The sequence below is a fragment of the Streptomyces sp. NPDC048191 genome (genome assembly GCF_040652655.1).
Lineage (GTDB): Bacteria > Actinomycetota > Actinomycetes > Streptomycetales > Streptomycetaceae > Streptomyces.
The window spans coordinates 1-56,985 of sequence record NZ_JBEZMO010000033.1; the positions used below are offsets into that span (position 1 = coordinate 1).

At 71.9% G+C, this 56,985-nt stretch carries 48 protein-coding genes and 1 pseudogene (1 of these 49 only partly in view); 34 read left to right on the forward strand and 15 right to left on the reverse strand.

Going from position 1 to position 56,985, the window contains the following annotated elements; translation table 11 throughout:
- The first annotated feature begins 97 nt into the window (after positions 1 to 97).
- A complete protein-coding gene (locus AB0D93_RS34765) occupies positions 98 to 3,163 on the forward strand; it encodes a condensation domain-containing protein (RefSeq protein WP_362128612.1) in 3,066 nt (1,021 codons plus the stop codon).
- Between the two features lie 244 nt (positions 3,164 to 3,407).
- Here the strand turns inward: AB0D93_RS34765 and AB0D93_RS34770 are convergent, their stop codons facing one another.
- Positions 3,408 to 3,899 carry a DUF4142 domain-containing protein gene (locus AB0D93_RS34770; protein ID WP_362128427.1) on the reverse strand — a complete coding sequence of 164 codons (492 nt, stop codon included), beginning with the start codon at positions 3,897 to 3,899 and terminating at the stop codon, positions 3,408 to 3,410.
- Between the two features lie 277 nt (positions 3,900 to 4,176).
- Here AB0D93_RS34770 and AB0D93_RS34775 point away from each other — a divergent pair, with 277 nt between their 5' ends.
- The 3 genes from AB0D93_RS34775 (at position 4,177) to AB0D93_RS34785 (ending at position 6,944) form a co-directional block, all read left to right on the forward strand.
- A complete protein-coding gene (locus AB0D93_RS34775; RefSeq protein WP_362128430.1) occupies positions 4,177 to 5,328 on the forward strand; it encodes a lactate 2-monooxygenase in 1,152 nt (383 codons plus the stop codon).
- Positions 5,329 to 5,403: 75 nt separating this feature from the next.
- Positions 5,404 to 6,084: a TetR/AcrR family transcriptional regulator C-terminal domain-containing protein gene (locus AB0D93_RS34780; protein WP_362128432.1), complete on the forward strand. Its 681-nt coding sequence runs from the start codon at positions 5,404 to 5,406 to the stop codon at positions 6,082 to 6,084.
- On the forward strand, positions 6,081 to 6,944 hold the full coding sequence (locus AB0D93_RS34785) for an alpha/beta hydrolase (protein ID WP_362128435.1): 864 nt from the start codon (positions 6,081 to 6,083) through the stop codon (positions 6,942 to 6,944). The genes AB0D93_RS34780 and AB0D93_RS34785 overlap by 4 nt, the downstream gene beginning before the upstream one ends.
- A 225-nt stretch (positions 6,945 to 7,169) precedes the next feature.
- Here the strand turns inward: AB0D93_RS34785 and meaB are convergent, their stop codons facing one another.
- From meaB to AB0D93_RS34805, 4 genes are all read right to left on the reverse strand, one after another.
- On the reverse strand, positions 7,170 to 8,174 hold the full coding sequence (gene meaB, locus AB0D93_RS34790; protein WP_362128438.1) for a methylmalonyl Co-A mutase-associated GTPase MeaB: 1,005 nt from the start codon (positions 8,172 to 8,174) through the stop codon (positions 7,170 to 7,172).
- A 7-nt stretch (positions 8,175 to 8,181) separates the two neighbouring features.
- Positions 8,182 to 10,356 (reverse strand): methylmalonyl-CoA mutase, encoded by a 2,175-nt coding sequence (gene scpA, locus AB0D93_RS34795; protein ID WP_362128441.1) that lies wholly within the window; start codon positions 10,354 to 10,356, stop codon positions 8,182 to 8,184.
- Positions 10,356 to 12,155, reverse strand: a complete 1,800-nt coding sequence (locus tag AB0D93_RS34800; protein WP_362128444.1) for a methylmalonyl-CoA mutase family protein — start codon at positions 12,153 to 12,155, stop codon at positions 10,356 to 10,358. Before AB0D93_RS34800 ends, scpA begins: the two co-directional genes overlap by 1 nt.
- A gap of 85 nt (positions 12,156 to 12,240) precedes the next feature.
- Positions 12,241 to 12,750: a MarR family transcriptional regulator gene (locus AB0D93_RS34805; RefSeq protein WP_362128448.1), complete on the reverse strand. Its 510-nt coding sequence runs from the start codon at positions 12,748 to 12,750 to the stop codon at positions 12,241 to 12,243.
- 136 nt (positions 12,751 to 12,886) lie between these two features.
- On the opposite strand from AB0D93_RS34805, the gene AB0D93_RS34810 reads away from it, so the two are divergent.
- Positions 12,887 to 13,402, forward strand: coding sequence for a YceI family protein (locus AB0D93_RS34810; protein WP_362128451.1), 516 nt, complete (start codon positions 12,887 to 12,889; stop codon positions 13,400 to 13,402).
- Between the two features lie 38 nt (positions 13,403 to 13,440).
- On the opposite strand, the gene AB0D93_RS34815 is transcribed toward AB0D93_RS34810, so the two are convergent.
- Complete coding sequence (locus AB0D93_RS34815; protein ID WP_362128453.1) at positions 13,441 to 15,150, reverse strand: hypothetical protein; 1,710 nt, start codon at positions 15,148 to 15,150, stop codon at positions 13,441 to 13,443.
- Between the two features lie 279 nt (positions 15,151 to 15,429).
- Between AB0D93_RS34815 and AB0D93_RS34820 the strand changes: the two genes are divergently transcribed.
- The 4 genes from AB0D93_RS34820 (at position 15,430) to AB0D93_RS34835 (ending at position 18,521) form a co-directional block, all read left to right on the forward strand.
- Positions 15,430 to 15,819 (forward strand): cell division protein SepF, encoded by a 390-nt coding sequence (locus AB0D93_RS34820; protein WP_362128456.1) that lies wholly within the window; start codon positions 15,430 to 15,432, stop codon positions 15,817 to 15,819.
- Between the two features lie 442 nt (positions 15,820 to 16,261).
- Positions 16,262 to 17,431, forward strand: coding sequence for an ATP-binding protein (locus tag AB0D93_RS34825; RefSeq protein ID WP_362128459.1), 1,170 nt, complete (start codon positions 16,262 to 16,264; stop codon positions 17,429 to 17,431).
- Entirely contained in the window at positions 17,428 to 17,808 is a 381-nt protein-coding gene (locus AB0D93_RS34830) for a nucleotide pyrophosphohydrolase (protein WP_362128462.1), read from the forward strand. Before AB0D93_RS34825 ends, AB0D93_RS34830 begins: the two co-directional genes overlap by 4 nt.
- A 167-nt stretch (positions 17,809 to 17,975) precedes the next feature.
- Entirely contained in the window at positions 17,976 to 18,521 is a 546-nt protein-coding gene (locus tag AB0D93_RS34835) for a DUF6099 family protein (RefSeq protein ID WP_362128465.1), read from the forward strand.
- A gap of 171 nt (positions 18,522 to 18,692) precedes the next feature.
- On the opposite strand, the gene AB0D93_RS34840 is transcribed toward AB0D93_RS34835, so the two are convergent.
- Positions 18,693 to 18,863 carry a hypothetical protein gene (locus AB0D93_RS34840; protein WP_362128466.1) on the reverse strand — a complete coding sequence of 57 codons (171 nt, stop codon included), beginning with the start codon at positions 18,861 to 18,863 and terminating at the stop codon, positions 18,693 to 18,695.
- A gap of 184 nt (positions 18,864 to 19,047) precedes the next feature.
- Between AB0D93_RS34840 and AB0D93_RS34845 the strand changes: the two genes are divergently transcribed.
- A complete protein-coding gene (locus AB0D93_RS34845) occupies positions 19,048 to 19,971 on the forward strand; it encodes an LLM class F420-dependent oxidoreductase (RefSeq protein ID WP_362128469.1) in 924 nt (307 codons plus the stop codon).
- Positions 19,972 to 20,230: 259 nt separating this feature from the next.
- Here the strand turns inward: AB0D93_RS34845 and AB0D93_RS34850 are convergent.
- Positions 20,231 to 20,464 (reverse strand): annotated as a pseudogene (locus AB0D93_RS34850) (D-alanyl-D-alanine carboxypeptidase); the annotation flags it as partial.
- Positions 20,465 to 20,651: 187 nt separating this feature from the next.
- Here AB0D93_RS34850 and AB0D93_RS34855 point away from each other — a divergent pair.
- The 8 genes from AB0D93_RS34855 (at position 20,652) to AB0D93_RS34890 (ending at position 32,465) form a co-directional block, all read left to right on the forward strand.
- On the forward strand, positions 20,652 to 21,659 hold the full coding sequence (locus tag AB0D93_RS34855; RefSeq protein WP_362128470.1) for a DUF6215 domain-containing protein: 1,008 nt from the start codon (positions 20,652 to 20,654) through the stop codon (positions 21,657 to 21,659).
- Between the two features lie 90 nt (positions 21,660 to 21,749).
- Entirely contained in the window at positions 21,750 to 23,228 is a 1,479-nt protein-coding gene (locus AB0D93_RS34860) for a 3' terminal RNA ribose 2'-O-methyltransferase Hen1 (protein ID WP_362128473.1), read from the forward strand.
- Complete coding sequence (locus AB0D93_RS34865) at positions 23,225 to 25,771, forward strand: polynucleotide kinase-phosphatase (RefSeq protein WP_362128476.1); 2,547 nt, start codon at positions 23,225 to 23,227, stop codon at positions 25,769 to 25,771. Before AB0D93_RS34860 ends, AB0D93_RS34865 begins: the two co-directional genes overlap by 4 nt.
- Positions 25,772 to 25,987: 216 nt before the next feature.
- Positions 25,988 to 27,835, forward strand: coding sequence for a RiPP maturation radical SAM C-methyltransferase (locus AB0D93_RS34870; RefSeq protein ID WP_362128479.1), 1,848 nt, complete (start codon positions 25,988 to 25,990; stop codon positions 27,833 to 27,835).
- Positions 27,832 to 28,362 carry a DUF5825 family protein gene (locus tag AB0D93_RS34875; protein ID WP_362128482.1) on the forward strand — a complete coding sequence of 177 codons (531 nt, stop codon included), beginning with the start codon at positions 27,832 to 27,834 and terminating at the stop codon, positions 28,360 to 28,362. The genes AB0D93_RS34870 and AB0D93_RS34875 overlap by 4 nt, the downstream gene beginning before the upstream one ends.
- A 206-nt stretch (positions 28,363 to 28,568) precedes the next feature.
- On the forward strand, positions 28,569 to 29,792 hold the full coding sequence (locus tag AB0D93_RS34880) for an arginine deiminase (RefSeq protein WP_362128485.1): 1,224 nt from the start codon (positions 28,569 to 28,571) through the stop codon (positions 29,790 to 29,792).
- Positions 29,793 to 29,878: 86 nt separating this feature from the next.
- A complete protein-coding gene (gene argF, locus AB0D93_RS34885; RefSeq protein WP_362128488.1) occupies positions 29,879 to 30,907 on the forward strand; it encodes an ornithine carbamoyltransferase in 1,029 nt (342 codons plus the stop codon).
- A 109-nt stretch (positions 30,908 to 31,016) separates the two neighbouring features.
- Positions 31,017 to 32,465 (forward strand): amino acid permease, encoded by a 1,449-nt coding sequence (locus AB0D93_RS34890; protein WP_362128491.1) that lies wholly within the window; start codon positions 31,017 to 31,019, stop codon positions 32,463 to 32,465.
- Here AB0D93_RS34890 and AB0D93_RS34895 read toward each other — a convergent pair.
- Positions 32,422 to 32,877: an ATP-binding protein gene (locus tag AB0D93_RS34895; protein WP_362128494.1), complete on the reverse strand. Its 456-nt coding sequence runs from the start codon at positions 32,875 to 32,877 to the stop codon at positions 32,422 to 32,424. The two genes, AB0D93_RS34890 and AB0D93_RS34895, sit on opposite strands and share 44 nt — an antisense overlap.
- Before the next feature lie 294 nt (positions 32,878 to 33,171).
- Between AB0D93_RS34895 and AB0D93_RS34900 the strand changes: the two genes are divergently transcribed.
- The 3 genes from AB0D93_RS34900 to AB0D93_RS34910 all read left to right on the forward strand — a co-directional run bounded on the left by AB0D93_RS34900 (position 33,172) and on the right by AB0D93_RS34910 (position 36,859).
- Positions 33,172 to 33,999 (forward strand): enoyl-CoA hydratase family protein, encoded by an 828-nt coding sequence (locus AB0D93_RS34900; RefSeq protein WP_362128496.1) that lies wholly within the window; start codon positions 33,172 to 33,174, stop codon positions 33,997 to 33,999.
- A gap of 1 nt (position 34,000) precedes the next feature.
- The gene (locus tag AB0D93_RS34905; RefSeq protein ID WP_362128499.1) at positions 34,001 to 36,322 is read left to right on the forward strand and encodes a bifunctional salicylyl-CoA 5-hydroxylase/oxidoreductase; all 2,322 of its coding nucleotides are present in this window, start codon (positions 34,001 to 34,003) and stop codon (positions 36,320 to 36,322) included.
- 126 nt (positions 36,323 to 36,448) lie between these two features.
- Positions 36,449 to 36,859, forward strand: a complete 411-nt coding sequence (locus AB0D93_RS34910; protein ID WP_362128502.1) for a hypothetical protein — start codon at positions 36,449 to 36,451, stop codon at positions 36,857 to 36,859.
- A gap of 31 nt (positions 36,860 to 36,890) precedes the next feature.
- Here AB0D93_RS34910 and AB0D93_RS34915 read toward each other — a convergent pair whose 3' ends face one another.
- Positions 36,891 to 37,703, reverse strand: coding sequence for a PaaX family transcriptional regulator C-terminal domain-containing protein (locus AB0D93_RS34915; protein ID WP_362128504.1), 813 nt, complete (start codon positions 37,701 to 37,703; stop codon positions 36,891 to 36,893).
- A gap of 15 nt (positions 37,704 to 37,718) precedes the next feature.
- A complete protein-coding gene (locus AB0D93_RS34920) occupies positions 37,719 to 39,386 on the reverse strand; it encodes an AMP-binding protein (RefSeq protein WP_362128615.1) in 1,668 nt (555 codons plus the stop codon).
- 387 nt (positions 39,387 to 39,773) lie between these two features.
- Between AB0D93_RS34920 and AB0D93_RS34925 the strand changes: the two genes are divergently transcribed.
- Positions 39,774 to 40,907 (forward strand): acyl-CoA dehydrogenase family protein, encoded by a 1,134-nt coding sequence (locus AB0D93_RS34925; protein ID WP_362128507.1) that lies wholly within the window; start codon positions 39,774 to 39,776, stop codon positions 40,905 to 40,907.
- Positions 40,904 to 41,302, forward strand: coding sequence for a RidA family protein (locus AB0D93_RS34930; protein WP_362128510.1), 399 nt, complete (start codon positions 40,904 to 40,906; stop codon positions 41,300 to 41,302). Before AB0D93_RS34925 ends, AB0D93_RS34930 begins: the two co-directional genes overlap by 4 nt.
- A 16-nt stretch (positions 41,303 to 41,318) precedes the next feature.
- On the opposite strand, the gene AB0D93_RS34935 is transcribed toward AB0D93_RS34930, so the two are convergent.
- A complete protein-coding gene (locus AB0D93_RS34935; protein WP_362128513.1) occupies positions 41,319 to 41,513 on the reverse strand; it encodes a DUF5999 family protein in 195 nt (64 codons plus the stop codon).
- Between the two features lie 234 nt (positions 41,514 to 41,747).
- On the opposite strand from AB0D93_RS34935, the gene AB0D93_RS34940 reads away from it, so the two are divergent.
- Complete coding sequence (locus tag AB0D93_RS34940) at positions 41,748 to 42,203, forward strand: DUF6299 family protein (RefSeq protein WP_362128516.1); 456 nt, start codon at positions 41,748 to 41,750, stop codon at positions 42,201 to 42,203.
- A gap of 45 nt (positions 42,204 to 42,248) precedes the next feature.
- Here the strand turns inward: AB0D93_RS34940 and AB0D93_RS34945 are convergent, their stop codons facing one another.
- A complete protein-coding gene (locus AB0D93_RS34945; RefSeq protein WP_362128519.1) occupies positions 42,249 to 43,067 on the reverse strand; it encodes a GntR family transcriptional regulator in 819 nt (272 codons plus the stop codon).
- A 323-nt stretch (positions 43,068 to 43,390) separates the two neighbouring features.
- On the opposite strand from AB0D93_RS34945, the gene AB0D93_RS34950 reads away from it, so the two are divergent.
- The 9 genes from AB0D93_RS34950 (at position 43,391) to AB0D93_RS34990 (ending at position 53,483) form a co-directional block, all read left to right on the forward strand.
- Positions 43,391 to 44,671: an extracellular solute-binding protein gene (locus AB0D93_RS34950; protein WP_362128522.1), complete on the forward strand. Its 1,281-nt coding sequence runs from the start codon at positions 43,391 to 43,393 to the stop codon at positions 44,669 to 44,671.
- Between the two features lie 84 nt (positions 44,672 to 44,755).
- On the forward strand, positions 44,756 to 45,754 hold the full coding sequence (locus tag AB0D93_RS34955) for a sugar ABC transporter permease (protein WP_362128525.1): 999 nt from the start codon (positions 44,756 to 44,758) through the stop codon (positions 45,752 to 45,754).
- Entirely contained in the window at positions 45,751 to 46,581 is an 831-nt protein-coding gene (locus tag AB0D93_RS34960; protein WP_362128528.1) for a carbohydrate ABC transporter permease, read from the forward strand. Before AB0D93_RS34955 ends, AB0D93_RS34960 begins: the two co-directional genes overlap by 4 nt.
- Positions 46,582 to 46,589: 8 nt before the next feature.
- On the forward strand, positions 46,590 to 48,101 hold the full coding sequence (locus tag AB0D93_RS34965; RefSeq protein WP_362128532.1) for a glycoside hydrolase family 3 protein: 1,512 nt from the start codon (positions 46,590 to 46,592) through the stop codon (positions 48,099 to 48,101).
- Between the two features lie 161 nt (positions 48,102 to 48,262).
- Positions 48,263 to 49,297, forward strand: a complete 1,035-nt coding sequence (locus AB0D93_RS34970; protein WP_362128534.1) for a phytanoyl-CoA dioxygenase family protein — start codon at positions 48,263 to 48,265, stop codon at positions 49,295 to 49,297.
- Positions 49,294 to 50,583 carry a DUF6271 family protein gene (locus AB0D93_RS34975; protein WP_362128536.1) on the forward strand — a complete coding sequence of 430 codons (1,290 nt, stop codon included), beginning with the start codon at positions 49,294 to 49,296 and terminating at the stop codon, positions 50,581 to 50,583. Before AB0D93_RS34970 ends, AB0D93_RS34975 begins: the two co-directional genes overlap by 4 nt.
- On the forward strand, positions 50,580 to 51,782 hold the full coding sequence (locus AB0D93_RS34980) for a type III PLP-dependent enzyme (protein WP_362128539.1): 1,203 nt from the start codon (positions 50,580 to 50,582) through the stop codon (positions 51,780 to 51,782). The genes AB0D93_RS34975 and AB0D93_RS34980 overlap by 4 nt, the downstream gene beginning before the upstream one ends.
- Before the next feature lies 1 nt (position 51,783).
- Complete coding sequence (locus AB0D93_RS34985; protein ID WP_362128541.1) at positions 51,784 to 52,296, forward strand: GNAT family N-acetyltransferase; 513 nt, start codon at positions 51,784 to 51,786, stop codon at positions 52,294 to 52,296.
- A complete protein-coding gene (locus tag AB0D93_RS34990) occupies positions 52,296 to 53,483 on the forward strand; it encodes an MFS transporter (protein WP_362128544.1) in 1,188 nt (395 codons plus the stop codon). The genes AB0D93_RS34985 and AB0D93_RS34990 overlap by 1 nt, the downstream gene beginning before the upstream one ends.
- 130 nt (positions 53,484 to 53,613) lie before the next feature.
- Here AB0D93_RS34990 and AB0D93_RS34995 read toward each other — a convergent pair whose 3' ends face one another.
- Both AB0D93_RS34995 and AB0D93_RS35000 read right to left on the reverse strand, forming a co-directional pair.
- The gene (locus AB0D93_RS34995) at positions 53,614 to 55,143 is read right to left on the reverse strand and encodes a UDP-N-acetylglucosamine 1-carboxyvinyltransferase (protein ID WP_362128548.1); all 1,530 of its coding nucleotides are present in this window, start codon (positions 55,141 to 55,143) and stop codon (positions 53,614 to 53,616) included.
- A 150-nt stretch (positions 55,144 to 55,293) separates the two neighbouring features.
- Positions 55,294 to 55,626: a hypothetical protein gene (locus AB0D93_RS35000; RefSeq protein WP_362128551.1), complete on the reverse strand. Its 333-nt coding sequence runs from the start codon at positions 55,624 to 55,626 to the stop codon at positions 55,294 to 55,296.
- Between the two features lie 244 nt (positions 55,627 to 55,870).
- Between AB0D93_RS35000 and acnA the strand changes: the two genes are divergently transcribed.
- Positions 55,871 to 56,985 carry the 5' portion of an aconitate hydratase AcnA gene (gene acnA, locus AB0D93_RS35005; protein WP_362128554.1) on the forward strand. The gene runs 1,600 nt beyond the window's last position, so 1,115 of the gene's 2,715 nt are visible here — the first part of the coding sequence; its start codon is at positions 55,871 to 55,873; its stop codon lies off the right edge, out of view.

The following is a 56,985-nucleotide window of genomic DNA, read 5'->3' on the forward strand; positions in this document are numbered from 1 at the left end:
GTTGACGGCGAATGGGAAGGTCGACAAGCGTGCGTTGCCGGCGCCGGACTATGCGGGCGGTGGGTCGGGGCGTGAGCCGGGCTCGGTCCGTGAGGTGGTGTTGTGCGGCTTGTTCGCGGAGGTGCTGGGTCTGGACCGGGTCGGGGTGGAGGATTCGTTCTTCGATCGTGGTGGTGACAGCATCATGGCGATTCAGTTGGTGGCGCGGGCGCGTCGGGCGGGTCTGGTGTTCACTCCGCGTGAGGTGTTCTCCCATCAGACACCCGAGTCCCTTGCCACCCTCGCCCGTGACGCGGGCGGGGAGAGCGGGCCCGTCGAGGGGGCCGGTGCCGGAGTGGGCCAGGTGCCCCTCAGCCCTGTCATCGCGGCACTGGCCGAACTCGGCGGTCCTGTCGACGGTTTCCACCAGTCGGTGGTGGTGCAGGTCCCGGCGGATGTGTCGGTGGAGTCGTTGACGGGTGCGGTGCGGGCCGTGGTGGATCACCACGACGCGCTGCGTCTGCGGCTGGCCGTCGGTGATGCGGGTGAGTGGGGTCTGGAGGTGGGGCCTGCGGGGTCGGTGGCGGTGGATGCGTGTGTGACGCGGGTCGACGCGGCGGGCCTGGACGATGCGGCTGTGGAGGAACTGACGGCCGGGCAGGCGGTGGTGGCCCGTGAGGGGCTTGCTCCGGCTGAGGGCCGGATGCTGCGGGTGGTGTGGCTGGACCGGGGCCGTGGGGTGCCGGGCCGGTTGCTGCTGGTCGTGCATCACCTGGCGGTGGATGGTGTGTCGTGGCGGATCGTGCTGCCCGATCTCGCCGCCGCGTGGTCGGCGGTGCAGGCCGGTCGGCCGGTGGAGCTGGAGCCGGTGGGGACCAGCTTCCGTACCTGGTCCAGGATGCTCACGCAGGAGGCCACCCGGCCCGAACGCACAGCCGAACTGGCCCTGTGGCAGGAGACGGTACGCACGGACGACGAGCCGGTGCTCGGCAGCCGTCCGCTGGACGCGACCGTCGACACCGTGGCCACGGCTCGCCAGGCCGGAGTCACTCTGCCGGCGGAGGTGACGGAGGCGTTGCTGACGCGTGTGCCGGCGGCGTTCCACGGCAGGGTCAATGATGTGCTGCTGACGGCTCTGGCCCTGGCGGTGTCGCGCTGGCGTGAGGTGCGTGGCGTGGATGTGCCGGGTGTTCTGGTGGATCTGGAGGGTCATGGCCGTGAGGAGCTGGCGGGTGCGGAACTATCCCGTACGGTCGGCTGGTTCACGAGTGTGCATCCTGTCCGTCTGGAGCCGGGTGCGGTGGCCTGGGATGCCGTGGTGTCGGGTGACCCCGTGGTCGGTGGCTTGGTGAAGCGGGTCAAGGAGCAGGTGCGCCGCGTCCCTGACAACGGTCTGGGCTACGGCCTGCTGCGGTATCTCAACCCGAAGACCGCCCCGGAACTCGCCTCGTACGGCAGTCCGCAGATCGCCTTCAACTACCTCGGCCGCATGGGCACCGGCGACCGTCAGGACTGGGAGGTCCTGCCCGGAACGGGTGGCATGGGCGGTGGTGCCGACGCGGGCATGCCACTCAAGCACGCGCTGGAGATCAACGCGATCACGCACGACCTGGCCGGCGGGCCGGTGCTGGAGGCCACCTGGTCCTGGGCCGGCGGTGTGCTGGCGGAGGACGACGTGCGCGAGCTGGCCGAGCTGTGGAGCGCGGCCCTGCACGGCCTGGCCACCGGCGTCGAAACCGGTGGGGCCGGCGGCCACACCCCCTCCGACCTGGCGCTCGTCGACCTCACCCAGGACCAGATCGAGGCGTGCGAGGCCGCCGTGACCGGTCTCGACGACGTCCTGCCGCTGGCGCCGTTGCAGGAGGGCTTTCTCTTCCACGCGATCCTGGAGGAGGCGGACACCGACGTCTACACGGCACAGATCACCTTCGACTTCGAGGGGCCGCTGGACGCCGCCGCGCTGAAGGCCGCGGGCGAGCGGCTGCTGGCCCGGCACGCCAACCTGCGCGTCGGCTTCCATCACGACGGCCTCGAGCGCCCCGTGCAGATCGTCCGGCGCACCGTCCCACTGGACTGGACCGAGACGGACCTCTCCGACCTCGGCGATGCCGAGCGGGAGGCGGAGGCCTGCCGCATCGCGGACGAGGTCCGGCGGCGGAAGTTCGACCTCGCCCGTCCGCCACTGCTGCGGCTGACGCTGATCCGGCTCGGTGCCGACCGCCACCGCCTGCTGCTGACGAACCATCACATCGTGTGGGACGGCTGGTCGGCATCCGTGCTCATCGGTGAGCTGCTCTCCCTCTACGGCACCGGTGGCGACGACTCCCGGCTGCCGAAGGTCACCCCGTACCGCGACTACCTGGCCTGGCTCACCGCCCAGGACCGCGACGCGGCCCGCACCGCATGGGCCTCCGCCCTTGCCGGGCTCGACGGCCCGACCCTCGTCGCCCCCCAGGTCGCCGACCGGGCCCCCGTACTGCCGGGGCAGCTCGCCGGCGAGCTGCCGGAGGAGCAGACGGCGAGGATCGCCGAGTTCGCCCGGCGGCAGGGCGTCACCATGAACACGCTGGTGCAAGCGGCGTGGGGTCTGCTGCTGAGCCGTATGACCGGTCGACAGGACGTCGTCTTCGGTATGACGGTCTCCGGCCGCCCGCCGGAGCTGCCCGGCGTCGAGCGCATGGTCGGCCTCTTCATCAACACCCTCCCCGTCCGCGTACGACTGCGTGACGACGAGCCGGTGGCCGGGCTGCTGAAGCGGCTCCAGGAGGAGCAGGCGGCCTTGATGGAGCACCACCACCTGGGCCTGTCCGAGGTGCAGCGGCAAGTCGGCAGCCGGGATCTCTTCGACACCACGATGGTCTTCGAGAGCTACCCGCTGGACGCCTCGACCTGGGAATCCCCTGCCAAGGGGCTGAAACTGGTCGGCGTCGCGGGCACGGACGCGACGCACTACCCGCTCGCCCTGTCCGTGATCCCGGGCGCCCGGCTGACCCTGCGTCTGGGCTACCGCACCGACGCGTTCGCCCCGGCGGAGGCCGAACTGTATCTCGCGCGGCTGGACCGCCTCCTGCAGAACATGGTTGCCCAGCCGGACCTGCCCACCGCCAGGGTCGACTTCCTGTCACCGGAGGAGCGCTACCGCCTCCTCGCCGAATTCGGCGGCTACGGCGCCATGCCCGCCTGACGGGTCGTCGCGCTCGATGTCCAGGCAGAGCCGGCGCACCCCCTCCGGGTCCGCGTGTTCGGTACGGGCCCGGGAGGGGGCGCTGTCGGCGAAGTCGATGGCGTCCACCTCGTACCCGAGGGACGCCAGGCAGGCGGTCGGCCCTCCCCCTGCGTGTCAGGTGTGCGCTGGCGGGCTTGTCGCCCTCGCGAAGGGGCGCATCGGCGGGGTGAGGTCACGGTCACGCCCGCGGGCCGGTGGTCGTCTACGCGTGGCAGACGCCGTTGTTGACCATCCGGGTGTGGTGTGCGACCACCGGGCGTGCGCTCTTGGCCAGGGACTTCACGAGCGGGTTGGTGCCCGAGGTGATCTCCTTGTCGATGAGCGCGAGGGTCTGCGTGTGCGCGGGGTACTGCGCCTTGAGCCACGCGGTGTCGTACGCGGGCGTTCCCGCGAGGGACTTGAGGGTGGCGGTCTGCTTCAGCTGCGCGGCCGTCTGCCCGGACGGCAGGGCCACGCCCAGCTGTTTCGCGGTCTTGACGACACCGGCGTCCAGCGTGCGGTGGTCGCGGACGAAGGTGGCACCGACCCGCTTCACACAGGCGGTGGTCGCGGCGCTCTGGGCTTGCCGGCCGGTCGCGATCTCCCACAGGTTGCCCTGGTGGGCCGCGGCCAGGAGCTGCCTGTCCAGGCTGGAGACCGGCGGCGAGGGCGACGGCGACGACGCAGCGAGAGCCGGCAGCGACGTGCTACCCATGACGCAGAGGGTGGCGGCGCAGACGGCGGCGGAACGGGCACGGGATCGGGTCGTGTACATGAGTCCTCCAGAGCTCGCACGCGCAAGCCTCGACAAACCCCCCATCCTCATTGCTCTCAGGGTGAGAAACGCACCTATGTCATGGTTCACCCGGTTGAGTTGATCGGCAACCCGGCTCTGACGGGGCCGCAGCAGCAGTCTTGTGCTATGCGTCCAGTGGACGCATAGTGGCGGTGTCCTGCTCGTCGGTCGTGCCCAGGGAGCCCAAGGAGCCCTCTTGTCCCTTGCAGATTTCCAGAACGAGATCTACCTGGGCGGCCTCGGTGGGGTCGTCCCGGAGCTTCCGACCGATCTCCACCGCCTGGAGGAGGTGGCGCGGGAGCGGCTGACTCCGCAGGCCCACGGGTATGTGGCGGGGGCTGCCGGGGCCGAGCGGACGGCCAGGGCCAACCTCGCCGCGTTCGACCGGTGGAAGATCGTGCCGCGCATGCTCCGGGACGTCGCCGACCGCGATCTCTCGACCACCGTCCTCGGGACGGAGATGCCCGCCCCGGTCATCGTGGGCCCGGTCGGGGTGCTGCGGATCCTCCACCCGGACGGTGAGCTCGCCGTGGCCCGCGCGGCCAAGGCCCTCGGTGTCACGATGACGCTCTCGACGGCCGCCTCGACCGCCCTGGAGGAGGTCGCCGCCGAGGCCGGGCCGCGCTGGTTCCAGCTCTACTGGCCGAAGGACCGCGAACTGGCCGCCAGTTTCGTGCAGCGGGCCAAGGAGTCGGGCTACAGCGCCCTGGTCGTCACCCTCGACACCTTCTCCATGGCCTGGCGGCCACGCGACCTCGACCAGGCCTATCTGCCGTTCCTCCAGGGGATCGGCGTGCAGAACTACTGGAGCGATCCGGTCTTCCACAAGGCGATCGGCGGGCCGGTCACCGACGTCAACCGGGACCGGGCGCTGCTGCACTGGGTCGCCAACTTCGGCAATCCCAGCCTGACCTGGGATGACCTGGCGTGGCTGCGGCAGGAGTGGGACGGCCCGATCGTACTCAAGGGCATCCAGCACCTCGACGACGCCCGCCGCGCCGTGGACGCGGGCATGGACGGGATCGTGGTCTCCAACCACGGCGGCCGCCAGGTGGACGGGGCGATCGCCTCCCTCGAGGCGCTGCCCGCGATCGCCTCCGCGGTCGGCTCACGGATCACCGTCCTGTTCGACTCGGGGATCCGCTCGGGCGCCGACGTGGCCAAGGCCCTGGCGCTCGGCGCGCGAGCCGTCATGATCGGCCGCCCCTACGCCTACGGGCTGGGCCTGGCCGGCGAGGACGGTGTACGGCACGTGCTGCGCTGCCTGATGGCCGAGCTCGAGCTCACCCTCGCCCTGGCCGGCCGGTCCACGCTCGCCGACGTCGGACGGGATCTGCTCGATGGCTGATCAGGGCGTTCCGCCGGCCGTGGCTGGCGGAGCGAGCCCTCCTCGTGTCCTCTCCCGGGCCCTCGCGTGGACGGTATGAGGGCGGGATCCGCGGCGTGGTGGCGGGCGCGCTACGCGGCGCGGGAGCGGCAGCGGCCGCGGGCCGGCGGGCTGGAGCTGAACCGGATCACCCAGGTGGCACTGGAGATCGTGGACGCCGAAGGGCTCGCGGCGCTCACCATGCGCAGGGTGGCCGAGGAGATGGGGGTCCGGCACACCTCGCTGTACCGGCATGTGGCCAGCCGGGACGAACTGCTGGTGGAACTGGTCGACCATGTGCTGGGCGAGGGCGTACCGCGGGAGACGGGCCGGGGGTGGCGGGCCGATCTGGAAGAGGGCGCCCGGGAGTTCAGGCGGATCCTGCTCGCGCATCCCGCGGTCGTACCGCTGCTGACCATGGGGCAGCTGCTGGGGCCCAACGCGCTGCGGGCCCGGGAGACCGGGCTCGGACTGTTGATCCGGGCCGGGTGGGAGCCGGCGCAGGCGGTCCAGATCTATCTGACCGTCGCCCACTTCGTCATCGGCACGGCGTTGCTGGGCACCGGCGGTGCGGCGCGCAGCGCCGGGGAACGCACCGCGATGACGGAACTGTTCGCCGGGCTGCCGCAGTACCCGGTGGTGCGGGAGCTGGCCGAACCGCTCAACCTCCCCGACGGCGACCAGGAGTTCGCCTTCGGTCTGAACGCCCTGCTCCACGGGATCGGAGACCCCCGATGACTCTCGCCGACTGGATCGCCGGCGGCACCACCATCGAGCTGAACGGGCACCGCCTGTTCGTACGCCAGGACGGTGCGGGCACACCCGTGACGCTGGTGCACGGCTTCCCCACCTCCTCCCACGACTGGGCGATGACCGTCCCGCACCTGGTGGCGGCCGGCTGCCGGGTGACCACCCTCGATCTGCTCGGGTTCGGGCAGAGCGACAAGCCGCGCCACCACCGCTACTCCATCCATGAGCAGGCCGACCTGGTCGAGGCGGTCTGGAAGCACCTGGAGACCGGCGAGACCGCGCTGGTCGCCCACGACTACGGTGTCTCCGTCGCCCAGGAGCTGCTGGCCCGCGATCCCGGCCGTATCACCCGCACCGCCCTGCTGAACGGCGGCCTCTACGCCGACCTGCACCGCCCGATCCCGGCGCAGCGCCTCCTGCACAGCCGGGTCGGCCCGCTGCTGGCCCGGCTCACCGACGAGAAGAGGTTCACGGCGAACCTGCGCAGCGTCCTGGCCAGGCCCGTCACGGACGCGCTTCTGCACGACATGTGGACGTCCGTCGTCCGTGCGCGGGGCCATCACCTGGCCCCGCGTCTGCTCCGTTACATCGACGACCGCCGTGTCCACTTCCACCGCTGGACCGGGTCCCTGGAACAGTACGAGGGCCCGCTGCTGTTCGTCTGGGGCCCCGAAGACCCCGTCAGCGGGGCCCACGTCCTGGAGCGCCTGCGCCGGCGACGCCCGCACGCCACGTTCACCGTGCTGGACGGCGTCGGCCACTACCCGCAGATCGAGGCACCGGAGGAAACGGCCGCGGCACTGGTCACCTTCCTCGCCGGCCGGGGTGCGGGAGACGGACGGCCGTAGGAGCCACGGTGCGGGGCGTCGGGGCATCGCCGCGCGGTGGAACGAGCATCACCTGCACGTGCTCGGCCGTCCGCCGTCGTCGCGCGGCCGTGCACGCGCCGGAGGGCACCGGCCGGGGGCGTGGTCATCGAGGGTGCCGGGTCTTTGCGCGGGTGATGGGCCGCGCCGCTGCTCGGGTTGGGGTGGCCCGTCGCGTTCGTGAGCGCGGCGGGCCCGACGGCCGGCTCAGGCCCCGGACGGGGGAGTCGTACGTCCCTCGAACGCCGCCAGGATCCGTTCCGCCGCCAGCGTCGCCGTCAACGCGCCGTCCCTGACCTGCTGTTCGAGCAGCGGAGCCGTCTCCCGCACCGCGGGGTCGGCGTACAGCCGGCCCAGCAGTTCGTCCCGGACCATCGCCCACGTCCAGCCGACCTGCTGATCGCGCCGCTTGGCCGAAAGCCGGCCAGTCGAGTCGAGCAGCGCCCGGTGCTGTTCGAGGCGCTCCCAGACCGGTTCGAGGCCGGTTGACTCCCGGGCGCTGCAACTGAGCACGGGCGGAGTCCAGAACGCCTCCTTGCCGTGCATCAGCCGGAGCGCGCCCGCCAGCTCCCGTGCCGCCGCCCGCGCGTCGCGTTCGTGCGGGCCGTCCGCCTTGTTGACGGCGATCACGTCGGCCAGCTCCAGGACGCCCTTCTTGATGCCCTGCAGCTGGTCACCGGTGCGGGCCAGGGTCAGCAGGAGGAAGGAGTCGACCATGTCGGCGACCGCGGTCTCCGACTGGCCCACGCCGACGGTCTCCACGAGGATCACGTCGTAGCCCGCCGCCTCCATCACGACCATCGACTCCCGCGTGGCCTTCGCGACCCCGCCCAGCGTGCCCGCGCTGGGGGAGGGTCGTACGAAGGCGTCCGGGTCGACCGCCAGGCGTTCCATGCGCGTCTTGTCGCCGAGGATCGAGCCGCCGGTGCGGGTCGAGGACGGGTCGACCGCGAGGACCGCCACCCGGTGCCCCAGCGAGGTCAGCAGGGTGCCGAACGCGTCGATGAACGTCGACTTGCCGACACCCGGCACCCCGCTGATGCCGATCCGCCGCGCCCGGCCGCTGTGCGGGAGCAGCTCGGTGAGCAACTCCTGTGCCAGCGACCGGTGTTGCGGCCGGGTGGACTCGACGAGCGTGATGGCGCGGGCCACCAGGGCCCGCTTCCCGTCGAGCACACCCTTCACATACGTGTCGAGATCGATCGCAGCCATCGCGGCTCTACAGGTCGTGGCCGAGGTCGGCCGACAGCCGCCGCACCAGGTCGTGCGCCGCGTCCGGGATCACCGTCCCGGGCCCGAACACGGCCACGGCGCCCATCTCCAGCAGCGTCGGCACGTCCTGCGGCGGGATCACCCCGCCGACCACGATCATGATGTCCTCGCGGCCCTCCTCGGCGAGCTTCTCGCGCAGCGCCGGGACGAGGGTCAGATGGCCCGCCGCCAGCGAGGACACGCCGACCACGTGCACGTCCGCCTCGACCGCCTGCCGGGCGACCTCCTCCGGCGTCTGGAACAGCGGACCGACGTCGACGTCGAAGCCGAGGTCGGCGAAGCCGGTCGCGATCACCTTCTGGCCGCGGTCGTGACCGTCCTGGCCCATCTTGGCGACCAGGATGCGCGGCCTGCGCCCCTCGGCCTCCTCGAAGGCGTCCACCAGGGCACGGGTGCGGTCCACCGACGGGGACTGGCCTGCTTCGTTGCGGTACACGCCGGAAATGGTACGGATCTGGCTCGCGTGCCGGCCGTACACCTTCTCCAGGGCGTCCGAGATCTCGCCGACCGTCGCCTTGGCGCGGGCCGCGTGCACGGCCAGCTCCAGCAGGTTCTCCGTGCCGTCGGCGGCCCGGGTGAGCGCGTCCAGGGCGTCCCGGCACGCCTGCTCGTCCCGCTCCTCCCGCAGCCGCCGCAGCTTGTCGATCTGCTGGGCGCGCACCGAGGAGTTGTCGACCTTGAGGACCTCGATCTGCTCGTCGCTGTCGACGCGGTACTTGTTGACGCCGATCACCGGCTGCCGGCCGGAGTCGATGCGGGCCTGCGTGCGCGCGGCCGCCTCCTCCACGCGCAGCTTCGGGATGCCGGCGTCGATGGCCTGCGCCATGCCGCCCGCCTGCTCGACCTCCTGGATGTGCGCCCAGGCCTTGCGGGCGAGGTCGTACGTCAGCCTCTCCACGTACGCGCTGCCGCCCCACGGGTCGATGACCCGGGTGGTGCCGGACTCCTGCTGGATGAGCAGCTGGGTGTTGCGGGCGATGCGCGCCGAGAAGTCGGTCGGCAGCGCGAGCGCCTCGTCCAGGGCGTTGGTGTGCAGCGACTGGGTGTGTCCCTGGGTCGCCGCCATCGCCTCCACGGCCGTACGCGTGACGTTGTTGAAGACGTCCTGCGCGGTCAGTGACCAGCCCGAGGTCTGTGAATGGGTGCGCAGCGACAGGGACTTGGTGTTCTTCGGCTCGAACTGCGAGACCAGCTTGGCCCACAGCAGCCGGGCCGCGCGCAGCTTGGCGATCTCCATGAAGAAGTTCATGCCGATCGCCCAGAAGAAGGACAGCCGCGGTGCGAACGCGTCGACGTCCAGGCCGGCTTCACGTCCCGCGCGGATGTACTCGACACCGTCCGCGAGCGTGTACGCCAGCTCCAGGTCGGCCGTCGCGCCCGCCTCCTGGATGTGGTAGCCGGAGATGGAGATGGAGTTGTAGCGCGGCATCCTCTGCGAGGTGTACGCGAAGATGTCCGAGATGATCCGCATCGACGGCTTCGGCGGATAGATGTAGGTGTTGCGGACCATGAACTCCTTCAGAATGTCGTTCTGAATGGTCCCGGCCAGCTTCTCGGGCGGTACGCCCTGTTCCTCCGCCGCCACGATGTACAGCGCCAGCACCGGCAGCACGGCGCCGTTCATCGTCATCGACACGGTCATCCTGTCCAGCGGGATGCCGTCGAACAGCTGGCGCATGTCGTAGATCGAGTCGATGGCCACGCCCGCCATACCGACGTCACCGGTCACACGCGGGTGGTCGCTGTCGTACCCCCGGTGCGTGGGCAGGTCGAAGGCGACCGACAGACCCTTCTGGCCGGCGGCCAGGTTGCGCCGGTAGAACGCGTTGGACTCCTCGGCGGTGGAGAAGCCCGCGTACTGGCGGATCGTCCAGGGCTGGTTGACGTACATGGTCGGGTACGGGCCGCGCAGATACGGCGCGATGCCCGGGTAGGTACCCAGGAAGTCCAGGCCCTCCAGGTCACGGCCGGTGTAGAGCGGCTTGACCCCGATGCCCTCCGGGGTCTCCCACAGCGGCTCTTCGCTGCCGGTCGCCGCCGCGACGGCCGCACGCCACTGATCGGCACCGCCGTCGGCGACCGGTGTCCCCAGCTCGATGCCGGAGAAGTCGGGGATTCCCATCAGGACACTCCCATGCGGTCGAGGGTCGCGGACAATACGTCCACTGCGTCGCAGCCCGCGAAGACGTACGAGTCGATGCCGGCGTGGTCGCCCCGGCCCGCGAGGAACACGTGCCGGGCGCCCGCGGCGCGCAGCGACTCGGCGGCCTGCTCGGCCTGTTCGGCGTAGAGCGCGTCGCTGGAGCACAGCACGGCCTCGGTGGCGCCGCTGTCCTCGAAGCCGCCCTCGGTGACCGGCTCGATGCCGCCCGCCTGGAAGAGGTTGGCGGCGAAGGTGGCGCGCGCGGTGTACGCGGCGGCCGGGCCGAGCGTGGCGAGGAAGATCCGGGGGCGGGCGCCGGTCGCCGCGAGGTGGGCGTCGGAGCGGGCGCGCAGCTCCTCGTACGCCTCGTCGCGGCGCACCCGGGGCAGACCGCCGGACGGCGGCTCGGGCGCGGGTTCGCGCTCCACCGGCTTCTCGGTCAGCAGCGGGAACTCGCTGACGCCGGTGATGGGTTCGCGCCGCTTGGCGAGCTTCTTGGAGCGCTCCGCCCAGGTCGTCGCGAGGTCCGTGCGCAGCCGGCCGGAGCGCAGCACGGCCGCCTGGCCGCCGTCGCGCTCGATGGTCCGGAAGAACTCCCAGGCGGCACCGGCGAGTTCGTCGGTGAGCCGCTCCACGTACCAGGAGCCGCCCGCCGGGTCGATGACCCGGGCCAGGTGCGACTCCTCGATGAGGATCGTGGAGGTGTTGCGGGCGATCCGGCGGGCGAACGCGTCGGGCAGGCCGAGCGCGTGGTCGAACGGCAGGACGGTCACCGAGTCGGCGCCGCCGACCCCGGCGGCGAGCGTCGCGACCGTCGTGCGGAGCATGTTCACCCACGGGTCGCGGCGGGCCATCATCACCGGTGAGGTCACCGCGTGCTGCACCTGGGCGCCCGGGGCCCCGCAGACCTCGGCGACCCGGGACCACAGCCGGCGCGCGGCGCGCAGCTTGGCGACGGTGAGGAACTGGTCGGCGGTGGCGGCGTAGCGGAACTCCAGCTGCGCGGCGGCCTGTTCGATGCTCAGCCCCGCCTCGGTGAGGTCGCGGAGATAAGCCACACCGGTGGCGAGCGAGGCGCCCAGCTCCTGCGCGGCCGAGCCGCCCGCCTCGTGGTACGGCAGCGCGTCCACGGTGAGGGCGCGCAGGCCCGGGTACCGCTCGGCGCAGCGCGCGGCCAGGGCGGCGTACGGCGCGAAGTCCAGGGCGGTGCCGGTGCGGGCCTCGTGGCCCAGCGGGTCGCCGCCCAGGTTGCCGCGTGCGGCCGCGGCGTCCACGCCCTTGTCGGCGTACAGCCGCAGCAGCGCCTCGGCGGCCTCCTCGGTGTCCCGGCCCGCGTCCAGCACGACCGCGGCCAGGTCGAGGTACACGCCCTCCAGCGCCGGGCCCAGCTCGGCGACCGGGATGCCGCCCTCGCCCAGCACCAGCCACAGAGAGGTGCCGCCGTTCTCCAGGTCGGCCAGGACGGCGTGCTCCGTGCGGGCGGTGTGCCGCTGCCGTACGTCCCAGCCGCCCGCGGTGTTGCCCTCGGGGCGGCTGCCGCGTACGTACGGGGCGAAGCCCGGCAGACCGGGGTCGGGCGCGTCGTCGCGCGCGGTGTAGAGGGGCCGGGTGCGCAGCCCGTCCTCCAGCGTCGTGGACAGGGCGTCCTCAGCTGCCGCGCCCGAGACTTCCTTGCCCGACTTGCGCAGCACGCCCTCGACCAGGCGTTGCCACTGCTCGTGCGTCGCGTCAGGGAACTCGGCGGCCAGTGAGAGCCCGTCGTCAGGCAGGACCGTCATGGCTCGGACTCTAGGGCAGCGCGCTGAAGCGGGAGTAAACAAAGGGCTGTGAGGTTTCTCCACTTGCGCGTGTGACCTGCGCCGCTCAGCCGCCGGAAGAGGTGCCGTCCGGGTCCGGCGGCTCCGGTACGAGCGCGCCCATGGCGGCCCGCTGATCGGGTCCCATGGAGTCGGCGAGGGCCTGCCGGACGGTTCCGGCCAGCAGGGTGGAGGTCTCGCCGAGCAGGTCGCGTGCCTTGTCGGTGAGGGCCACCTGTACACCGCGCTTGTCGCCGCAGACGGACGTGCGCGCCACTAGACCGGCCCGCTGGAGGCAGGCGATCTGGTAGGTGAGCCGGGTCTTGGGGCGGCCGAGGAGCTCGGCGATCTGGGTCATGCGCAGGCCGGTGCGGGGCTGTTCGGCCAGCAGGCACAGGATCAGGAACTCGTCGTGGGAGACGTCGAGGGTCTCCTTCACCACCGACCGCAGGCGCTGTTCCACGGCGCCCGTGGCGGCCAGCAGGACCATCCACGCACGCAGCTCGTCGGGCAGCAGCCCGCTGCCCGCCGCGGGGCATTCGAACTGGTCGGCGGGGCGGGCGTCGGAGGCGGACATGCGTCGAGTCTAACCGTTGTCCAATTTTGGATGAGAAAGATGTTCCGGTTTGGGAAAGCGGGTTGTCCAAATTTGGATGACGCGCTAGCGTGCTGAAGTCATCCAAATTTGAACCACTCTTCTCGGGAGTACGACCATGACCGTCGCCGTGCAGACAGGCACCTGGCAGCTCGACCCGGCCGCGTCCACCGTGGGGCTGAGCCACCGGACCATGTGGGGCCTGGTGAACGTGAAGGGCACGTTCACCGCCGTCGGCGGGCAGGGCGAGGTGCGGCCCGACGGCTCGGCCGCCGGGACGGTGACCCTGGGCGCGGCCTCCCTGGACACGAAGAACGCCAAGCGGGACACCCACCTGCGCTCGGCCGACTTCTTCGACGCCGACAACCACCCGGAGATCACCTTCGCCGTCCGCGGCGCCGAGCTCCTCGACGGCGACGGCGTGCGGGTCACCGGTCAGCTGACCGTGCGGGGCATCAGCAGGCCCGTCACCTTCACCGCGCGCCTGACCGGAGTGAGCGCCGAGGCGCTGACCCTGGACGCGGAGTTCACCGTGGACCGCGACGAGTTCGGCATGGGCTGGAACCAGCTGGGCATGATCCGCGGCCTGACCACGGTGACCGCCGGGCTGCGCTTCACCCGTACGGCGGACTGAGCCGAGCGCTCGGCCCCTGCGGCCGGGCTCCTCGCGCCTCAGTCCTTGATGCCCAGCTCGGCCCGGCTCACGTCGATCGTGGAGAGCGTCTGCGGGGTCGCCGTGAAGGCGCGCAGCCGCAGGTGCGCGGTCTTCTTCACGGACAGCGGGAAACCGCCCTTGGGTGCCCGCAGCACGAGGGTCGCCGTGCCGTGCGCGGGGATCGTGGCCGGGCCGTGCGCCAGCGACCAGTACCGGTTCATGCCCTGGCCCGTCGTCAGCATGTAGTGCGGGGTCAGCGCGTCGCTCCCGGTGTTGGTGACCCGTACGGTCAGGGTCGACAGGGAGTGCTTGGAGCCGTGCCGGGCCGCGGTGATGTCCATCCGCAGCGGCGGCTTCCCCGTCACCGCCAGGGTCGCGCTCACCAGCGCGGGCAGTACCAGCAGCACCACGGCCGCCGCCAGCGCGGGCCGGCGGCGCCGGGCCGTCAGCCACCGCGGCCGCGGCTGCCACGCGTTCCTGAACTCCGACAGGGGCACGGTGACCGCCGCGGTCAGCCACAGCGGCGTGTACATCAGGTAGTAGCCGTCCTGGGAGCGGGTCGCCAGGTAGAAGGCGCACCAGGGCAGCACGGTCGCGGCCGGACCCAGCCGCCGTACGAACAGCACGAACAGCGCCAGCAGGGCCGCGGCGAGCAGCATGCTCGCGTGGCCGTACCAGTCGAGCCGGTCGCTGCCGTGGGTGAAGTACAGCGAGATGTCGACCAGGCCCTGCCCGTGCAGCACCGCGCCCTGGGTGAGCGGCAGGGCGATGCCCCGCAACCACGGGCCGGGCTCGCTCACCATGAAGTACGCGTTGAGCAGCAGCCAGGTGAGGACCGCGATCCCGGCGATCCGCAGCACCACGCGCGCGGCCTCCCGGCCGCCGATCTCACCGCGGCGCACCGCGTAGATCCCCGCCAGCAGGAACGGGGTGACGAACCAGGGAAGTTGCTGGGCCGCGCACGCGGCCCCGATGCACGCGGCCCGCGCGATCCCAGCCGGACCCAGCCGCCCGCCGGCACCGAGCCGCGGCCAGGAGACCACCACCGGCATCAGCAGGACCAGGCCGATGATCGCCGGATAGCCCTGTCGGGCGTACATCGGCAGGAAACTGAAACCGAGGCAGACCATCGTGGCCGCGGACCGCCACGGAGTCGGCAGCCGACGCCACAGCAGGACCGTGCCCGCGATCAGGACGACCGTCACCGCCGCCGTCGCCGGGGCGCCGTTGTGGCCGAGCCACAGGAAGGGCACGGTGAGCAGGGGTGCGAGCGGGGGATAGCCGTACGTGAAGTCGTAACCGCCGGTCGTCGTCGCCGTCAGGGCGACGCCCTTGATGTGGAAGAGCCACGGCCACGGCTGGTCGTACACCTGGTGCCCGTGCACGATCTGCTTCGCGGCCTGCGTGGTCAGTACCGCCTCGTCGCCGCCCGCGTGGTTCAGCGCCCAGGTGCACAGGGTGAGCGCGATCGCGGTCACGAGCACGATCACGTCCAGACGCGCCAGCGAGCGCGCCCGGCGGACCGTCAGCGTGAGCACGCCGGTCACCAGGATCGAGGCGTAACACAGGGAGATGACCCCCGCGAGGACCAGCTTGTGGGTGGCGGCCTGCGTCCACACCGCGCGCGTGCCGATGAACAGGCTGACGTCGGCGAGCAGCGTCAGCACGCGGTGCCACTGCGCGGGCGGTTCGTGGAGCTGCGCGCGGGCAACCGGAACGGCGGACACCGCCGACTGTGTCCGCCGGCCGGCTGTCACCTGCTGTGTTTCTGCCAAGTGCACGGGACCGGACGCTATCGGGGGCGGATGAGCGACACGTGGCCCGGCGTGAAGAGAACGGTATGAGGGCGGTAAGAAGCGGGCGTATTCGTACATGTGCCCCAGGTCACTCCGGGGGATGGGGCGCCCGACCGGTCGCGCAGTGTGTCGCTGTTGGGCCGAACGGGTGACTTGGCGTAAGAATTGGCTGGTGCAGGCATGGAGTGCGAGTGAGATCAGGGGGAGCCGGTGAGCCGTTACGACGTCACCGATGAACAGTGGGAAGGGCTCGCCCAGGTCGTGCCGCTGCGGGGCCGGGACGCCTGGCCGTCCGCGGTGAACCACCGCTCGCTGCCCGACGCCGAGACCGAGACCCGGCGCCGGTTCGTGGTGCTGCGGGTCAACGTCTTCGCGGACGCCCGGGAGGTGGCCGAGACCCTGATGGCCGGCGTGCCGGTCCTGCTCGACCTCACCAGCGCGGAGGGCGAGGTCGCCAAGCGCGTCCTCGACTTCAGCACGGGTGTGGTCTTCGGCCTGGGCAGCGGCATGCACCGGGTCGACCGCAACGTGTTCCTCCTCACCCCGCCCGGCACCGAGGTCAGCGGGCTGATGGAGGGCGTGGGGGTGTCGGGCGGCTGAGCGGACGCCTCCGGCGGTCGAGCGGACGCGTTCGGCACGAACGTGGCGCCGGTTGCGGCAGCGTGTGCCTCCGGCGTCCGGGCGCGGGCCCGTGCCGGCCTCGGTTCGGGCCCACCTCGGCTCGGCGAGCACGGCCGGATCCTCGCCGTGGGCGCGCCGGGCGGCTGAGGCGCGGTCTCGCGGACGAGCGGGGGCCCGGGCCTTCCCGCTTCGTGCGGGCGGCGGGCCCCGTGGTGCCGGGAGGCGGCGCTCGGCTGGCCGTGGCGCACCACGTCGTCGGCGGTGGGCGGGCGTACGGCGTTCGGCCGGCGAACGGATCCCGTTCCGTTGCGGCCCGCCGACCGCCCGCTCGTCCCCGGCGTCGGCGGTCCGTCCCCCGATCGTAGGAACGGCGCAAGGACAAAACGGTTCCTCGGTGCGGGGGCGTTCTACCGTCCCTGGCATGGCCGTGTCCTCCGTGTCCGTCGCGACCGTTCCCACGCAGTCCCGCGAGTCCACCGATGTGCGTGCCCGGATCACCGAGCTGCGGCTGTCGGCCTTCGCCGGGCACCGGCGCGCCGGATTCCCCCTCGGGCCCGTCACCTTGTTCGCGGGGCCCAGCGGGGCGGGGAAGACGACCGCGCTCGCGGCGTACGAGGCGCTCGCCCGCCTCGGTGGCGGCGCCTCACTCCGCGAGGCGTTCCCGGACCCGGCCGCCTGTGTGCCGCAGCGGGCGCGCCCCGATGCCGGCGGGCGGCGCGGCTTCCGGATCGGGTGCACGGCCGACGGTGTCGAGGGGCCGGTCCGTCTCGACGTCGCCGTACAGGCCGAACCGGACCTCAGGATCGTGGGCGAGCGGCTGACCGCGGGCGGGGTCGTCCTGTTGCAGACCGCGCTGCGCGACCCCGGTCGCCGGACCGTCCAGGCCGCCTGGCACACCGCGGGTGCCGCCCCCGTGACCCGCGCCCCGCTCCCCGACGACCGCCTCGGCACCGCTCTGCTGCCGCTGCGCGTGGCGGGCAAGACGGACGGGCAGCGGCAGGTGCTCGCCGCAGCCGAGCAGATGGTGGTCGCGCTGCGCTCCGTCTTCCCCTGCGACCCCCGCCCCGAGTGCATGCGCGTGCCCGTCCCCACCGGCTCCGGCCGGCTGCTGCCCGGCTGCGACAACCTCGCCGCCGTCCTGTGGCGCACCCGCGCGGAGTGCGGCCGCCGGCACGGCCTGCTGGTCGAGGCGGTGCGCGCGGGCTGCGCCGGCCCGGTGGCCGACCTGCTCGCCGAACCGCTGCAGGACGGCACGGTACGGGCGGTGCTGGACCGCGGCGACGGCTTCGGTACCGAACTGGCCCGGCTCGGCGACGGAGAACTGCGCTATCTCGCGTTGGCGCTGGTGCTGCTGACCGGGCCGGGCGTCCTGGACCTGGACGCCCCGGGCGAGGTGCCCGACGCCCTGCGCACCCTCACGGTCCTCGCCGACGGTTTCGACCGCGGCCTCGACCCCGCCCAGCGCCGGGAGTTGCTGCGGACGGCCGTCCGGATGGGCGAGCGCGGGCACATCCGGTGCGTGGGCGCGGTGAGCGACGCCTCGTGGGCCGCGGGGACCGAGGGCGTCACAGTGGTACACCTGGACGCGTGACGGAACCTCTCGACCTGGCCCGGCTCCAGCGCAGGCTCGCCGAGTTCGCGGCCGCCCGGAACTGGCAGCCCTACCACACACCCAAGAACCTCGTCGCCGCGCTGAGCGTGGAGGCGTCCGAACTGGTCGAGATCTTCCAGTGGTTGACGCCACAGGAGTCAGGCCGGGTGATGGAGGACCCCGGCACCGCGCACCGGGTCACCGACGAGGTCGCCGATGTCCTCGCCTATCTGCTGCAGTTCTGCGACGTCCTGGGCATCGACCCGCTGGCCGCCCTGGCCGCGAAGATCGACCGCAACGAACAGCGGTTCCCGGTGCCGGGGGCGCAGAACGGCGCAGGGGGCGCGCCCGAGCGCCGGCAACTGCCGGAGGACTGAACTCCGTTATCACGCTCCGAAGTCAAATCGCCTGTCGAATCCGAATTGTTGTCCACAGATTTCCGTCTACCTCTGGCTTTTCGCCTCCTACACCTTCACTCTGGGTAGTGAACAAGGGAGTTCAAGCGGGGCGTGCGCGGAAGCACGCGGAGGGACGGGGGCGACGCATGGATGCGGTACGGCTCATCCTCACGAGCAGGCGTGCGCTGGCGGGCGGCGCCGACGCGGGCGAGATCATGGCGGAGGTCTGGCAGGCGCAGGCCCTGGCCCAGGCGATCGGCAGCCGGCTCGCGGTGTCCGGCCCGCCGGAGCTGCGCGGCGAGGCGCTCGGCCTGACGGAGCTGGCGGGCCGGGGCTGCGGGGTCCTGGACCCTCCCGAGCTCGACCTCGGCGACCTGCGCGCCGCCCAGCTCACCGAGCTGGACGACGCCCGCGAGACCCTGGTCTGCCTCGGGGGCCTGCTCGGTGAGGTCGGCATAGCCCTGGTGGGCATCGCCAGCGCCGCCGCCGACGAGGCGACGTACTGGCAGTGCATGGAGGCCATCGACGCGGCCGACGAGTCCCGTGACCGCGTCCTGGAGATGCTGCGCAAGCTGACGGCGCGGGAGGAGACGTTACAGGAGGACGACACTCGGACCAGCCAGACCAGCCAGACCAGCCAGACCGGCCAGAACAGCCCGAGCGGCAGTCAGAACAGCCCGTCCGGCGTGTGAGGACGAGGCCGCACGGCCGAAGCGGGGGCGCAGGCGGCAGCCCAAGGCCGCAGGTCGGTCTCCGGGACGGCAGGTCGGTCCGGGACCGCAGGTCGGTCTCAGGGACGGCAGGTCGGTCTCCGGGACCGCAGGTCGATCTCCGGACGGCAGGTCGGTCTCCGGGACCGCACGTCAGGCGAGGTCGGCCTCTTCGGCTGGGCCCTGTTCCCCGCCCCGCAGGCCGGTCAGCGCCGACAGATCCGCGTTCAGCGCGGCCATCAGCTCCTCCAGTTCCTCCAGCAAACCCTTCGGCCGACCGACGGAGCCGACTCGCTCACCGGCGGAGCCGGATTCTTCGGACATGACGGCCTCCCCGGCGCAGGGCGCCGGACCGTCCGGCTCCGACGGCCCAACGATCACCACCGGGGCCGGTCACTGGCCCGCACGGCGCCCGGCGTGCCCGGAGGCGGTTTTCACCCGACCGGGGATCGCCGTGCTGGCCGGTACAGGCGAGGTTGACGTGGCGTGCGGCGTGCAGGATGGATGTATGGACCTTCGAATCTTCACCGAGCCCCAGCAGGGGGCCACCTACGACACCTTGCTCACCGTGGCGAAGGCCGCCGAGGACCTCGGCTTCGACGCCTTCTTCCGCTCGGACCACTACCTCAGCATGGGCAGCGTGGACGGCCTGCCCGGTCCCACGGACGCCTGGATCACCCTGGCCGGCCTCGCCCGCGAGACCAGGCGCATCCGCCTGGGGACGCTGATGACGGCCGGCACCTTCCGGCTGCCGGGCGTGCTCGCCATCCAGGTCGCCCAGGTCGACCAGATGTCCGGCGGCCGGGTCGAGCTGGGCCTGGGCGCGGGCTGGTTCGAGGAGGAGCACAAGGCGTACGGCATCCCGTTCCCGAAGGAGAGGTTCGCCCGGCTGGAGGAGCAGCTCGCGATCGTCACCGGGCTGTGGGCGACGGAGGTGGGCAAGGGCTTCGACTTCCACGGCGCCTTCTACGACCTGACCGACTCGCCCGCGCTGCCCAAGCCCGCCCAGAAGAAGATCCCGGTGCTCATCGGCGGCCACGGTGCGATCCGTACGCCCCGGCTGGCCGCCCAGTACGCCGACGAGTTCAACATCCCCTTCGCCTCGGTCGAGGACAGCGAGCGGCAGTTCGGCCGGGTGCGTGCCGCCGCTGAGGAGGCCGGACGCGGCGCGGACGCGCTGACGTACTCCAACGCGCTCGTGGTCTGCGTCGGCCGGGACGACCAGGAGGTCGCCCGGCGTGCCGCCGCGATCGGCCGTGAGGTGGACGAGCTGAAGGCCAACGGCCTGGCCGGTTCCCCGGCCGAGGTCGTCGACAAGATCGGCCGGTACGCGGGGATCGGCTCCCGGCGGATCTATCTGCAGGTCCTGGACCTCGACGACCTGGACCACCTGGAGCTGATCTCGGCCCAGGTGCAGTCGCAGCTGTCGTAGGACGCACGGCGGGTGGCCGTGTCCCGCCGGCTCCCCGGACCGGGCGGGACACGGAATCACCGACGGACCGAGTCCGGTCGCCGGTGGAAAGGGGAGGTCGGGCGGCGGCAACCGGCGAGCTGGTCGCTCGCGCGGCCGCGCCGGTACTTCGGCCGGTGACATCCATGGTGGTGGCCCTGACGCGCCCCTCTCTCACGGCACACGGATTTTCCGGCGGCGAGGGGCCGCCACCGTGCACGGCGGCGGCCCCGGGGCGACCTCAGCCGCCCTGCGCGAAGCCGTGGTCGAGGATCTTCGTGGCGTCCGCGAAGCGCTGGTCCGCGGACGTGTCGGCGAGCACCGTGCCCACGACCGTCCGGCCGCCCCGGGTCGCCGCGAACACCAGGCAGAACTGCGCCTCCGGCCCGGAGCCGGTCTTCACACCGATCGCGCCCCGGTAGGTGCCGAGCAGCTTGTTGCTGTTGTCCCACGGATCCATCGCGTGCGTTCCGCCGCCCGGCCGGCAGGACTGGGGGTGGGTCACGGTCCCCCCTTCGGTCAGTGGTCAGTTGACGGCTGATCACTATGCGGTAACCGTGGAGGTCCTGTGCCGGAAGTGTGGACCCCGCCACAGGACGATCGATCACGGAACTATGGCCTCCACCACAGCATGATCGAACTCGCCCTGGTGAGATCTCGGGATGCTCGGTTTCCTCCTGCGTCTGCTGCCGTTCTGGGTCCGTGAGCCCCTGTTCATCGTGGTCGGGTCCGTGCTCGGCGTACGCATCGTGTATCTCGGGGTCCGTGACCACGACTGGGTGCCGGCCGGTCTCGGTGTGGTGTTCCTCGTCTTCACCGCGATACGCGTCCACACGGTGATCCAGGCGCTGCGCGCGCGCCGGAACCCGGACCCACCGGCCCCCGCGGCCGGGCCGGAGGCCGGCCCCGCCGCGCAGACCCGGGACCGGGCGGCGGCCGTGCCGCACCCGGCCCCGGTCGCTGCGGAGAAGGAGCCCAACGCGTGGGGTCAGGCCGTCGCGGCCGTGGCCGTGTTCGCGGCACTCGCGGCCGCGGTGTGGGTGGGTCCGCACGTGCTGCCGTCCGGCGACAACACCCCGCGCACCGCCACGTGTCCGGGCCGGGAACACGAGGAACTGCCGAACGCCTTCAGGAAGGACCCCCGTCCCGTGACCGGCGACGAGCTGTGCAGGGCGCTCGACCGGCCCGATCTCGCCCGGCTCCTCGGCACGCCCGGGGAGACCGCGACCACGGCTTCCGGCAGCAATGACACCGCTGCCCTGACCGATGGGAAGGTCGCCCGGCCGGAGGCCGAGATCGGGTTGGACACGTACACCGTGAACCTGTCGGCGACCTACAACGAGCTGTCGATGGCCCAGTACGTGAGGCTGATGAAGACCGGGAACGAGCAGGACGTCGAGACCCGTACCGTTCTCGGCCGGCCCGCGGTCCTCTCCTCGGACCACACCATGAAGCTGAGGATCGGTCCCGGGGCCGGCGGAACCAGCGGCGGACCCGTGGAAGAGGGCCCCCTCGCCCGCACGCTGTCCGTGGCCCTCGACCGCGAGGACCGTGGCGGCTACTACGAGCTCACCGTGTGGAGCACGTCCGGAGCCCTCCCCGGCGACGGCGCGCTCCTCGACATCGCCGAGAAGGTCCTGCCCACGCTCCCTGGCCACCGCGTGCGATGAGACGTGGTGCCGCCGACCGGGCTCCCCGGGGAAGCGGCGGTGTGCGAAATCCGGTGGTCACCGGGCTGCGGGGCCGGGAGACTCGGTGGCATGTTCTTGACGATCTCCACCACCGGATCGGCCGGCAACCCGGCCACTGACCTGGGGTTCCTGCTGCACAAGCACCCCGGCAAGGCGCAGAGGTTCTCCACCTCCCACGGCACGGCGCACGTCTTCTACCCCGAGGCGGACGAACGGCGCTGCACGGTGGCCCTGCTGCTGGAGATCGACACGCTCGCGCTGGTCCGGCGGGGCAAGGGCAAGGGCCGTGGCGGCGCCCCCGACGCGGCGCTGGCCCAGTACGTCAACGACCGCCCCTACGCGGCCTCCTCGCTGCTCGCGGTCGCGCTCAGCGGTGTCTTCTCCAGCGCCCTGCGCGGGGTGTGCACCGCCCGCCCCGAGCGGGCCGCCACCGCGCTGCCACTGCGGATCGAGGTACCCGCGCTGCCCGCCCGCGGCGGCCCGGAGCTCGTACGAGGCCTGTTCGAGCCGCTCGGCTGGAGGGTGACCGCCGATCCCGTCCCGCTCGACGCCGAGTTCCCGCAGTGGGGCGACTCGCGGTACGTCCACCTCGTCCTGGAGGCGGAGACCCTGACCCTCGCCGAGGCGCTGCGCCATCTCTACGTGCTGCTGCCGGTCCTCGACGACGCCAAGCACTACTGGGTCTCCGCCGACGAGGTCGACAAGCTGCTGCGGGCCGGCGAGGGCTGGCTGGCCGGCCACCCGGAGCAGAAGCTGATCACCAGCCGGTACCTCTCGCGCCGCTGGTCGCTGACCCGGCAGGCGATGGAGCGGCTGGAGCTGGTACGCCTCGCCGAGGCCGACGACAGCGAGGTCGAGGAGATCGACAACGCGGTCGGGGCCGAGACCGAGGAGGAGGAGCGGCCCACCCCGCTCGCCGTCCTGCGCCGCGAGGCGATCCTCGCGGCCCTGCGGGACTCCGGTGCCGCGCGCGTCCTCGATCTCGGCTGCGGACAGGGCCAGTTGGTCCAGGAGCTGCTCAAGGACGTGCGGTTCACCGAGATCGTGGGTGTCGACGTGTCCGTGCGGGCGCTCACCATCGCCTCCCGGCGGCTGAAGCTGGACCGCATGGGCGAGCGGCAGGCGTCCCGCGTCAGGCTCGTCCAGGGCTCGCTGGCCTACACCGACAACCGGCTCAAGGGCTATGACGCCGCCGTGCTCAGCGAGGTGATCGAGCACCTCGACCTGCCCCGGCTGCCCGCCCTGGAGTACGCCGTGTTCGGGCACGCCCGCCCGCGCACGGTCGTGGTGACCACCCCGAACGTCGAGTACAACGTCCGCTGGGAGACCCTGCCCGCCGGACACGTCCGGCACGGGGACCACCGCTTCGAGTGGACCCGCGAGGAGTTCCGCACCTGGGCGCGGACGGTCGCCGAACGGCACGGCTACTCCGTGGAGTTCGCGCCCGTCGGACCCGACGACCCCGAGGTCGGCCCGCCCACCCAGATGGCCACGTTCGCCATGAACACGGCCGCGACCGAGACCGGGAAGGAGGTGAAGGCGGCATGACCGGGACAGCAGAGAAGAAGGGGCGCGTCCTCCCCGTCCCCGACCTCTCCCTCGTCGTCCTCGTCGGCGCCTCCGGCTCCGGCAAGTCCACCTTCGCCCGCCGGCACTTCAAGCCGACCGAGGTGCTCTCCTCCGACTTCTGCCGCGGCCTCGTGTCCGACGACGAGAACGACCAGGGCGCGACCCGGGACGCCTTCGACGTCCTGCACTACATCGCCGGCAAGCGGCTGGCCGCCGGCCGCCGCACGGTCGTCGACGCCACCAGCGTGCAGCAGGACGCCCGGCGGCAGCTGATCGAGCTGGCCAGGAAGTACGACGTGCTGCCCGTCGCCATCGTGCTGGACATGCCGGAGGAGGTTTGCGCCGAACGCAACGCGGCCCGCACCGACCGCGCCGACATGCCCCGCCGGGTCATCCAGCGGCACATCCGCGAACTGCGCCGCTCACTCAGGCACCTGGAGCGCGAGGGCTTCCGCAAGGTGCACGTGCTGCGCGGGGCCGAGGAGGCGGAGCACGCCACCGTCGTCACCGAGAAGCGCTTCAACGACCTGACCCATCTCACCGGCCCGTTCGACATCATCGGCGACGTGCACGGCTGCTCCGCGGAACTGGAGGCGCTGCTCGCCGAGCTGGGCTACGCGGACGGCGTCCACCCGGACGGCCGTACCGCCGTCTTCGTCGGCGACCTGGTCGACCGCGGCCCGGACACCCCCGGTGTGCTGCGTCGGGTGATGTCCATGGTCGAGACGGGCAACGCGCTGTGCGTGCCCGGCAACCACGAGAACAAGTACGGCCGTTATCTCAAGGGCCGCAAGGTCCAGCACACCCACGGGCTCGCCGAGACCGTCGCCCAGATGGCGGGCGAGAGCGAGGAGTTCACGGCGCGGGTGCGCCGCTTCCTGGAGGGGCTGGTCAGCCACTACGTCCTCGACGGCGGCCGGCTGGTCGTCTGCCACGCCGGCCTGCCCGAGAAGTACCACGGCCGCACCTCCGGCCGGGTCCGCTCGCACGCCCTGTACGGCGACACCACGGGCGAGACCGACGAGTTCGGTCTGCCGGTGCGCTACCCGTGGGCGGAGGACTACCGGGGCCGCGCGGCCGTGGTCTACGGCCACACCCCGGTTCCGGAGGCGACCTGGCTGAACAACACCATCTGCCTGGACACCGGCGCCGTCTTCGGCGGCAAGCTGACCGCGCTGCGCTGGCCGGAGCGCGAGCTGGTCGACGTACCGGCCGAGCGGGTCTGGTACGAGCCCGCGAAGCCGCTGCGCTCCGAGGCGCCCGGCGGACAGGACGGCCGGCCGCTGGACCTGGCGGACGTGTACGGCCGCCGGGCGGTGGAGACCCGGCACGCCGGCAGGGTGGCGGTCCGCGAGGAGAACGCGGCGGCGGCCCTGGAGGTCATGAGCCGTTTCGCGATCGACCCGCGCCTGCTGCCGTACCTGCCGCCGACCATGGCACCGACGGCGACCTCGCGGGTGGAGGGCTACCTGGAGCACCCCGTGGAGGCCTTCGCGCAGTACGCGGCGGACGGGGTCCAGCGGGTCGTGTGCGAGGAGAAGCACATGGGCTCGCGGGCGGTCGCCCTGGTGTGCCGGGACGCGGCGGCGGCGCGCAAGCGGTTCGGTGTGGACGGTGCCACAGGGTCCCTCTACACCCGTACCGGGCGGCCGTTCTTCGACGACGAGGCGGTGACCGAGGAGATCCTCGGCCGGCTGCGCTCGGCGATCGACGCTGCCGGGCTCTGGGACGAACTGGCCACCGACTGGCTCCTGCTGGACGCCGAGCTGATGCCGTGGTCACTGAAGGCCTCGGGGCTGCTGCGCAGCCAGTACGCGGCCGTCGGTGCCGCGTCCGGCGCGGTATTCCCCGGCACGCTGGCCGCCCTGGAGGCCGCCGCGGCACGCGGTGCCGACGTGGGCGGACTGCTGGACCGGCAGCGCGAGCGCGCCCATGACGCGGCCGCGTTCACCACCGCGTACCGCCGTTACTGCTGGACCACGGACGGCCTGGACGGCGTCCGGCTGGCCCCCTTCCAGCTGCTGGCCGTCCAGGGCCGCAGCCTCGCCGCGCTGCCGCACGACGAGCAACTGGCCCTGATCGACCGGCTGGTGGAGCACGACGGCACCGGACTGCTGCAGACCACCCGGCGGCTGTACGTCGACACGGGCGAGGCGGAGTCGGTGCGCGCGGGCGTCGACTGGTGGCTGGAGATGACCGGCCGCGGCGGCGAGGGCATGGTGGTCAAGCCGGCCGGCGCGCTGGTCCGGGGCGAGGGCGGGCGGCTGGTGCAGCCCGGCGTCAAGTGCCGGGGCCGCGAGTACCTGCGGATCATCTACGGTCCCGAGTACACCCGGCCGGACAACCTCGACAGGCTGCGGCGGCGGTTCCTGAACCACAAGCGCTCCCTCGCCCTGCGGGAGTACGCCCTCGGGCTGGAGGCGCTGGACCGGCTCGCGGACGGGGAGCCGCTGTGGCGGGTGCACGAGGCGGTGTTCGGCGTGCTGGCCCTGGAGTCGGAGCCGGTGGACCCGCGCCTGTAGCCCGGCGCGCGGTGCCGCGCACCGCACCGGCCGGTCACAGAGCGCCCTTGTGTCGCACACACATCGTCCATATGGTGGACGGCCGTGCGGCACAAGGGTGTTCGCGTGTCCGGAGGGAGCGGTGGCCGTGGAGATCAAGAAGATCGTGGTCCGCGAGGAGCAGCAGGGCACCGGCCGTCGGCCGGCGATCCTGGAGAAGCGGCCGACCCGCTGAGCATGCGCGTTCACCTGGTCACGATGCCCTGGCATCCGCTCGACCTTCCGTCACTGCAGCTCGGCCTGCTGAACCGGCTGGTCCGGCAGGCCCGCCCCGAGGCCGAGGTGACGGAGTTCCACGGGTCCCTGCGCTGGGCGGAGTTCCTGCTGGAGCACTCCGGGGGCCGGCTGCGACCGGGTGACTACGTCTCCGTCGGCAGCGACGCCATCTTCCACGGCCTCGGCGACTGGGTCTTCTCCGGCACCCTGTACGACGATCCGGACTGGGGGCTGGCCAGGCTGCGGGACTACGCCGCCGAGCGGGACGTCCCCGTCGACACGGCCGTCGCGATGCGGCCGTACGCCGCCGCGTTCGTCGCCGCCTTCGCCGACGAGGTGCTGGCGGCCGGGCCGGACGTCGTCGGGTTCACCACCACCTTCATGCAGAACGTCTCCTCCCTCGCGCTCGCCCGCGAACTGAAGCGAAGACGCCCGGAGCTGACGACGGTCTTCGGGGGCAGCAACTGCGACGGGCCCATGGGCCACGCCCTGCACCGCAACCACCCCTTCGTCGACCACGTGGTCCGCGGCGAGGCCGAGCACGCCTTCCCGGCCCTGTTACGGCACCTGGCCGAGGGCACCGCCCCCGTCGACGTGCCCGGCCTGTGCTGGTGGGACGGTCCGGTGTCGCGCGCCAACCCCGCGAGCAGGCGAACCGTGGCCCCCGCCGACATCCCCGCGCCCGACTACGACCAGTGGCAGGCCGCGCTGGACGCCTCCCCGGTCCGGGAGTACGTCCACCCGAAGCTCGTGGTGGAGGGCGCCCGCGGCTGCTGGTGGGGCGAGAAGCACCACTGCACCTTCTGCGGGCTCAACGGCACCGCGATGGCCTTCCGCGCCAAGCCGGGGGAGCGGCTGTGGGCGGAGATCGACCGGCTGGTGCGCCGGCACCGCATCCTCGACGTGGTCACCGTCGACAACATCATCGACATGGCCTACTTCCGGGACTTCCTGCCCCGCGTGGTGGAGAGCGGCTGGGACCTGCGGCTGCACTACGAGGTCAAGTCCAACCTGAGCCCCGCACAGCTGAGGCTGCTCGGCGAGTCCGGCACCGTGCACATCCAGCCCGGCATCGAGAGCCTGGGCAGCCGGGTGCTGGACCTGATGGACAAGGGCGTCACCGGCGCCCGTAACGTCCGCACCCTGCGCGAGTGCGAGAACCACGCCCTGACCTGCTCCTGGAACCTGCTCTACGGCTTCCCCGGCGAGACGGCGGAGGACTACGCACCGGTGATCGACCAGCTCCCCGCGCTGGTCCACCTCCAGCCGCCGAGCGGCGCCCACCGCATCCAGCTGGAGCGGTTCAGCCCGCACTTCACCGACCCCGGCCTCGGCTTCGGCAAGCGCCGCCCGGCCCGGATGTACCAGCACGTCTACGAGCTGCCCGAGGGCGAACTCGACGATCTGGTCTACCTGTTCGACACCGAGGACGCCGGGATCGCGGGCGGGTCCGAGCGGCGGCTGAAGGACGCCGTCGTCGCGTGGCGGGCCGGGCACCCCCACTCCCGCCTGCTGTTCGAGGAGGCCGGCGACGTGCTCCTGGTCCACGACCGGCGGCACGGCCGGCCGCCGGACACCCACCGCTTCACCGGCTGGCAGGCCGCGGCCCTGCGTCACCTGGAGGACGGCCGGACCGTCCCGGCGCTGCACCGGCTGCTGGCCGCCGACGGCCACGGACCGGCCGCGGACGAGCTGGCGGAGTGGGTTCAACAGGTCTTCCGTCTGGGCCTGTTGTTCCGCGACAGCGGCACCTATGTGTCCCTGCCGACCTGGGGCGAGCCGGTTCGCCTGCCCGAGGGGGCCGGATGAGCGCGCTGTCCACCGCCGTGCCGCACCGGCGCACCGGGCGGCGGGTCGAGGTGGCCGGGCCGCTGGACCTGAGCGGCGCGGGCCGGGCCACGGCGGAGGCGGTGCGCTTCCTCCGCGAGTGCCAGAGCCACGGGGTGCAGGTGACCTGGCGGGCGACGGGCAGGCCGTCGTACGACACCGGACTGCTGCGCCATCTGCCGCCGCCGACGCAGCTCCCGGAGGCGGAAGCGGAGTTGGCGGCGTGGCGGGCGGGCTACTCCTACGGGTCCCTCCACCACCGGCGGGGGCCCGGCTTCGTGACGGTGCTGGACCGCAGGGCGAAGGGCACGGCCGTACGGCTCACCCTCGACCACCCCGGCCTCCTCGACGTCTTCCTCCGCCTCCAGGAACCCGCCCCGCTCGACGCGACCGACCGGGAGGCCGTGGAACTCCTCGCCACCGAGCGGCTGGTGCTGGCGGCGGGCGGCTGGGTGGTGGCCCTGCCGCCGCGCATCCGGCGCTGGCCGGTCCCCTGCACCGCGATCTGAGCGCCCCTCCCGGAAGGGACCTGGGCCTCGACGACACCCCCGTCGTCCTCGAGGCCCAGGCGATACCGGGTGGTCTGACGACCCCCTTTTCTCGTCACAGAGACGATAAGCGCGCGTGACGCTTCTCGTCAACGGGACGAAAACAAGAAGGGTCGGAAACGGTCGACAAGGGCGTGGAGACGAGCGACGACGGCCAGGATGGAGGCATGGCATACCACGTCGACTCCGAGGCCGGGCGGTTGCGCCGCGTGATACTGCACCGGCCCGACCTGGAGCTCAAAAGGCTCACTCCCAGCAACAAGGACGCGCTCCTCTTCGACGACGTGCTGTGGGTGCGCCGGGCGCGCGCCGAGCACGACGGATTCGCCGACGTCCTGCGCGACCGCGGCGTCGCCGTCCACCTCTTCGGTGACCTGCTCGCGGAGGTATTGGAGGTCCCGGCCGCGCGGACGCTCGTCCTGGACCGGGTCTTCGACGAGAAGGAGTACGGACCGCTCGCCACCGACCACCTCCGCGCCGCCTTCGAGGCCCTGCCCGCGCCCGAGCTGGCCGAGGCCCTGGTCGGCGGGATGACCAAGCGGGAGTTCCTGGAGGCGCACGAGGAGCCGACCTCCGTGCGGTTCCATGTCATGGACGTCGACGACTTCCTGCTCAGGCCGCTGCCCAACCACCTCTTCACCCGTGACACCTCGGCGTGGATCTACGACGGCGTCTCCATCAACGCCATGTGCTGGCCGGCGCGGCAGCGCGAGACCGTGCACTTCGAGGCGATCTACCGGCACCACCCGCTCTTCCGCGACGAGGCGTTCCACGTCTGGTCCGAGGGGCAGGCCGACTACCCGTCCACCATCGAGGGCGGTGACGTCCTGGTGATCGGCAACGGTGCCGTCCTCATCGGCATGAGTGAGCGCACCACCCCGCAGGCGGTCGAGATGCTCGCGCACAAGCTGTTCGCCGCGGGGTCCGCGCAGACGATCGTCGCGCTCGACATGCCGAAGAAACGCGCCCTGATGCACCTGGACACCGTGATGACCATGGTCGACGGCGACGTCTTCACCCAGTACGCGGGCCTCGGCATGCTCCGCTCGTACACCATCGAGCCGGGCAGTGCCGACAAGGAGCTCAAGGTCACCGACCATCCGCCGGAGCACATGCACCGCGCGATCGCCGCCGCCCTCGGGCTCAGCGAGATCCGTGTCCTGACCGCCACCCAGGACGTACACGCCGCCGAGCGGGAGCAGTGGGACGACGGCTGCAACGTGCTCGCCGTCGAACCCGGGGTCGTCGTCGCCTACGAGCGCAACTCCACCACCAACACCCATCTGCGCAAGCAGGGCATCGAGGTGATCGAGATCCCGGGCAGCGAGCTGGGGCGGGGCCGGGGCGGCCCCCGGTGCATGAGCTGCCCCGTGGAGCGGGAACCGGTGTGACCGAGCGGACCCCGCAGGTCTGTATATAAATGCCGTCGGTCGTATAGAATTCCAGAGACCCTGTTTCCGTATCCCTGGAGCGCCCCATGGCGACAGTCCCGACCGCCCTCGCCGGCCGCCACTTCCTCAAGGAGCTGGACTTCACCGAGGAGGAGTTCCGCGGCCTGGTCGAGCTGGCGGCCGAGCTGAAGGCCGCCAAGAAGGCGGGGACCGAGACGCAGTACCTGCGCGGCCGGAACATCGCGCTGATCTTCGAGAAGACCTCGACGCGCACCCGCTGCGCGTTCGAGGTCGCGGCCGCCGACCAGGGTGCCAGCACCACCTACCTCGACCCGTCCGGCTCGCAGATCGGGCACAAGGAGTCGGTGAAGGACACCGCCCGGGTGCTCGGCCGCATGTTCGACGCGATCGAGTACCGGGGGCACGGCCAGGGCGTCGTCGAGGAACTGGCCGCCCACGCCGGGGTCCCCGTCTACAACGGCCTGACCGACGAATGGCACCCCACCCAGATGCTCGCCGACGTGCTCACCATCACCGAGCACACCGACAAGCCGCTGAACGAGATCGCCTTCGCCTATCTCGGTGACGCCCGTTACAACATGGGCAACTCCTACCTCGTCACCGGCGCCCTGCTCGGCATGGACATCCGGATCGTCGCGCCCCGGGTGCTGTGGCCGGACGAGACGATCGTCGAGGTCGCCCGGCAGCTCGCCGCCGCCTCCGGCGGCCGGGTCACGCTCACCGACGACGTGAAGGAGGGCGTGCGCGGCACGGACTTCCTCGCGACCGACGTCTGGGTGTCCATGGGCGAGCCCAAGGAGGTCTGGGACGAGCGGATAGCGCTGCTCGGCCCGTACGCCGTGACGATGGACGTGCTGCGCGCGACCGGCAACCCGGACGTCAAGTTCCTGCACTGTCTGCCGGCCTTCCACGACCTCGGCACCGCCGTCGGCCGCGAGATCCACGAGCGGCACGGGCTGACCGAGCTGGAGGTCACCGACGAGGTGTTCGAGTCCGAGCACTCCGTCGTCTTCGACGAGGCGGAGAACCGGATGCACACGATCAAGGCGGTCCTCGTGGCCACCCTGGCGGGTGCGTCACACAGCATTGCCTGACCCGCGTCACCAGGCCGTATCCTGGCCGGCGGCCCCGACCACCCCACCCGGCGCCGCCGCCGCGACCTCACCCGGTCGCCCGCACCACCGAGAAACGAGCACCACCCGCATGCCCGCTCCCCGCATCAAGTCCCCGCACCTGCTGGTCGCCGAGTCCGGCGCCGACCGCGAGGGACACGGCCTGAAGCGCACGATGGGCCTCTTCCAGCTCATCTGCTTCGGCGTCGGCGCCATCGTCGGCACCGGCATCTTCGTCGGCCTCTCCGACTCCGTCGCCCAGGCCGGTCCCGCCGTCGTCGTCTCCTTCGTCCTTGCCGCGATCACCTGCGTCTTCACCGCCTTCTCCTTCGCGGAGCTGGGCGGCTCGATCCCGGTCTCCGGCTCCTCGTACTCCTTCGCCTACGCCGGTCTCGGCGAGTCCACCGCCTTCCTGGTCGGCTGGTGCCTGCTGCTGGAGTACGGCATCTCCATCTCGGCCGTCGCCGTCGGCTGGAGCCAGTACGTCAACGAGCTGCTGCACAGCCTCACCGGCGTCCAGCTCCCGGCCGCGCTGTCCGCGGGCCCCGGGGACGGCGGGATCATCAACCTGCCGGCCGTGATCGTCATCGCCATGGCCTCCGTACTGCTGGTGCGGGGCGTGCGCGAGAGCGCCCGGGCGACGGCCGCCATGGCCGCCGTGAAGCTGGTCATCCTGCTGGCCTTCTGCGCCATCGGCTACAGCGCCTTCAAACACGGCAACCTCACCCCGTTCTCCCCGGCCGGCCTCGGCGGCATCGGGGCGGGCACGACGGCCGCGTTCTTCTCCTACATCGGTTTCGACGCCATCACCACGGCCGGCGAGGAGGCCAAGAACCCGCGCCGGGACATCCCGGTCGCGATCATGGTCTGCATGGGCATCGTGACCCTGCTGTACTGCGCGGTCGCGCTGGCCGCGATCGGCGCCATCGGCGGCAAGCAGGTCGCCGGCCGCCCCGCCGCCCTGTCCTACGTGGTCAACGAGGTCACCGGCTCGGCCGTCGGCGGCGGGGTGATCGCCTTCGGCGCGGTCGTCGCCATCGCCTCGGTCGTCCTCGCGGTGATGTACGGCCAGACCCGCATCCTGATGTCGATGTCCCGCGACGGCCTGATCCCGCGCGTCTTCGAGAAGGTGAACCCGAAGACCTCCACCCCGGTGGCCGGCACCCTGATCGTCGCCGTCGTCTTCGCCCTCCCGGCGGCCTTCGCCTCCCTCGACGCCGTGATGAACCTGTGCACCATCGGCACGCTCGCCGTCATGGCCGTCGTCAACATCGTGGTGATCGCCCTGCGCCGCCGCGAACCGGGCCTCACCCGCAGCTTCCGTGTGCCGCTCCACCCCGTGGGCCCGCTGCTCGGCGTCGCCTTCTGCCTGTACCTGATGTACGAGACCGGCTGGCAGACCTGGATCCAGTTCGCCGTGTTCCTCGCGGTGGGCCTGCTGATCTACGCCGGCTACGGCCGCCGGCACTCCACGCTGGCCACGGCGGCCCCCGAGGTCACGCCGAACGCCGCCGCTGAGCGGGAACCGCAGGCAGTCTGAACCACACCGCCTTGCCCGAGGGGGTGGGGCGGTGACCGCAGGACGAGCTGAGGGCGCGGATCAGCAGCAGTCCGCGCCCGCCCTCCTGCCAGACGTCGGGCTCCTCGATCACCGGCCGGGTCAGATGCCCGGGCGGCGCCGGGTCCGGGTCGTGCACCTCGACCTGGCAGCCGCCCGGCACCAGCTCCACGACCAGCTCGATCGGGCCGCGTCCGGCGGTGTGCTCCACCGCGTTGGCCACCAGCTCCGCGGTCAGCAGTTCCGCGGTGTCGCTGTCGGCCGGGTGCTCCACCTCGGCGAGGGCCGTGCGCACCAGGGCGCGCGCCACGGGCACCGCCGCGGCGGTGTGCGGCAGCGCGATGCGCCAGGAGGCCGATTCGGCGGGGCGTTCGTGCAAGGCGAGTCCGTTCATGGAGCAGGCTGTCCTGCTTTCGACTGTAGGAATGGTACGGGCCCGGCCACACGTGCTGTCGGCGGGCTTCGCCGGGGACCCTCGGCCCCGTACCGGGCGGCTTACCCCGGCGAACGGCCCGGCTCGCGCGCCCGTGCCCACTGTTACGGCGCTGTCGAGAACCGGTGACGCACGTGACGGGACCCGGCCGTTCGGCCGAGGTCTGTCGCGCAGTCGTGACGACAGTCACAAACAGGTGATAACTTCGGGGGACAGCGCAACGTACGGCACCACCGCCCAAGGAGGCCGCACGTCATGAGTCCCTTCACCGGCTCCGCCGCCCGCACCTCCGACTGGGAGCACCTGCGCGTCCAGCGCGCCGACGGGGTCGCCACCGTCACCCTCACCCGCCGCGACAAGCTCAACGCCCTCACCTTCGGCGCCTACGCCGATCTGCGCGACCTGCTGGCCGAGCTGTCCCGGGAGCGCGCCGTACGCGCCCTGGTGCTGGCCGGCGAGGGACGCGGCTTCTGCTCCGGCGGCGACGTCGACGAGATCATCGGCGCCACCCTCGCGATGGACACCGCCCAGCTGCTCGACTTCAACCGGATGACCGGCCAGGTCGTACGGGCGGTCCGGGAGTGCCCCTTCCCCGTGATCGCCGCGGTGCACGGCGTGGCGGCCGGCGCGGGAGCGGTCCTCGCCCTCGCCGCCGACTTCCGGGTGGCGGACCCGACCGCCCGGTTCGCCTTCCTCTTCACCCGCGTCGGCCTGTCCGGCGGCGACATGGGCGCGGCCTACCTGCTGCCCCGGGTCGTCGGCCTCGGCCACGCCACCCGCCTGCTCATGCTGGGTGAACCGGTCCGGGCCCCCGAGGCCGAGCGCATCGGCCTGATCAGCGAGCTGACGGAGGAGGGCCGGGCCGACGAGGCGGCCCTCGCCCTGGCCCGCCGCCTGGCCGACGGACCCGCCCTGGCGTACGCCCAGACGAAGGCCCTGCTCACGGCCGAGCTGGACATGCCCCTGGCGGCCTCGGTCGAGCTGGACGCCTCGACCCAGGCCCTGCTGATGAACGGCGAGGACTACGCCGAGTTCCACGCGGCCTTCACGGAGAAGCGCCCGCCGAAATGGCAGGGGAGGTGACATGAAGGTCGCCGTCATCGGTGGGGGCCCCGGTGGCCTCTACGCCGCCGCCCTGCTCAAACGCCTCGGCCCGGACCGGGAGATCACCCTCTGGGAACGCAACGCGCCCGACGACACCTTCGGCTTCGGCGTGGTCCTCTCCGACGAGACGCTCGGCGGCATCGAACACGCCGACCCCGTGGTCCACGAGGCGCTGCGGCGGGACTTCGTCCGGTGGGACGACATCGACATCGTCCACCGGGGCACGACACACCGTTCCTCGGGACACGGCTTCGCCGCCCTGGGCAGGAAACGCCTCCTCGAGATCCTGCAGACACGCTGCCGCGCCCTCGGCGTGGACATCCGCTTCCGCACCGAGGCACCGCCCCCCGACCGGCTGGCCGCGTCGTACGACCTCGTCATCGCCGCCGACGGTGTGCGCAGCACCACCCGCGAGGCCTACGCCCCCGTGTTCCGCCCCCAGGTGACCGCCCACCGCTGCCGCTACATCTGGCTCGCCGCCGACTTCCCCTTCGACGCCTTCCGCTTCGAGATCGCCGAGACCGAACACGGCGTGATGCAGCTGCACGGCTATCCCTACGCCCATCCGTCTCCCGACCGCCACCCCTCGACGAGTCCCTCCGGGCCGCAGAACCCGTTCGGCGCGTCCACCGTGATCGTGGAGATGCGTGAGGAGGTCTGGCGGGCGGCCGGGTTCGAGGACGTCACCGTGCAGGAGTCCGTCGAACGCTGCGCCAAGATCTTCGCGGACGCCCTCCGCGGCCGGCCACTGCGCTCCAACAGCTCGGCCTGGACGACCTTCCGGACCGTGGTGAACGAACGCTGGTCGCACGGCAACGTCGTCCTCCTCGGCGACGCCGCGCACACCGCCCACTTCTCCATCGGCTCCGGCACCAAACTCGCCGTGGAGGACGCCCTCGCCCTCGCGGCGTGCCTGGGCGAACAGCCCACACTCGAAACGGCACTGGCCGCCTACGAGGAGGAGCGCAAACCGGTCGTCGCCTCCACCCAGCGCGCCGCCCGGGCCAGCCTCGAATGGTTCGAGAACCTCTCCCTCCACCTCGGCCAGCCGCCCCGCCGGTTCGCCTTCAACCTGCTCACCCGCAGCCGCCGCGTCACGCACGACAACCTCCGGGTGCGCGACGCCCGCTTCACCACGGCGGTCGAGCGCGAGTTCGGCTGTCCGGCCGGCACGCCGCCGATGTTCACGCCCTTCCGGCTGCGCGGCCTGACCCTGCGCAACCGGGTCGTGGTGTCGCCGATGGACATGTACTCCGCCACCGACGGCGTACCCGGCGACTTCCACCTGGTCCACCTCGGCGCCCGCGCCCTCGGCGGGGCCGGACTGGTCATGACTGAGATGGTCTGCGTCAGCGAGGAGGGCCGGATCACGCCCGGCTGCACCGGTCTCTACACCGGCCGGCAGGCCGAGGCGTGGCGGCGCGTGACTGACTTCGTGCACACCGGGGCGCCCGGCACCGCGATCGGTGTGCAGCTCGGCCACTCCGGCCGCAAGGGCTCCACGAGGCTGATGTGGGAGGGCATCGACGAGCCACTGCCCCACGGCAACTGGCCCCTGGTCGCCGCCTCCCCGCTGCCGTACAAGCCGGGCAGCCAGACCCCGCGCCAGCTCACCCGGGCCCAACTCACCGACATCCGCGAGCAGTTCACCGCGGCCGCCTGGCGCGCCGCGCGGGCCGGCTTCGACCTGCTGGAACTGCACTGCGCGCACGGCTATCTGCTCTCCGGCTTCCTCTCCCCGCTCACCAACCGGCGCACCGACGCCTACGGCGGCTCGCCGGAGCGGCGGCTGAGGTTCCCGCTGGAGGTCTTCGACGCCGTACGCGCGGTGTGGCCGGCGGAGCGGCCCATGACGGTGCGCATCTCGGCCACGGACTGGGCCGAGGGCGGCACGACCAGCGAGGACGCGGTCGGGATCGCCCGCGCCTTCGCCGCGCACGGGGCCGACGCGATCGACGTCTCCACCGGGCAGGTCGTGGCCGAGGAAGAGCCCGAGTACGGACGGTCGTACCAGACGCCGTTCGCCGACCGCATCCGGCACGAGGTGGGCGTCCCGGTGATCGCCGTCGGCGCGATCTCGTCCTGGGACGACGTCAACTCCCTGATCCTGGCCGGGCGTACGGACCTGTGCGCGCTGGGCCGTCCGCACCTGTACGACCCGCACTGGACCCTGCACGCGGCGGCCGAGCAGGGGTACGACGGGCCGGGCGTCGTCTGGCCGGCGCCGTACCGGGCGGGCCGCAGACCCCCGCAGACCGGGCGCACGGACGCCCCGAAGCCGCGGCTGTCGCTCGGCGGCTGAGCAGCTCGGTCACACGCCTTCCACGCGATCCGCACGGTTCCTGAACCGGCCTGTTATCGGCACCTGTCTAGGTTCTTTCGAGCCGTTCGGATGACCCGCAGAAGACGCACAGGGATCGAGACTGCGATGACTGACACCAGGCCGTTGCCCGAGGAACCCGGATACGGATACGGATACGGCCATGCCCCGGCACCGGGCCCGCGGTACGCCGAACCCGCCGCGCCGCCCGTCGCGCCCGCCGTGCGGCGTCGCCGGGACGGGTCCGGCACCCGGCGCACGGCACTGGTCATCCACACGGTCGCCGACGTCGCGGCGGCCTTCCTCGGCCTGTGGATCCTGCTGTACCTGCTGCAGGCCAACCACGCGAACGTCTTCGTGGGTTTCGTGGAGGACGTGGCCGACGCGCTGTCCTGGTGGTCGCGGGACATCTTCACGATGGACACCGAGAACCTGCGGGTCCTGCTCAACTACGGTCTGCCGGCGGTGCTCTACCTCGCGGTCGGGCACGGCATCGCGTTGCGCCTGCGCCGCTTCTGAGCGGCGGGGCGTCCCCGAGCCGCCGGCCGCGTCACACCCCCGCGAACCCGGCCCCCGCGTCCCGCAGCCTCGTGTGCAGTCCCCGGAACACCTCCGCCGAGCGCACGCCCGGCCAGCCGGTGGGCAGCAGCCGGCCGGGCAGACCGGGGTCGCTGTAGGGCAGATGGCGCCAGGAGTCCAGGGCGAGCAGGTAGTCGCGGTAGGCCTCCTGCGGCGGGGTGTCCGTACGGCGTTCCCAGGCGCGCAGGACCGGGCCGTGCTCGTCCAGGAAGCGCTCGTGCTCCTTGGCGATCGCGGCCAGGTCCCACCAGCGGGCGACCGCCTCGGCCGTCGGCGCGAAGCCCAGGTGCTCACCGCGGAAGAAGTCGACGTACGGATCCAGGTGCAGCCGGCACAGGGTGTGCCGGGTCTCCTCGTACAGCTTCGCCGGGGCGATCCACACCCCGGGGGCCGCCGTGCCGAAGCCCAGGCCGGCCAGCCGGGAGCGCAGCACATGCCGCTTCTGCCGCTCCGACTCGGGCACGGAGAACACCGCGAGCACCCAGTCGACGTCGTCCGCCGGCGCGGCGCCGTAGATGCGCCGGTCGCCGTCGTCCAGCAACTGCCGTGCCTCCGGCGAGAGTTCGTAGCCGGCCGCGCCCTGCTCCGTGCGGGCCGGCGCCAGCAGCCCACGGCGTTTGAGCCGGGACACCGAGGAACGGACGGAGGGCGCGTCCACACCGACCGCGGCCAGGAGCCGGATCAGCTCGGCGACGGGCACCGGGCCGGGCATGAAGCGGCCGTACGCGCCGTAGAGCGTGACGATGAGGGACCTGGGGGCGTGCTGCTCGGACACGTTGATCATTTTAGGTCGTCGGCATCACTGCCGGTCACCATCGCCGCGGAGCCGGAAGCGCTGCAGCTTGCCGGTGGCGGTGCGGGGGAGCGCGTCCAGGAAGACGAACGCGCGCGGGCACTTGTAGGGCGCCAGTTCGGACTTGAGGAAGGCGCGCAGGGCCTCCGCGTCGCGCGGGGCGCCGTCGCGCAGCACGGTGAAGGCGACCGCCACCTGTCCGCGGGCCTCGTCGGGGCGGCCGACGACCGCCGTCTCCACCACGTCCGGGTGCCGCAGCAGCGCGTCCTCCACCTCCGGCCCGGCGATGTTGTACCCGGCGGAGATGATCATGTCGTCGGCGCGGGCCACGTAGCGGAAGTAGCCGTCGGGTTCGCGGACGTAGGTGTCGCCGGTGATGTTCCAGCCGTCGCGTACGTACCCGCGCTGGCGCGGGTCGGCGAGGTAGCGGCAGCCGACCGGGCCGCGCACGGCGAGCAGGCCCGGCTCGCCGTCGGGCACCGGCTCGCCGTGCGCGTCCTGCACCCGTGCCTGCCAGCCCGGCACCGGCACGCCCGTGGTGCCCGGCCTGATGTGCTCGTCGGCGGCGGAGACGAAGATGTGCAGCAGTTCGGTCGCGCCGATGCCGTTGATGACACGCACTCCGGTGCGCTCGTGCCAGGCGCGCCAGGTGGCCGCGGGAAGGTTCTCGCCGGCCGACACGCAGCGCCGCAGCGACGAGACGTCGTGGCCGTCCAGTTGGTCCAGCATGGCGCGGTAGGCGGTCGGGGCGGTGAAGAGGACCGACACGCGGTGCTCGCCGATCGCGGGCAGCAGCCGGCGGGGGCCCGCCTCCTCCAGGAGCAGGGAGCTGGCGCCGGCCCGCATCGGGAAGACCACCAGGCCGCCCAGGCCGAAGGTGAAGCCGAGCGGGGGAGAGCCGGTGAAGACGTCGTCCGGGCGGGGCCGCAGCACGTGCCGGGAGAAGGTGTCGGCTATGGCCAGCACGTCCCGGTGGAAGTGCATGCACCCTTTCGGGCGACCCGTGGTTCCCGAGGTGAACGCGATCAGGGCCACGTCGTCGGCCGCGGTGTCGACCGCCGGGTACGGCGCGGCGGGCGCGGGGCGGTTCAGGAGGTCGTCGGGGCCGTCACCGCCGTACGTGGTGATCCGCAGTCCGGGTATGTCGGCCTTCGCCAGGTCCTCCACCGACCGGATGTCGCACAGCGCGTGTCGCACCAGGGCGATCTCGCACATGGTGGCCAGCTCGTGCGGGCGCTGCTGGGCCAGCACGGTGACCGCTATCGCGCCCGTCTTCAGCACGGCCAGCCAGCAGGCGGCGAGCCAGGGCGTGGTGGGGCCGCGCAGCAGCACACGGTTGCCGGGGACCACGCCGAGGTCACCGGTGAGCACATGGGCGATCCGGTCGACGTGCCCGCGCAGTTCGCCGTACGTCCAACGGGAGCCGTCCGGGGTGTGGAAGACCGGACTCTCCGGGTCGGCGTGGTCCAGGAGTTCGGCGGCGCAGTTCAGCCGATCGGGGTAGTGCAGCTCCGGCAGGTCGAACCTCAGCTCGGGCCACTCGTCCGGCGGGGGGAGGTGGTCGCGGGCGAAGCTGTCGACGTGGGCCGAGCGATGCATGGCGGTTCGCCCCCTTGGTGGGCACCGGCGTCCTGGTGGACTCGCGAATCGAGCGTATCGTGTTGGTGACGGCAGTCAACCTTCCGCGATAACGTCGACCGCGGGGACGGCCAGGGCGCCGGACCTCGACGGGGCGCGACTGTGGTGCCCCGGCGCGGAGGGCACCCGAACGGCCGGGCGCCACCACGGCCGGAGCGGAAAGGGAGCACGGCGGCTCGGCCCCCACCCGGCCCGGCCCGGACGGAACGGGAGGGAGCGGAGCCGCGTCGGCCTCGTCGTCGCGGCGGGGGAAGGGCCGTGACGACTCGTCCCCGACGGGTGGGAGGCGCCTTGCCGACCCGGCCCGGCCGGCGGCGAGGGGGACGTGACGGCCCGTCCCGGCCGGCGGCGAAGGGGACGTGGCGGCCCGTCACGGATGGAGCGGGGAAGGGCATGGTGGCCCGGATCGGAGGGAGTTCCGTAGTGGCTGTGTTCTCGCTTGGACCGGAGCAGGTCGCCTGGTGTGCCGAGGTGCGGGCGCTGGCCGCCGAACGGCTGGGTCCGCTCGTCGACAAGGGTGAGCCAGGGCACGTCAACCGGCCGCTCCTCGCCGCGCTCGGCCAACTCGGGCTGCTCGCCCGGCTGTTCAGCTCCGGCGCGCTGGACCTGTGCCTGATGCGGGAGTCCCTCGCCCAGGTCTGCACCGAGGCCGAGACGGCCCTCGCCCTGCAAGGCCTGGGCGCCCACCCGGTGCACGCCCACGGCAACCCCGCCCAGCGCGAGCGCTGGTTGCCCCGGGTCGCCGACGGCAGCGCGGTCGCCGCCTTCGCGCTGAGCGAGCCCGGAGCCGGTTCGGACGCGGCCGCGCTGTCCCTCGCGGCCGAACCCGACGGCGGCGACGGCTGGCGGCTCTTCGGCGCCAAGTGCTGGATCTCCAACGCCCCCGAGGCCGACTTCTACACCGTCTTCGCCCGCACCACCCCCGGCGCCGGAGCCAGGGGCGTGACCGCCTTCCTCGTTCCGGCCGACCGGCCCGGGCTCACCGGAAGTGCCCTGGAGATGCTCTCACCGCACCCCATCGGCGCCCTGGACTTCGACGCGGTGCCGGTCACCGCCGCCGACGTGCTCGGCGAGGTGGACCGCGGCTTCGCCGTCGCCATGGGCACCCTCAACCTCTTCCGCCCCAGCGTCGGCGCCTTCGCGGTCGGCATGGCCCAGGCCGCGCTCGACGCGACGGTACGGCACACCCGCCGACGGGAGGCGTTCCACGGCACGTTGATGGACCTTCAGGCCGTCTCCCACCAGGTCGCCGAGATGGCCCTGCGCACCGAGGCCGCCCGCCTGATGGTGTACGCGGCGGCCACGGCGTACGACCGGGGCGCCCCCGACGTGCCGGGGCGCGCCGCGATGGCCAAGCTGCTCGCCACCGAGACCGCGCAGTACGTCGTCGACACCGCGGTGCAGCTGCACGGCGCCCGGGCCCTGCGCCGCGGCCACCTCCTGGAACACCTGTACCGCGAGGTGCGTGCCCCGCGCATCTACGAGGGCGCGAGCGAGGTCCAACGCGGCATCATCGCCAAGGAGCTGTACGCGAAGACCGAGGAGGGGCCCCGGTGACGACCGAGCGCGTCAACCCGACCGAGCTGTCCCCGCCGACGGGTTTCTCCCACGCGGTCGTCGCCTCCGGCGCCCGCGTGGTCTTCCTCGCCGGCCAGACCGCCCTCGACACCGACGGCAAGGTCACCGGCGGCACGCTCCCCGAGCAGTTCGAGCGGGCCCTCGGCAACCTCCTGACGGCCCTGCGCGCGGCCGGCGGCACCCCGGCCGACCTCGCCCGCGTCACCGTGTACGCCACGGACGTCGCCGCCTACCGCGCCCAGGCCGGCCGGCTCGGCCGCATCTGGCGGGACCTGGCGGGCCGGGACTATCCGGCAATGGCCGTCGTGCAGGTCGTACGGCTGTGGGACGAGCAGGCGATGGTGGAGCTGGACGGGTTCGCGGTACTGCCCTGACCGGCCGCCGTACCGGTCAGGCCGCCGCCGCGAGCCGCTCCGCCGGGAGCCGGCACGGCGGGACCACGCTGCCGTCCGGGTGCAGTTCGCCACTGTCGTCGAAGACGATCGAACCGTCGCACAGCAAGGTCCAGCCCTGCTCGGGGTGGGCGGCCACGGGGTGCCGCGGGGCCGGGCCGGACGCGGGGCACGAGGACTGGTCGGAGCACATGGCGCACCTCCACATCGGGATGTGAGCGGCCGGCGGACGCGGCCGCCGCCCCTCATGCACAGACCATGCCCTCCGGGTGAACGCCCCGGAACCGCGTGTCGTGAAGCGTGACAACACCCGGACAACTACCGGACGGTTCCATGACGCGCCACCGATGGAGTGACGGTCACACCCGGCGGCCCGGCCGCCCGGTACCAGTGGAGGCCCCCACCCCATGGAACCGGGAGGTATCCCATGCCCGTACGCCCCGCCCTCGCCGCGGCCCTCGGCACGGCCGCCCTGCTGTGCGCCGCCGCAGGCCCGGCCGTCGCCGGTCCGGCCCCCGCCGGCCCGGCCGGCACCGATCCCGCCGAGACCGTCACGGTCGACACCACGGGCCACATCACGTCCGCGGGCACGGTGAGGATCTCCGGCACGTACCGCTGCACCGCGGGCACCGGTCCGGTGTTCGTCAGCTCCTCGATCAGCCAGAGCAACCCCCAGGTCACGCAGGGCATCGGCGGCAGCGTCGCCCAGTGCGACGGCGCCGAGCACCGCTGGGAGAACTCCGGTCAGGTCGCCACGCGGGAGTACAAGGCGGGCAAGGCCCACGTCCAGGCCACCCTGATGGAGCTGCGCCCGTCCGGCCTGGTTCCGCTGCCCGCCTTCCACACGGCCACGGAGCAGGACGTCGTACTCGTCGACGAATGAGCCGCGGGCGTCCCTCGTAAGGTCCTCGGAACGAGACCCCTGGATTCAGGCGGGGTTGAGTCCGTCCCGGTCCGGCGCGGTCCGTTTCCGCCGGACCACCGGGAAGCCCGGCCGGCGCAGCGCGGCCACGAACTTGTAGCGCGAGCCCCGGTACACCGAGCGCACCCACTCCACCGGGCTGCCCTCCGCGTCCCGCGAGTGCCGGGACAGCAGCAGCATCGGCAGCCCCACGTCGGTGGCGAGCAACTGCGCCTCGCGCGGGGTCGACAGTGAGGTCTCGATGGTCTCGTCGGCCTCGGCGAGATGGACGCCGTACACCTCGGCGAGCGCCGTGTACAGCGAGGGATACGTGGCCAGGGACGCGCGCAGGCCCGGGAAGCGGTGCGCGGACAGATGGGTCGTCTCGATCGCCATGGGATCGCCGCTGGCCAGCCGCAGCCGCTCGATGCGCAGCACCCGCTCGCCGACGGCGATGCCGAGCAGCCCCGAGAGCCGCTCGTCGGCCGGTACCTCCCCGATGTCCAGCACCTGCGAGGCGGGGGTGAGGCCCTGGGCCCGCATGTCCTCGGTGTGCGAGGTGAGCTGCAGCGTGCGGTACAGCTTGGGCTGGGCCACGAAGGTGCCCTTGCCCTGGATCCGGTCCAGGAGTCCCTCGCCGACCAGTTCCTGGAGCGCCTGCCGGATGGTGGTCCGGGAGGTGTCGAACCGTACGGCGAGCAGTCGCTCGGCCGGCATGGCGGAGCCGGGCTGCAACTCCTCGGCCATGGCGAGCAGTCGCTGTTTGATCCGGTAGTACTTCGGCACGCGCGCGGTGCGGCCGGTCGCCCCTCTGTGCGGCTGGGCGCTGCTGACGTGGGTGGTCATGCCTGCCTTCCCGGCTGTGTCGACGGTCTCCCGTTATAGCGACCAACTGCCCTATGGTCTAGTCCAACTCACTCGTCCAGGTCCGGTGCATCGGACGCCCGGGCGAAAGGGGCGGATGCGGACGGAGGCCCTCCGGTGACGTTCTCGTAACGGCGGCAACCGGCTTGACGGACCACCCTTGACACCCCGAAAGGTCTAGGCCAAGCTCCACGGTACTGGTCTACACCATTAGTGGCCAGGTCCCGAGCCCTACGTGCAACAGCGTCGTACGCAGGTCACCGCCGAGGGCGTGGGGGGTTAGAGGCATCCCTGAGGAGGGTGGCGTGAAGCGCAAGCTCGCTGCCGCGATCGTGATCGCGGGCATGATGGTCTCCGTTGCGGCGTGTGGCGGAAACGACGGCAAGGACAGCGGCAAGGACGCGGGACCGGAGAGCTGGAAGGGCCAGACGCTCACCGTCTGGACCATGGACGGCTCCGCGCCGCCGCAGTGGACCAAGGACGTCCAGGCCGCCTTCGAGAAGAAGACCGGCGCGAAGCTCAAGTTCGAGACCCAGAAGTGGGACGGGATCCAGCAGAAGATCACCACCGCGCTCTCCGAGGACAACCCGCCGGACGTCCTGGAGGTCGGCAACACCCAGACCCCCGCCTACGCGGCCACCGGCGGCCTCGCCGACCTCGCCGACCTCAAGAAGACGATCGGCGCCGACTGGACGCCGTCGGTCTCCCAGTCCTCCGTCTACGAGGGCAAGCAGTACGCCGCCCCCTGGTACTTCGCCAACCGCGTCGTCATCTACAACAAGGCGATCTGGGCGAAGGCCGGCATCAAGTCCACCCCGAAGACCCGGGACGAGCTCCTCAAGGACCTGGACACCATCGGCAAGAAGACCGACGCCGAGCCCATCTACCTGCCGGGCCAGAACTGGTACTTCCTCGACGGCCTGATCATCGGTCAGGGCGGCGAACTGGTGAAGAAGCAGGGCGACAAGTACGTCTCCAACCTCGCCGACCCGAAGGTCTCCGCCGCCATGGAGATCTACAAGAAGTACGCCGCCTACTCCAAGGCCCCCAAGGACAAGGACGAGGCCACCCCGCAGCAGGCCACCGTCTTCGCCAAGGGCAAGACCGGCGCCATCATCGGCATGGGCTGGGAGGCCGGCACCGCCATCCAGGCCAACAAGTCCATCGAGAAGGACCTCGGCTACTTCACCATCCCGGGCGAGACGGCCGACAAGCCCGAGGGCGTCTTCCTCGGCGGCTCCAACCTCGCCGTCGCCCAGAACAGCAAGAAGCAGTCCCTGGCAAAGGAGTTCCTGAAGGTCGCCCTGTCCGACCAGTACGAGGGCGAACTGGCCAAGCTCAACGGCATCGTCCCGAACAAGGCCTCCCTGGAGACCAACCTCAAGGGCAACGCTGCCGCCGAGGCCGCCGCGCCCGGCGCCTCGGCCGGCGGCACCACCCCGCTGATCCCCGAGTGGGCCGCGGTGGAGAACACCCCGAACCCGATCAAGTCGTACATGACCGCGGTGCTGAACGGGAAGTCTCCCGCGGCCGCCGCCAAGGACGTCGAGTCCGAGATCAACAAGCGCCTGGCCCAGCAGAACTGATGACCCGCGCCGGGGGCGCCGCCGCAGGCGCCCCCGGCTCAGTCGTTCGTACGGCCGGTTCGGCCACGGAAGAGATGGCAACTCATGTCAGTGCAGACCCAAGGCACGGACACGGCCGGGGAGCCCGCTGTCCGCAAGGCCCGGATACCGGGGCCGCCACGGGGTGCGGACCGTGACTCCGGGGCCCCGTCCCGCCGCGGTGCCGCCGCCCCCTACCTCCTGCTGCTGCCCGCGCTGCTGGCCACCCTGGTCCTGCTCGGCTGGCCCCTGGTCAAGAACGGCATGCTGTCGTTCCAGAACCTCAACCCGCGCCAGCTCATCCAGCACCTCACCGAGTGGAACGGGACCGACAACTACAAAGAGGTCCTGACCGGTTCGGACTTCTGGCACGTCGTCGAGCGCTCGGTGGTTTTCACCGCGATCAACGTCGTGCTGATCATGGTGCTCGGCACCCTGATCGGGCTGCTGCTCGGCCGCCTCGGCAAGAGGATGCGGCTGCTGCTCATGATCGGCCTCGTGCTCGCCTGGGCGATGCCGATCCTCGCGGCCACCACCGTCTACCAGTGGCTGTTCGCCCAGCGCTTCGGCGTCGTCAACTGGGTCCTGGACAAGCTGGGCTGGCACGCCATGGCCGACTACAACTGGTTCGGCACCCAGACGTCCACCTTCTCCGTGATCATCCTGCTGCTCGTCTGGGAGTCGGTCCCCTTCGTGGCGATCAACCTCTACGCCGCCACCACCACGATCCCCAAGGAGCTGTACGAGGCCGCGGCGCTGGACGGCGCCGGCGCCTGGAAGAGCTTCACCTCCGTGACCTTCCCGTTCCTTCGGCCCTTCCTGTACTCCACGACCTTCCTCGAGGTCATCTGGATCTTCAAGGCGTTCGCGCAGGTCTTCGCGATCAACGAGGGCGGCCCCGACCACCTCACCGAGACCCTGCCCATCTACGCCTTCGTCCAGGGCGTCGGCAACCAGCACTTCGGCGTCGGCGCGGCCATCTCGTTCCTGACCATCCTGGCGCTGCTCGTCATGACCTCGTACTACCTGCGCATGGTGCTCAAGCAAGAGGAGGACGAGCTGTGAAGCGCTCGGTCTTCGGCCGTATCTGGCCCAACGCGACCGCCGTCGTCCTCTTCGTCGGCTTCGTGTTCCCCGTCTACTGGATGTTCGCGACGGCCTTCAAACCGACCGGCGACATCATCTCCGAGAACCCCGTGTGGTTCCCGACGAACGTCACCTTCAGCCACTTCAAGAAGGCCGTCGACGCCGACCACTTCTGGACCCTGGTCGCCAACTCCGTCACCGTCACGGTCCTGTCGGTCGTCTTCTCGCTCGTCATCGCCCTGTTCGCGGCCTTCGCCCTGGCCCGGATGCGGTTCAAGGGCCGGCGCGGGCTCATCGTGACGTTCATGCTGGCGCAGATGGCCCCCTGGGAAGTCATGATCATCGCCATCTACATGATCGTCCGCGACAACGACATGCTCGACAGCCTGGTCCCGCTCACCGTCTTCTACACGATGATGGTGCTGCCGCTGACCATCCTGACCCTGCGCGGCTACGTGGCCGCCGTACCGAAGGACCTGGAGGAGGCGGCGATGGTCGACGGCTGCACCCGCGGCCAGGCCTTCGTCCGGGTCATCTTCCCGCTGCTGGCGCCCGGCCTGATGGCGACCTCGCTGTTCGGGTTCATCACCGCCTGGAACGAGTTCCCGCTCGTCCTGATCCTCAACAAGGACGTCGAGAAGCAGACCCTGCCGCTGTGGCTGTCGCAGTTCCAGACCGCCTTCGGCGACGACTGGGGCGCCACGATGGCGGCCTCCTCCCTGTTCGCGCTGCCCATCCTGATCCTCTTCATCTTCCTGCAACGCAAGGCTGTCAGCGGTCTGACCGACGGCGCCGTGAAGGGATGACCCCGCCGATGACCACACTCGCCACCACTGGGTCTGACAGCGGCTCCGCCGCGGGCGACACCCTCACCCGCGACGCCCTCGCCGTGCTGCAGCCGGGGTTCGACGGCACCACCGCGCCCGACTGGGTGCGCCGCCGCCTCGGTGAGGGTCTCGCCTCCGTCGCCCTGTTCGGCCGCAACGTCGTCACCGAGGAACAGGTCACCTCGCTCACCGCGGAACTGCGCGCCGAGCGGGACGACCTCCTCGTCGCCATCGACGAGGAGAGCGGTGACGTCACCCGCCTGGACGTGCGCACGGGCTCCTCCTTCCCCGGCAACCACGCCCTCGGTGCCGTCGACGACCCCGACCTGACCCGGGCCGTCTCCCGCGAGCTGGGCCGGCGCCTGGCCGCCTGCGGTGTCAACTTCGACTGGGCGCCGTCCGCCGACGTCAACGCCAACCCCGACAACCCCGTCATCGGCGTCCGCTCCTTCGGCGCGAGCACCGGTCTGGTCGCCCGGCACACCGCCGCCTGGGTCGAGGGCCTGCAGTCCACCGGCGTCGCCGCCTGCACCAAGCACTTCCCCGGCCACGGCGACACCAACGTCGACTCCCACCACGCCGTACCCCGCATCGACGTCGACGCCGACACCCTCTACGCACGCGAACTGCCCCCGTTCCGCGCGGCCATCGCCGCGGGCACCCGGGCGATCATGAGCGCGCACATCCTGGTGCCCGCCCTCGACCCGGACCGCCCCGGTACCCTCTCCCGCCGCATCCTCACCGAACTGCTCCGCGAGGAACTCGGTTACCGGGGTCTGATCGTCACCGACGGCATGGAGATGCGCGCCATATCCGGCACCTACGGCCTGGAACACGGCGTGGTCCTCGCGATCGCGGCCGGCGCCGACGCCATCTGCGTCGGCGGCGGGCTGTGCGACGAGGGCACCGTGCTGAACCTCCGGGACGCGCTCGTGGCCGCCGTACGCTCCGGTGAACTGCCGGAGGAACGGCTCGCCGACGCGGCCGCCCGGGTGCGGGACCTCGCCGCCTGGACCGCCGGCGCCCGCGGGGACGCGGAGAAGACCGCACCGGACCCCGAGATCGGCCTGGTCGCGGCCCGCCGCGCGCTCACCGTGACCCGCACCGGCCCCGCCGCACCGGTCACCGCCCCGGTCTACGTCGCCCAGTTCGAGCCGGCCCGCAACATCGCCGTCGGCGACCAGACCCCGTGGGGCGTGGCCGCCGAACTCCAGCGGCTGCTGCCCGGCACCGGCTCCGCCTCCTTCTCCGGCGACGGCGCCGGACGGGCCGCCCTCGCCGCGGCCGGCGGCCGGCGGATCGTCGCCGTGGTCCGCGACGAACACCGGCACGACTGGATGCGCGCCGCCCTCGACACCCTGCTCGCCGCCCGCCCCGACACCGTCGTCGTGGAGATGGGCCTGCCGCAGGCCGCCCCGCGCGGCGCCCTGCACATCGCCACCTACGGCGCCGCCCGGGTGTGCGGTGTGGCGGCCGCCGAGGCGGTCGTCGCGGGCTGACGCCCGATCCGCACCGGCCGCCCGCCCTGCCGGCGGGCGGCCCCGACTCCGTTCACCTTCAGGGAACCCGGTGGTCACGCGCGCCCTCGCGCATGCCACCGGCACATGTCGCACGTCCAAACCGCAGGTGTATTCCGACCAGATCACCCCGGAGCGAACACATGCAGACGCCCACCCCCCACCTCCACCGGGCCGCCTCCACGCGCCCCTACTTCAGCGCGGACGGCGAGACCTACCTCACGCCCACCCCGCTGCGCCACATCGAGAAGTCCGAGCCCCTCAGGGTGCTCTCCGAGGAGGACTTCGCCTTCTGGCAGACGTACGGCTACGTCGTCGTCCGTGAGGCCGTCACCCCCGGCGAGGCCAAGCAACTCCTGGACTTCGCCTGGCGGTTCCAGGGGCTCGACCCCGACCGCCCCGAGACCTGGTACGAGGAGCCGGAGTTCCGCTCCGAACTCGACCGGCACCTCTTCATCTACGGCTTCGTCGAGGCCTACCACCATCAGCTCATCTGGGACAGCCGCCAGAACCAGCGGGTCTACGACGCGTTCGTGGACGTGTGGGACTGCCCGGAGCTGTGGGTCACGCTGGACCGGCTGAACCTCAACCCGCCCAACGTCCGCACCCGTTCCCGCTCCCTGATCGAGCCCACCGACGAGGGCTTCGACATCGAACTGCACTGGGACGTCGACACCACCCTCGCCGTCCTCCCGCAGCGCGTCCAGGGCATCATCGCCCTCAACGACACCCGGCCGGAACTCGGCGGCTTCCAGTGCGCCCCGGAACTCTTCCGCCGGTTCGAGGAGTGGCGGCTGGCCCGGCCGGCCGGCCGCGACCCGGTCCGGCCCGGCGCGGACCGCGCCGAGTTCCCGGTGATCCGCCCCGACCTCCAGGCCGGCGACCTGCTCATCTTCAACGGGCTGCTGGCGCACGGCGTGGCGCCGAACCTCTCTGACAACGCTGTCCGAGCCGTGCAGTACCTGTCGATGATGCCCGCCCTGGAGGAGCACACGGCCCTGCGTGACTCCCGGATCGACTCCTGGCGCACCCTCGCCACCCCCACCTGGAACGCCACCCTCCTCGGCGACGCCCGCGAGCCCGAGGCCCACCGCTACGGCCCCGCCGAGCTCAACCCGCTCGGCAGAAGACTGCTCGGACTGGACTCCTGGACCGCCGCTGCGAAAGAGGCTCCGTGAACCGCGTCTGCCTCTGCCTGCCCACCAACCGGGCCTGCTCCGCCACCATCGCCGCCCTCCACGACGAGGCCGTCCACGCCGCCCGCCACTTCGGTGCCGACGTCCAGCTGCTCATCCTCGACTCCTCCGACGACCGCACCCGCGCCGAGCACACCCGTGCCGTCGCCGCCCTGCCCCCCACCCGGCACGTCACCGTCCACCACCTCGACGAGGACACCCAGCGCGCCTTCCTGCGCCGGGCCGTCGAGCAGGCCGGCCTGCCCGAGCCCGAGCGCCTGGTCCACCTCATGCTCCCGCCCGCCGTCTCCTACGGCGCCTGCACCAACCGCGCCTTCCTGCTGGCCACCGCCCTCGGCTGCGCCTCCGTGCACCGCAGGGACTCCGACAGCACCTACCAACTCCACGCGGGACAGCCGGTGTTCCCCGTCCACCACGAGCTGCCGTACCTCGGCAGGGCCGCCGCCGAGGCCGCCGCCGGCGGTCTGCCCACCGACCTCGCACCGGCGCTGCTGGACCGCCCGGTGTCCCTCGCCGGAGCCTCCTTCATCGGCGAACTCTCCGTCGACATCGGCGAGATACGGCGCCTGGACGAAGGCGTCTACCACGACGTCGTCGGCCTCTGGGCGCCGGGCGACTGGCCGGAGGAACGCAGACGGCACCTGGTCGAGGAGTCCTTCACCGGCGCGGGCACGGCCCCCTTCACCGGCGACCGGGCGACCCTCACCGTGGTCGACCCGATGCGCGTCGACATGTGCAACATCGCCTTCGACCGGGCGGTGTACGAGCGCGTCCCCCTGCCGCCCGCCACCGACACCATCGGCAGCGACTACTTCCTCCTCCACCTGGTCCACGACGCCGGCCTGCCAGGCATCCTGCACAACCGGCACATCGAGAACTTCCACACCCCCGAACGCCGCACCGACACCGGCTTCCCGGCCTACCAGCGGCGGTTCGTGAAGTTCCTGCTGTCGATGCTCCACTTCCACCACGTCTACGACCGCATGGCGGCCGAGGGCGCCGGGCTGCTGGACGAACGGCACCAGGTACGGTCCGCGCGGATCGTGGAGCTCCTGCGCGAGAGCACGCACCTGGACCGCACCGAGAACGTCTGGCGCCTGGACCGGGTGGACACGGCGTACCGCAAACTGGGCGGCCGTTACGCCATGTTCGCCGACCGGCTGGCCGAGGAGCGCGACCGGTTGCTCGACGAGGCCGAGTCGGACATCGAGGACTACGCGTACCTGGTCCAGGCCTGGCCGGCGCTCATCGAGGCGGCCCGCACATGAGCGCCCCGGGCGGGCGACCACTCGGCGAACCCCTCACCACGGAACTCGCCGCAGCCGGGTCCGACCGCATCATCTACGACCTCACCGGCATAGAGCACCAGTACGACGCCCTGATCGCCGAGCTGCCCGGAACCCGCATCCGCTTCGCCCTCAAGGCCTGTCCCGTGGAGGAGGTCCTGCACGCCCTCGCGGCCCGCGGCGCCGGCTTCGACGCGGCGAGCCCCGCCGAGATCACCCAGGCCCTCCACGCCGGCGCGCGGCCGGACCGCATCCACTACGGCAACACCGTCAAGTCCGACCACGACATCGCCGAGGCCCACCGCCTGGGTGTCCGCACCTTCGCCACCGACAGCGTCGAGGACGTCACCGCCATCGCCGCGCACGCCCCCGGCTCCCGGGTGTTCTGCCGCCTCGCCACCACCGGGGAGGGCGCCCTGTGGGGCCTGGACCGCAAGTTCGGCTGCACCCCCGACGACGCCGTCCGTGTGCTGACGACGGCCCGCGCGGCCGGGCTCACCCCGGCCGGCCTGTCCGTGCACGTCGGCTCCCAGCAGATGACCTGCGAGGCCTGGTCGCAGGCCCTCGACACCCTCGCCGGCACCCTGACGGCCCTGGCCGGACGGGGGATCGTGCCCGACCACGTCAACCTCGGCGGCGGCCTGCCCGCGCTCGGCTACCAGGACCGCCTCGGCAACCCCCTCGACCCGCCCCTGGACAAGATCTTCACCTCGCTCCGCGAGGGCATGGACCGGCTGCGCGACCTCACCCGCGCCCCGCTCGACTTCGTCATGGAACCCGGCCGCCACCTCGTCGCCGACCACGGCGCCGTCCGCGCCCACGTCTCCCGGCTGACCCGCCGCCGCCAGCCGGACGGTACCGACGCCCACTGGCTCTACCTGAGCTGCGGCAAGTTCAACGGCCTCTACGAGATGGACCAGTTGACGTACCGGATGGTCTTCCCCGGCCATGGTGCGGCCCGGGAGTACGTCTCCGCGATCGTCGCCGGTCCCACCTGCGACAGCGACGACGCCTACGGCGGCGGGCGGCACGCGGTGCGCGTGCCGGCGTCCCTCGCCTCCGGCGACCCGGTCTGGATCCTCTCCGCCGGCGCCTACGCCACCAGCTACATGACCCAGGGGTTCAACGGCATCCGCCCGCTGCCCTGCGTGTGCACCCGCGGGCAGGAAGGACACCACTGACATGACCGACCTCATACGGGGCGTCACCGAGGCCGACTGGCCCGAGGTCGTGGCCCTGGAAGCGGAGGCGTACGCGGACACCCCGCTCACCGAGGGGGAGGCCGCGCTGCGCTCCCGGGCCGCGGCGGGCACCTGCTTCGTCCTGGACCTCGACGGCCGGATCGCGGGCTACGCACTGGCCCTGCCCTGCCCCAGGTTCAGCTATCCCGACCTGGCCCGCGCCGAGCAGTGCGCCCACCCCCGCACCGGCGTCTCCAACCTCCATCTGCACGACCTCGTCGTCACCGCGCCGCTGCGGCGCAGAGGGCTCGGCACCCGGCTGGCCCGCCACCTGTCGGAGGTGGCCCGGGTCCGCGGCTTCGCGACCATGTCGCTGATCGCGGTCGCCGGCAAGGAGCCCTTCTGGCGGGCCAACGGCTACCGCCCGCACCACGAGGCGCGGCTGCCGGCCGGTTACGGCAGCGACGCGGTGTACATGTCGGCGCGGCTGGCCGCGGCGCGGGAGGCGAGCTGATGCCCGCTCCCTCCTTCCAGCGCGCCAAGTGGTCGATCGCGGCGCTGTTCTGCTTCCTCGGCTTCCAGTACGGCACCTGGGTCTCCCGCCTCCCCGCGCTCAAGACCCGGCTGGACCTGGGAGCCGGGGAGGTGGGCCTGCTGCTGATGGCCTGCGGGGCCGGAGCGGCGGCATCGTTCCCGCTCGTCGCCGTCCTGACGCGCCGCCTCGGCTCCCGGCGGCTGTCCCTCGTCTCCGCGCTGTGCCTGGTCGCCGTACTGGCCGCCCTGGCCGTCGTACCGACCTTCCCGCTCGCGCTCCTCGCGGTCTGCGCCGACGGGGTCGCCGTCGGCTGCCTCAACGTCGCGATGAACGCCCAGGGCGCGGCCCTGGAGAAGGCGTACGAGCGCACTGCCATGTCCCAGCTGCACGCCACCTTCAGTGCCGGTCTGCTCGCCGCCGCGCTGCTGACCTCCGGCGTGACCACCCTGACCGGCTCGGTGCCGGCGCACTTCACCGTGGCCGGCGCCCTGTTGCTGCTCCTGCCGGCCGCCGGCCGCTCCGGGCTGCTGACGCACACGGAACCGGAGCCGCCCCGCGGGCCGGGACGGAACCGCCGCCTGGCCCTTCCCTCCTGGGCGACCCTGCTGATGGGCTGCGCGATGGCCTTCGGCACGATCACCGAGGGCGCGATGAACGACTGGTCGACGCTCTACCTGAAGGACGTCGTCAAGGCCTCGGCGTCCGTGGCGCCGCTCGGTATCGCGGTCGTCTCCGTGATGATGCTGCTGGCCCGGCTCCGCGCGGACCGCTGGCGCACCCGCTGGGGCGACGGTCCGGTGGTCCGGGCGGGCAGCGCGGTGGCCGCCGCCGGCCTGGCCCTCGCCCTGCTCGCCGGCGGGGTGGTGCCGACGCTCCTCGGCTTCGCCTGCGTCGGGCTCGGCGCGGCCGCCGTCACCCCGTGCGTGTACGTCGCGGCGGCCGGCCACGGCTCCGACGCCCTGGCCCTGGTCGCCGCGATGGGCACCACGGGTCTGCTGGCCGGCCCGGCGCTGATCGGTTTCGTCGCCGGCGCCACGAGCCTGACCCTCGGCATGGGCACGGTGGCCGCTTCGGCGCTGATCGTCACGCTGACGGCGTTCCGGATCCCCTGGGCCGGTCGCGCGCCGGCGGCCCTCGGCACCCCGGCAGGGCTGACCTCCGGCTGACGGCTCCTCACGGGCCCCCGGACAGGCGCACGGTGGTACGGACGGCTGGGGGGGGGCCGAACCGGGGGCCCTGGACCAGCGCTTCCTCGTCGCCTGCCCGGGCGACCCGACGGAACCGGGGGGACCCGCGTCAGATGTCCCGGAAGATCTCGATCTGCGCCCCGACCGAGTTCAGGCGCTCGGCGAGGTCCTCGTAACCCCGGTTGATGACGTACACGTTGCGCAGCACCGACGTGCCCTCCGCCGCCATCATCGCCAGCAGGACCACCACGGCGGGGCGCAGGGCCGGCGGGCACATCATCTCGGCGGCGCGCCAGCGGGTCGGGCCCTCGACGAGCACCCGGTGCGGGTCCAGCAGCTGGAGGCGGCCGCCAAGGCGGTTGAGGTCGGTCAGGTAGATCGCGCGGTTGTCGTAGACCCAGTCGTGGATGAGCGTCTTGCCCTGCGCGGTGGCGGCGATGGCCGCGAAGAACGGGACGTTGTCGATGTTCAGCCCCGGGAACGGCATGGGGTGGATCTTGTCGATCGGCGCCTCCAGCTTGGAGGGGCGGACCGTGAGGTCGACCAGGCGCGTACGGCCGTTGTCCGCGTAGTACTCGGGACTGCGGTCGTGGTCGAGGCCCATCTCCTCCAGGACCGCCAGCTCGATCTCCAGGAACTCGATCGGCACCCGACGCACCGTCAGCTCCGACTCGGTGACCACGGCGGCGGCCAGCAGGCTCATCGCCTCGACCGGGTCCTCGGAGGGGGAGTAGTCGACGTCGACGTCGATGTTCGGTACGCCGTGCACGGTGAGCGTGGTGGTGCCGATGCCCTCCACCCTGACGCCCAGCGCCTCCAGGAAGAAGCACAGGTCCTGGACCATGTAGTTGGAGGAGGCGTTGCGGATGACCGTGACGCCGTCGTGCCGGGCGGCGGCCAGCAGGGCGTTCTCGGTCACGGTGTCGCCGCGCTCGGTCAGCACGATCGGGCGGTCCGGACGGACCGCGCGGTCGACCCGCGCGTGGTACTGCCCCTCGGTGGCCGCGATGTCCAGACCGAACCGGCGCAGCGCGATCATGTGCGGCTCGATGGTCCGCGTGCCGAGGTCGCAGCCGCCGGCGTAGGGCAGCTTGAAGTGGTCCATGCGGTGCAGCAGCGGACCGAGGAACATGATGATCGAGCGGGTGCGCACGGCGGCCTCCGCGTCGATGGCCGCCATCTCCAGCTCGGCCGGCGGCACCAGTTCGAGGTCGACGCCGTCGTTGATCCAGCGGGTGCGCACGCCGATGGAGTTCAGCACCTCCAGCAGGCGGTACACCTCCTCGATCCGCGCGACCCTGCGCAGCACCGTGCGCCCCTTGTTGAGCAGCGAGGCGCACAGCAGCGCCACGCAGGCGTTCTTGCTCGTCTTGACGTCGATGGCGCCGGACAGCCGACGGCCGCCGACGACTCGCAGATGCATCGGCCCCGCGTAACCGAGCGACACGATCTCGCTGTCCAGAGCCTCACCGATGCGGGCGATCATCTCAAGGCTGATGTTCTGGTTCCCGCGCTCGATGCGGTTGACCGCGCTCTGGCTGGTGCCGAGCGCCTCCGCGAGCTGCGTCTGTGTCCAGCCCCGGTGCTGCCGGGCGTCACGGATGAGCTTGCCGATGCGTACGAGGTAGTCGTCTGCCATGAGGTTGAGGTTATCTCAGATATGAGATGGTGCTGCGTTGAGGGGTCCGTTCGGGTGACGCGGTGTCAGTGGCCTGCGGAATTGCGGCATCTGTGCGAAGGTGGGGATGTTTCGTCCGATAACCGTCCCCTGTCCGGGTTTCCAGTGTGATCACGGGGAAACCACCGAACTCCTCGCGTACTGCCGGGCGAAGAACAGGGGCGGTTCGAAGCGCACCGCCGGGATCGCGTCCGGGGTGTACGCCGGCGTGGCGCGGGTGACGGCGTAGCGGACCCGCTCGACATCGCCGTCCGTGTCGCGCACTTCCAGCACCCCGGGCTCGGGGCAGTGCCACGAGAACGCCGTGACCTCCTCCCCGAGCGCGTTCGCCACCGTCCCGCCGCCCCGCCCGTCGCCGCGGAACTCCAGTTCCGAGGACTCCATGACGCCGTGGTCGAAGGGGGCGCTGTCCCAGTGTCCGATCAGTGCGGTGTCGCGGTGCATGTGCCGATCGTCGCAGGGGGCCGTGTGAGCCATGCCACCGGCCACCGGCGTGCCCGGGCCGGTTCCGGCATGACCATCCAGCGGCCATGTACTAGTGTTATCTCGACATCGAGATATCTGCCAGGCGCACCGTAGCCGCCACCTGCTAAGGGTTACCTTACTTAGCCTTACCTTAGCGGATCGGTCAGACCGGGGTGGCGGCACGATTGACGGTGGTACGCGCACATCAATGAAGGAGACTGTCGTGTCGGCGAACAGCTTCGACGCCCGCAGCACGCTGCAGGTGGGCGACGAGTCGTACGAGATCTTCCGGCTGGACAAGGTGGAGGGCTCGGCCCGCCTGCCCTACAGCCTCAAGGTCCTGCTGGAGAACCTGCTCCGCACGGAGGACGGCGCGAACATCACCGCCGACCACATCCGCGCCCTCGGCAACTGGGACTCGCAGGCCCAGCCCAGCCAGGAGATCCAGTTCACGCCGGCCCGCGTGATCATGCAGGACTTCACCGGCGTGCCCTGTGTCGTGGACCTCGCGACCATGCGTGAGGCCGTGAAGGAGCTCGGCGGCGACCCCGCGAAGATCAACCCGCTGGCCCCGGCCGAGCTGGTCATCGACCACTCCGTCATCGCCGACAAGTTCGGCACCAACGACGCCTTCAAGCAGAACGTCGAGCTGGAGTACGGCCGCAACAAGGAGCGCTACCAGTTCCTGCGCTGGGGGCAGACCGCCTTCGACGAGTTCAAGGTCGTCCCGCCGGGCACCGGCATCGTCCACCAGGTGAACATCGAGCACCTGGCCCGTGTCGTGATGGTCCGCGACGGCAAGGCCTACCCGGACACCCTGGTCGGCACCGACTCGCACACCACGATGGTCAACGGCCTCGGCGTCCTCGGCTGGGGCGTCGGCGGCATCGAGGCCGAGGCCGCCATGCTCGGCCAGCCGGTCTCCATGCTCATCCCGCGCGTCGTCGGCTTCAAGCTCACCGGTGAGCTGCAGCCCGGCACCACCGCCACCGACCTCGTGCTCACCATCACCGAGATGCTCCGCAAGCACGGTGTGGTCGGCAAGTTCGTCGAGTTCTACGGCGAGGGCGTGGCCGCCACCTCGCTCGCCAACCGCGCCACCATCGGCAACATGTCGCCGGAGTTCGGCTCCACCGCCGCGATCTTCCCGATCGACGACGAGACCCTGAACTACCTGCGCCTGACCGGCCGCTCCGACCAGCAGGTCGCCCTCGTCGAGGCCTACGCCAAGCAGCAGGGCCTCTGGCTCGACCCGAAGGCCGAGCCGGACTTCTCCGAGAAGCTCGAGCTGGACCTGTCCACGGTCGTCCCGTCCATCGCCGGCCCGAAGCGCCCGCA

Excerpts from the sequence above, each read along its gene's own strand:
- AB0D93_RS34770 (WP_362128427.1), bottom strand. The coding sequence starts at position 3,899 with ATGGGTAGCACGTCGCTGCCGGCTCTCGCTGCGTCGTCGCCGTCGCCC.
- AB0D93_RS34780 (WP_362128432.1), top strand. The coding sequence starts at position 5,404 with ATGAGGGCGGGATCCGCGGCGTGGTGGCGGGCGCGCTACGCGGCGCGG.
- AB0D93_RS34785 (WP_362128435.1), top strand. The coding sequence starts at position 6,081 with ATGACTCTCGCCGACTGGATCGCCGGCGGCACCACCATCGAGCTGAAC.
- meaB (WP_362128438.1), bottom strand. The coding sequence starts at position 8,174 with ATGGCTGCGATCGATCTCGACACGTATGTGAAGGGTGTGCTCGACGGG.
- scpA (WP_362128441.1), bottom strand. The coding sequence starts at position 10,356 with ATGGGAATCCCCGACTTCTCCGGCATCGAGCTGGGGACACCGGTCGCC.
- AB0D93_RS34800 (WP_362128444.1), bottom strand. The coding sequence starts at position 12,155 with ATGACGGTCCTGCCTGACGACGGGCTCTCACTGGCCGCCGAGTTCCCT.
- AB0D93_RS34805 (WP_362128448.1), bottom strand. The coding sequence starts at position 12,750 with ATGTCCGCCTCCGACGCCCGCCCCGCCGACCAGTTCGAATGCCCCGCG.
- AB0D93_RS34810 (WP_362128451.1), top strand. The coding sequence starts at position 12,887 with ATGACCGTCGCCGTGCAGACAGGCACCTGGCAGCTCGACCCGGCCGCG.
- AB0D93_RS34825 (WP_362128459.1), top strand. The coding sequence starts at position 16,262 with ATGGCCGTGTCCTCCGTGTCCGTCGCGACCGTTCCCACGCAGTCCCGC.
- AB0D93_RS34835 (WP_362128465.1), top strand. The coding sequence starts at position 17,976 with ATGGATGCGGTACGGCTCATCCTCACGAGCAGGCGTGCGCTGGCGGGC.
- AB0D93_RS34840 (WP_362128466.1), bottom strand. The coding sequence starts at position 18,863 with ATGTCCGAAGAATCCGGCTCCGCCGGTGAGCGAGTCGGCTCCGTCGGT.
- AB0D93_RS34845 (WP_362128469.1), top strand. The coding sequence starts at position 19,048 with ATGGACCTTCGAATCTTCACCGAGCCCCAGCAGGGGGCCACCTACGAC.
- AB0D93_RS34855 (WP_362128470.1), top strand. The coding sequence starts at position 20,652 with ATGCTCGGTTTCCTCCTGCGTCTGCTGCCGTTCTGGGTCCGTGAGCCC.
- AB0D93_RS34860 (WP_362128473.1), top strand. The coding sequence starts at position 21,750 with ATGTTCTTGACGATCTCCACCACCGGATCGGCCGGCAACCCGGCCACT.
- AB0D93_RS34865 (WP_362128476.1), top strand. The coding sequence starts at position 23,225 with ATGACCGGGACAGCAGAGAAGAAGGGGCGCGTCCTCCCCGTCCCCGAC.
- AB0D93_RS34870 (WP_362128479.1), top strand. The coding sequence starts at position 25,988 with ATGCGCGTTCACCTGGTCACGATGCCCTGGCATCCGCTCGACCTTCCG.
- AB0D93_RS34875 (WP_362128482.1), top strand. The coding sequence starts at position 27,832 with ATGAGCGCGCTGTCCACCGCCGTGCCGCACCGGCGCACCGGGCGGCGG.
- AB0D93_RS34880 (WP_362128485.1), top strand. The coding sequence starts at position 28,569 with ATGGCATACCACGTCGACTCCGAGGCCGGGCGGTTGCGCCGCGTGATA.
- argF (WP_362128488.1), top strand. The coding sequence starts at position 29,879 with ATGGCGACAGTCCCGACCGCCCTCGCCGGCCGCCACTTCCTCAAGGAG.
- AB0D93_RS34890 (WP_362128491.1), top strand. The coding sequence starts at position 31,017 with ATGCCCGCTCCCCGCATCAAGTCCCCGCACCTGCTGGTCGCCGAGTCC.
- AB0D93_RS34895 (WP_362128494.1), bottom strand. The coding sequence starts at position 32,877 with ATGAACGGACTCGCCTTGCACGAACGCCCCGCCGAATCGGCCTCCTGG.
- AB0D93_RS34900 (WP_362128496.1), top strand. The coding sequence starts at position 33,172 with ATGAGTCCCTTCACCGGCTCCGCCGCCCGCACCTCCGACTGGGAGCAC.
- AB0D93_RS34905 (WP_362128499.1), top strand. The coding sequence starts at position 34,001 with ATGAAGGTCGCCGTCATCGGTGGGGGCCCCGGTGGCCTCTACGCCGCC.
- AB0D93_RS34910 (WP_362128502.1), top strand. The coding sequence starts at position 36,449 with ATGACTGACACCAGGCCGTTGCCCGAGGAACCCGGATACGGATACGGA.
- AB0D93_RS34915 (WP_362128504.1), bottom strand. The coding sequence starts at position 37,703 with ATGATCAACGTGTCCGAGCAGCACGCCCCCAGGTCCCTCATCGTCACG.
- AB0D93_RS34935 (WP_362128513.1), bottom strand. The coding sequence starts at position 41,513 with ATGTGCTCCGACCAGTCCTCGTGCCCCGCGTCCGGCCCGGCCCCGCGG.
- AB0D93_RS34940 (WP_362128516.1), top strand. The coding sequence starts at position 41,748 with ATGCCCGTACGCCCCGCCCTCGCCGCGGCCCTCGGCACGGCCGCCCTG.
- AB0D93_RS34945 (WP_362128519.1), bottom strand. The coding sequence starts at position 43,067 with ATGACCACCCACGTCAGCAGCGCCCAGCCGCACAGAGGGGCGACCGGC.
- AB0D93_RS34955 (WP_362128525.1), top strand. The coding sequence starts at position 44,756 with ATGTCAGTGCAGACCCAAGGCACGGACACGGCCGGGGAGCCCGCTGTC.
- AB0D93_RS34965 (WP_362128532.1), top strand. The coding sequence starts at position 46,590 with ATGACCACACTCGCCACCACTGGGTCTGACAGCGGCTCCGCCGCGGGC.
- AB0D93_RS34970 (WP_362128534.1), top strand. The coding sequence starts at position 48,263 with ATGCAGACGCCCACCCCCCACCTCCACCGGGCCGCCTCCACGCGCCCC.
- AB0D93_RS34980 (WP_362128539.1), top strand. The coding sequence starts at position 50,580 with ATGAGCGCCCCGGGCGGGCGACCACTCGGCGAACCCCTCACCACGGAA.
- AB0D93_RS34985 (WP_362128541.1), top strand. The coding sequence starts at position 51,784 with ATGACCGACCTCATACGGGGCGTCACCGAGGCCGACTGGCCCGAGGTC.
- AB0D93_RS34990 (WP_362128544.1), top strand. The coding sequence starts at position 52,296 with ATGCCCGCTCCCTCCTTCCAGCGCGCCAAGTGGTCGATCGCGGCGCTG.
- AB0D93_RS34995 (WP_362128548.1), bottom strand. The coding sequence starts at position 55,143 with ATGGCAGACGACTACCTCGTACGCATCGGCAAGCTCATCCGTGACGCC.
- AB0D93_RS35000 (WP_362128551.1), bottom strand. The coding sequence starts at position 55,626 with ATGCACCGCGACACCGCACTGATCGGACACTGGGACAGCGCCCCCTTC.